Genomic DNA, 57,671 nt, shown 5'->3' on the forward strand with positions numbered 1-57,671 from the left:
TCTCATTCACATTGCGTATTAAATCAAATAACCTTGCTAGCTCTCTTATTTATAAAAATGACCCAAATCATTGTACAAATAGATATTTTATTAAACTTCCATTTGAATGTTTGAGAATGGCGTTCTGTTAATATAGAATGCTGCCGTCCAATTACATACTACCGAATTACTTATATGACCGAACTATTAGCATCACTTATCGCTTCATTTTCTGCAGAGTCCATTTCAAATGGTTTTATCTACCTTATTTTATTGTTGCTAGTTGGTTCGATCTTATTGGCAATATTAGGGAAAGCACCACGCTTTACTGCAAGTACAACTAATATTTTAACATCATTGGGTATTCTTGGTACGTTTGCAGGCATCGTAGTTGGTCTGATGGACTTCGATCCCCAAAACATTGATGGCAGTATCGAATCACTGCTTGGTGGCCTAAAGACTGCATTCCTGACAAGTTTAGCAGGTATGGCTGGTTCTATTTTTTATAAAGCTGCGTTAGGTTTAATTCCTCAAAAAGAACGCGAAGAAACGAAGTCTGTAGGTCCTGAGGAAATCTTCTCAGTTATGTCACAACAACTGAAGGCTTCTACAGAGCAGTTAAACGCTTCGAATGAGTTGCTATCTGCGATTAAAGGTGACGAGGATTCGTCATTGACCTCACAAATTAAGAACCTCAGAACAGACATTAATGACGGTCAAAGAACATTAAACGACCAGTTTAAGCAAACAACAGAGCGTAATGCTGAATTCCAGAGCACACTATGGAAGAAAATGGATGAGTTCGGTGAACTTCTGTCTAAGTCTGCAACAGAACAAGTAATCAATGCTCTAAAAGAAGTAATTGTTGATTTCAACGAGAAGTTGACGGAGCAATTTGGTGAGAACTTTAAGCGTTTGGATGAATCAGTTAAGAAATTAGTCGATTGGCAAGAAAACTACCGCCATCAACTAGAGGATATGGCGACCAAATACCAGTTGGGCGTTGATGCAATTTCATCCACTGAGAAATCTGTAGCGCACATCAATGAGCGAGCGGAAGCCATTCCTGTAACAATGGAGAAGCTGCATCAAGTTATGGAACTAGGTCATGGTCAGGTAACCGAGTTAGAACACAGACTTGAGGCATTTAAAGACTTGAGAGATAAGGCTGTTGAAGCTATGCCTCAGATTCGTGAGCAAATGGATACCACAATGGCAGTAATTGGTGACTCAGTAAAAGCGGCCTCAACGCACTACGAGTCAATGTTGGTTGAATCTCAAAAGATCATTGATAATTTTAGCGCGACAGCGAACCAGAGTGTTGAATCAATGCGAACTAACCTTGAGGAAGGCGCGACTAAGGTTTCACATGAGCTAGAGAGTCGAGCAGTAGAAATTGGTGGCCGCTTGGCTGAAGCATCTAACGATATTACGGACAACGTAACAACAGCCTCAGGGGCACTTCAGAATAGTGCTACCTACCTCACAGACAACGCTGAACAAATTAAGCAACAGCTTGAAGACTCTATTGTTGAGCTAAATAGTCAGCTTCGTGTTCTAGTGGCTGAGATTAAAGATGATGCAAAAGATACGGGAACAGTATTAAAAGAAGCAAACCAAGAGCTTCTGGCAAGCACTAAAGAAATTCAACAGGAAACAACAAACGCTATTTCTAAGCTTCATGAACGTCTAGAAACAACGTTAGAAGATGTCTTCCAGGTACAAGCTCAAGCGGTGCGTAGAACCTTTGATAGTTTAGAAGACCAAATTACAGACTCTGTTGGTAAGACAGGCAGCGCGGTAGAGAAGCAAGTTGAAGTGCTTGACCTTCAAATGCAGCAAGAGATTAACCGTACCATGAGTGAAATGGGTGAAGCTTTAGCAACGATCACTCAACAGTTCACTCGTGATTACCAAAAACTTGTTCGTGAAATGAACAACGTTGTCACGACTAGCAAAATGGCAGTGTAATCATGGATAAGGTTTTCGGAAGCTCGAAAAAGCACAGCGACAGCGGTGAGCATTGGATGTCGGTGTCAGACTTAATGGCAGGTTTGATGATGGTATTCCTTTTCATCTCCGTTGCTCTGATGCGAGATGCAATGGTCGAGCGCGACAAAATTAAAGAAGTTGCTGAAACTTATCAACAAACCCAACAAGCAATTTACGTTGCCCTCTACGAAGAATTCGAAAAAGATTTGATAAAGTGGGGGGCTGAGATAGATCGAGAGACATTGAGCGTAAACTTTACAGCTCCTGATGTACTATTCGCAAATGGTAGAGCTGATCTAAATGAAAACTTCCAATTGATCTTGGATGATTTCATTCCTCGTTATCTTTCGGTTCTGGATAGCTATAAGCCAATCATTCAAGAGATCAAGATAGAAGGTCACACTTCCAGTCGATGGAATCACGATTCGACAGATTATGAGGCGTATTTCAACAATATGCGATTATCGCAATCACGAACGCGAGCGGTACTAGGTTACATCATGAGCTTGGAGCCTGTTGTTGACGAACATTACCATTGGGTTAAACAGAACGTAGCTGCGGTTGGTTACTCTTCATCAAAGTTGACGCTTGATGAGCTTGGTAATGAAGATGAGCAGAAATCTCGACGTGTATCTTTCCGCGTTATAACTAACGCAGAAGAACAAATTCGTAAGATCTTGGAAGAGGTTTAACTTGAAACTGAGTATTAGCTTCAAAAACCTAAATGCTGCCATTGAGTTAATGGAGCCCAAAAAGAAAGGCGAGTTTAATCTAGCGTTTGTCGAAACCAGTATTGAAAAGCTGGACTTGGAGCTGGCTAAAGGTAAAGACGTTGAGCTCAAAGATGTTGATGTAGATTCAGGATTACTGAGCTACAAAGGGCGTCAGGTTCTTTTGTATATAAAGGACCATGGTTCAGCTGTTCAGAACGTAATTCGAAAACCAGAAACAGGTAATAAATTCCACGTAGCCGATTGTTCAAAACTTAAATCGATGCGTTCAGAAGGTCGTTTTGAACGATATGTTGTGATAAATGATACCTCGGGCGAGTTTCCTATTTCAGGGGCGTCATACTATGGTGGCCATCAAGAAGAAGGAAAAGCAAAGCTTAAGATTTGTAAATTCTGTCTAGGTCAACTGAACTATCAGGGATACTCGTCTGGCAACGACCGACATGCAATCTTTGACGGATTCGATATGGCTGAATTTTTTTCTACTTACAGCTCATTCTTTCCTCATTTACCTTCACGTCAGGCGGAGACGGCAGAAACTGGTTATAGTAAAGATTGGTCTAAGATTTCGTCTCATTATCGTGTAGATAAAAATTTCAATTGTGAGCAATGCAATGTGAGTTTAAAAGCACATCGTCACCTATTGCACGTCCACCATATCAATGGTGTTAAATCGGACAACAGACTCAAGAACTTAAAAGCCTTGTGTATCGACTGTCATAGCAAAGAGCCATTGCACTCACATTTGGCTTTGAGCCATACGGAAAGGCAGTTAATAAATAAGCTTAGAAGTGAGCAAAGTTTGTTAGAAGATTTGGGTAATTGGCAAAGTCTATTTGATTATGCGGATCCTGGTGTGCACGGTGTTCTACATGCTTGTAAACATTCACATTTGCGTATGCCTGAAATTAACCACTTTGTTACTGACCGATTTGGTGACCTTTCGGCAAGGCTTGAGTTAGCTTGGCCTGATGTTAAGTTTGGCGTTGCAATTTCTGAACACGATATTGAAGACGCAAAGGAATCTGGGTGGGAAGCCGTAACAGTTAATGATTTTCTTCTGAACTATCGCACACAAGCAAACTACCTGAGAGCTTAATTTATGAAAGTGACACTTGAAACAGTGTTAGAAAGAATAATTGCAGTAAATCATGCTTGGAAGCTTTCTCGTGAAGAGTTTGGGCAGGATTTCGTTGCAACTAAGTCTCTTCGAGATACTAAGTCTTCTCTTCAGGCCACATTGGTCAGAGATTTTCCAGAAGATGTTTATCTTAAAGTAGCAACAGACTCAGAAAGTCATGGTGAAACGATGTTTAGCGTTAGGCTAAGAAAGCCCATCACGATAAATGATGTAGTGCGAGTAGATGCCGAGCATTTACCAGTAAGAATTGCAAAACAGATTTTTTCTGAACACGAAATACAAAAATATCTAGGAAGTTAGAAGGCTAGTCATGTTTGATTCAATGGCATACATCTCAGGCGACTGGGTAACAGATTTAATTATTACGGTAACGGGAAGTCTGTTTTTGGTATTTAGTTTTAAGTTACTCAGCTCTACTCGAGTTGCTAAGAGACGCTTGTCCGGTGTTTTATCTATTAAACACGCTAACAGCGAACCGATTCTTAAGCCTAATGAGCTAGATTCAGAACAATTATCTTGGGTGAATGAGCACCTGGTTTACACTCCAGTAGATGAAGGGTACAAAGTAGATCAAAAAAACGGACTCTGGTTAAGTAAAACGCCGCTTTCATTAATGACACCAAACATCGACCCTAATCGTTACAAGCTAGTGCCAGCGTTGCTCACTAGTATCGGTATTACAGGTACGTTCCTAGGTATAACGATTGGACTTAGTCAGTTTAGTATGGCTGGTGACTCGAAGGCTTTGCTAACTTCGGCAGCTGAATTACTAGAGGGTATGAAAACAGCATTTTATACCTCACTTGCGGGTTTAAGTACCTCCGCTTTGTTTATGGCGTTTGTTAAGTGGTCATCTAGTTCTATCTCTAATGCCCAGCACAAGTTTCAACTTGAAATCTCGAAGAATTACTTTGAAGCGAGTGCAATATACTATTTAAAGGATTTGGGAAGTGAAGGGCGGCGAGAGGCCATAGATGCTCAAGTTAGAACGGCCGATGCAGTTGAAAAGTTAGGTACAAACATCAATACGGCACTAACAAGCTTTTCGGATGCCAGCCGCTCGTTAGATGGAGACATGATTGCAGAGAAGATCTCTGATTCAGTGACGAGTGCAGTTAATACGCAAATGGTTCCTGTACTGAATGCCATCAAGTCTGAGTTGGCGACATTAAAAGAAATCAAAGAACAGTCTCAACAAGAGCTGGTGACTTTCCTTGTAAAAGAAATGAAATCTGAGCTCATAGAGCCAGTAACTGCTGAGTTGAAAAATACAAGTGATGCCTTGAATGAAAGCAACAAGGTAACGAATGAGCTTAACAGTAACGTTGAAAAGGTTGTAACAACAACTTCTGAAACAGTTAAGACTATCAATGGATTCCAAGTAGAGACCATGGTCAAACTTCAAGGCTTTGCGGAGTCGTTGAAATCTATCTTGACTCGCTTTAATGAAGAAACACAAGGTGCAATGGGCACTATTGCTTCGGAAGTAAAAGGTATGCTTAGTGATGCTAGCGAGGGAATGAATAAGCAGAGAATTGCGTTTGAAGAAAGCTCTCAAAGAGCAGCATCAGCATTTGAGGGCATTAAAGAGTCTATGGATTCAGCGCTTTCTGAGCGAAAAGAAGCTGAGCAGGCACTATTCGTTGAAGTAGAAAAGCGTATTTCAGTTCTATTGACTGATTCTCAAGACGCAATGAAGACCATTACCTCTCAAGTCAACGTAATGCTAGAAAGTGCGAGCAACGGAATGGATAAGCAGCGTGTCGCATTCGAAGAGAGCTCGCAGCGTGCAGCTACTGCATTCGAAGGTATTAAAGACGCCATGGACTCTTCGCTATCTGAGAGACAACAAGCAGAACAAGTATTATTTAGTAATGTCGAAAAACGTATTGGAACATTGCTAGAAGAGTCACAAACCGTATTTGAAAAGCAAACCGATGTATTAGAGTCTGTTGGTGCTGAAGCTAGTCAATTAATGAATAGTGCTAAGACAGAACTAATTTCTGGTCTTGGAGACATCGATACCAAAGTGATCAACATGTCGAATACAGTCCAGACTGAGCTAGAGGCATTTAGAAAACAGTACCAAGAAAACCTAACAGAATTCTTTACCCGACAAAATAACCTTCTGGAAAGTAGCCTTGGTAAGCAACGAGATGGCTTAAACGGCGTTGTTGATAACTTCCGAAAAGTGTTTGAGGAAGAATATCAAACAAGACATGGTCTATTGCAAGAGCTAACCGCACAATACCAAAAGCTCGAAAAGTCAGCACAGACATTAGAGCGTGTTGCGAAAGCAATTGGTCTTAACGACTCTTCTAAAATGGCAGAGTTGCAAAACGCAGCCACAACAATGAGCCAAGAAATTAGCTCATTGAAGAAAGAATACACCACAGCGTCAGCTGCATTTACACAAGTGACGGAAGAGTTGCCAAAAGCGATGGACGACTATTATGCGCGTGCAACTAAAAGTTTTGAAACCTTCTTCAATGACTTCGACCATGCATCTAGTAAGATCCATAACCGTTTGGCGCAAGCAGCAAACTACCTAGTCAGTGCCCAGGAAGTTCGCCAAGAAGTAGCGCAAGATAAGGTAGAAGTATAATGCGTGCGCTTAGAAATTACTCTGACGCGAATGATACTGATGAATCAGGGGTTTGGCTGTCTATTGGTGATCTAATGTCTGTATTACTGATGATATTTGCCCTTCTTTTGATCAGTGCTCTTGTGCAGATATCAGAAGTGTATGAAGAAAGTCAGAATACGCGTGTAGTGATAATTAAGGGCATTAATGATGCTCTCACCTCTGCAGGGATTGAAGTTAAAGCTGATGGTGAGACAGGTGATATATCTATCACAGACTCAATTTTGTTTGATCTCAATGCTCATCAACTGAAGCCTTCAGGTGAAGTTTTCCTCGAGAAATTTATTCCAGTATATTCAGAAGTGATATTTCAATCAAAAGCTACAGCTGATGAGGTAAGTCGAATTGTCGTTGAAGGGCACTCGAGTTCTGAAGGTGCGTTTGACCGAAATATGGAACTCAGTGTTTTACGAGCTAATAGCGTTATTGCGTTTGTCAACTCCATGAGTTTTGATAATAAGGAGCAGTTCTTCAATAAAGTGGTGATCTCAGGTCGCGGACCAATTGAAGCAGATAAAAATTCAGCCAAAGCGGCAGACCGAAAAGTGAAGTTCAGATTTCAGTTCAAAGACGATCAATTCTTAGGGCATTTTTCAGAGGTGAAGAAAGTTGATTAGTAGCGGTTTTAGCTTTTCTCAGCCAGTACTACCGAAGCGCGTAAGCTTACACGACCAACCGCAAAGTTTGGTTGAACAAAGGCTTATGGATATGCCTTTACCTAGCTTCCCTGCCAAAAGTTTGTTGCAAATCGTCGAGTTGGTCGAGCAGAAGCGATACCAGGATATTCATATTTTTGAGTGGCTTGATGTGTTGCAAGATGAAGGACAGTGGATAGCGCTTGATAAGGCTACGCTCGCGAGTGTTTTGCCTAGTGTTTGGAAAGGGATTACTGCAAATTCTAAGCTCAGCGAAATCACATTTTTTAAAATTGCTCTCGCATTAGATGGTAAAAAGAGCGATATCGTACCTGGCATTATTAGCTCACTAGAGATAGTAAAAAACCATACGCAGATCTTAAGTCGAAGTGATTCAGACAAAGCCCGTTGGCTGCTCGCGTTACAATGTTTGGATTTGGCAACGCTTGCTCGCTATTGCTACGAGGCGAGTTGTACTGCGGAAGATATGCTTGTTAGATATCAATTGCCTGTTTCAAATAGTTATAGCTATGGAATTTCAGAGTATCTATTTGGTTGTTTAGATGTTGCAGACCTAAATAAGCAAGATGATGCTTGGTTAGCGAGTTATTTCTATAGCTATAAAGTCTCTGCTCATCGTATGGATTTTTGCCGCAATTTTATCCTTGAAGTTGGGAACTTTAATTATGGTGAACGCTGCAACGAAATTGTAGAGCGGCATTGTTTACCATTTAGCCAAAAAAGTTATTGGAACAGGTTGCCTAATGAAGCAAAAACTATTTTAAAGCAAAAATACGATCTGACCTGTTATTACGATTTACATACAATCTCATCAGTTTTGTATTCAGAGGAAGCCGCAGATGAGCTTGATTATACTGAATTTGAAAGTGAGCAAATTAAGAGTCGTTCGCTCTTTTGGTCAAATTACAGTTCACGATTTAGCCGAGTAAGAGTATTGCTACCTGCTCAAACATATGGCTATCTAGCGGGTTGCGATGTAGATCTATCTGATTTTATACATTGTTTTTCTGAAGAAAAAGAGACTAATGTTGAGACCTATATCTTTGAGCTAGAGGGAGTTATTGCTGTAGAGTTTTTACGAGGAGAAACAACAGATACACGTTTCTTTAAGAAAATAAGCATCAATGAACAGCAGCTTTTCGATTCATCTTCGATATCAGTCGATGCCATAAGAGCAATGTCTCAGCTAGAGGTCCATGATCATTTGGAGCACTGGCAGCATTATTGCGAGAAACTACTGCGTTTAAAACTTGGTGTCTTACCAAATAGTGGAACTACGCAATTTAAAGGCTTGTCGGTCGAATTAGGCCGATATTGGGATGACTTTGGTTTAGCAACGCTGACAGATGAAATGCTTCTCTCTAGGCAGAAGGCGTTGCAGGCGTGGATCGAAAAATTCTGGGAAGCAGAATATGCGACAGGTAAATTCGGGGAGATAAGTGGCCTAGCAAAACGAAGTCGTGTCTACCATATGAAAGCTTTGGAGGCTGAGCAACTCGGTAACAAGGAAGATTATGAATATTTGATACGCAAAGCTGCGAATCAAGGTAACCCTGATGCGATGTATAGAACCGGTATTTCAATCCTTAAGATCAATCGAGGTGATCGCAAGCTGAAACAAAGCGGTGAAGATTGGATTGTTCAGGCTGCTAAGCTTGGGCATGCAGAAGCAATCAACTTTGTTAAAAAGTTTAGGTTGAAAGGTTCTGAAAATATTAGCTCAACTGAGAATAACTCGGCAGAGCAAACAAACCCGCTTAGAGCAAAAGCAGATCAAGGTGATACCAAGGCAATGTATACCTACGGTAGCCAATTGATTATGTCTCATAGACACTTTGATAAAGACAAGGGGCTTGAGTATCTCACTAATGCGGTTAAGCAGTCTCCTGATGAGGCTAACTCCGTGCTTTGGCCGATATACAAAGAATCCAATGAAAAGGGTGATGATGTCGTATCTCATGCGATTCTAGATCTGTTAAAGGACACTGGTGACACTAAGGCATTGTTCGAACTGGGTAAAAGGCTTGTTCAAGACGTCACTTCAGATATATCTGAAGGGTTGGATTTGCTTTGGCGGGCAGATGAACAGGGTGCGAATGAAGTTAGAGAGGTTCTTTGGAAGATCGCCGAACATGCGGATCAAAGTGGCGAGCGAACGAATTATAAAGCGTCATTGCGTTATTTGTCGGGAATGGGTGATCTAGAAGCAACCTTTCAATTAGCAGCTTGCTTACTCAATTCTATGGATATTAGGGAACGACAATCAGGCATGGATTTAATGCAGTCTGCTGCTAGAAAAGGTCACCCTGAAGCTACGAAACTCCTAAAGAAATAAATCGCAATTGTGTTCGTTAGAGTGCATTTATTGATTGGGATGCAGGGTAAGTGTAGGCTGTTTTATAAGCTTATTTTCCACACTTATGCTTTGTCTCGACTTAATATAAGTTCTTACCTTGTATAACCGGATAATCAATGAAAAATCAAACCATAGAAGCCTTCACAGCAAGACTTGGCTCCCCAACGCGTGAGACGAAAAAAGCACTCGCTTGGAATATTACTTCTGGCTATGGGGTCGTCGTTCAGATTGATCAACCTCAGTCTGGAGAGCATGCGTTAGTTTGGTTACCGTATAACTCTGATGCTCTAGAGCAATTGGTGATGGAAAAAACGCTCTACCCAGAAGATAAAGGCAGGCACAGTAATACTTATGCCAGCCCAGGTTTATCGAAAGGTGAGAAGGCAATTCGAGTAAAGTTACAAACCAATGACGATCTTGCCAACTTAATCAGCTATCTTTTTGACTCATTTATTTAAGGTTTATTAACAAGAGTGGAGGAGGCTGATTGTTGGTTTGTCGTTCTGGGGTAAAAAACGAATAAGAAATTTGTTTAATACCTATCTAAGTCATCATTTTATATAGGCTTTTTATAGTATGATGACTATCATATTCGTCTAGATTCGTATTTACGAAGTAAACGTCTGTCAATGAAGATGTAAAGTCAGGCGAGAGAAAATACCCGTTGGTTAGAACTATGCAAAAATCAAACTTCGAATTTCTCAAGGGCGTGAATGATTTCTTATTCGCAATCACTCTTGCAGCTGAAAAAAACTATCCTGATGACCCAAACACCACGTTAGTTAAATTGCGTATATTCGGCGAAGCTACGGCTAGACACCTAGCCAAACTGCTTGATATCGATGTCACGGAAAACCAAAACGACCTCCTTCGTGAACTGGGTAAAATCCCCTTTGTTGATGATGCCATTCTTGGCGTGTTCCATAAGCTGCGTAAAACTGGTAACCAAGCGGTACATGAATACCATAACGACTTAGACGATGCGGCAATGTGCCTTCGCTTAGCGTTCCGTTTAGCGGTTTGGTATTACCGTTTGGTCACGAAAAAATATGATTTTGCTGTTCCTGAATTTGCTCTTCCAACGTCTCAGAGCGGAGAGCAGTTTGAGCAAGAAATTCTTTCGCTAAAGCAAGAGCTTGAATTAGCCAAGCAGTCAGAAACACAGACCAAAGCAGAAGTAGAAGCGCAAAAGGCCAAGCTCACTGCACTTAATGGCTATATATCCGTCTTAGAAAGTAAGCAAGAAGAAACTCAAGAGCAGTCAGATGCACGTGTTGCAGCGCTAATCGCTAAGCTTAAAGAAAAAGAAGTTGAGCTTTCAACTAAGACAGAGGTAGAACGCAAAGCCTACCGTAAGCAAATAGCCAACGAGGCAAGCAAGCGCTCTCTAAACTTAGATGAAGCAGAAACGCGCTATTTAATTGATGCTCAGCTTCGCAAAGCGGGCTGGGATGCCGACACCAACAACCTAAAGTTCTCAAATGGTACTAGACCAGAAGCCGGTCGCAACATGGCGATAGCGGAATGGCCAACCGGTTTTGATGAGACGGGCAAAACTGGCTTCGCTGATTATGTACTGTTTGTTGGGTTAAAACCTGTTGCAGTGGTAGAGGCTAAACAGCACAACAAAGATGTGGCAGCAAAGCTCACCGAAGCCTACCGTTACAGCAAATATTTTGAGCACGACTTCTTACGCAGTGAATTGGAAACCCTTGCGAGTGACCAAGATCAGCTAGATAAAGTTGCTGAAGCCATTCCTAAATATATCCACACTTGGAATGGCAGCGTTGCGGGTGAAACGTATAAAGTTCCTTTCTGTTTCTCGGCCAACGGTCGTGACTACCGTGCGGCGGTAAAAACCAAGAGTGGTATTTGGTATCGCGATGTACGTCATGCTACCAACATGCCTAAGGCACTGCCAGAATGGCACCGTCCTGAAGAGCTGCTTGCTAAGCTTGAAGACGATGTTCATTACCAAAACAGCTGGTTTAGCAATAACGCGGATATGAGCGATTTGGGCTTGCGCTATTACCAGGAAGAAGCCGTGCAAGCGGTAGAGAAAGCCATAGTTGCAGGTCAGCAAGACATCTTACTCGCCATGGCGACAGGTACTGGAAAAACGCGTACCGCTATTGCACTTATGTATCGCTTAATTCAGTCGCGGCGTTTTAAGCGAGTACTGTTTTTAGTTGATAGAACCTCACTGGGTAAGCAGGCGCTAGACTCGTTTGAAGACACCAACATAAAAGGCGATACCTTTAACGCCATCTTCAACATTAAAGGGTTAACTGACCGTTTCCCTGAGGACAGCACTAAAATCCATGTTGCCACGGTACAATCACTGGTTAAGCGTACGTTACAGAGTGATGAAGTGATGCCTGTAGGCCGTTACGATTGCATTATAGTTGATGAAGCGCACCGTGGTTACATTCTCGATAAAGAGCAAACCGAAGGAGAAGAGAAGTTCCGTAGTCAGCAAGATTTTATCTCTTCTTATCGTCGTATTATTGATCACTTTGATGCTGCAAAAGTCGCATTGACCGCAACGCCAGCTTTACACACCATTGATATCTTTGGTGGAGAGCAGCAAAAGCCTGTTTACCGTTACAGCTATCGTAAAGCTGTGATTGATGGTTACCTGTGCGACCAAGAGCCGCCGATTAAGATCATGACTAAGCTGAGCAAAGATGGGCTCTACTTATCGCAAGGCTCCGAAGTTCAGCGTTTATCCAATCAAGGTGAACTGCTTAATGATCAGCTTGAAGATGAACAAGGTTTTGAAGTAGCCGATTTCAACCGTACCTTAATCGCCTCAAACTTCAATAAAGTGGTATGTGAAGAGCTGACCAATCATATCGATCCAGTTAACCATGTAGATCCTACCAATCCGCAAAAAACCTTAGTGTTTTGTGTTAATAACACCCATGCGGATATGGTGGTGGAAGAGCTGCGTACTGCGTTTAAGGCTAAGTATCCTGGGCTCGAGCACGACGCCATCATTAAAATCACCGGTGATTCAGATAAAGACTCCACCAAAGTCCAATCCATGATCACTCGCTTTAACAAAGAGCGTTTGCCAAATATCGTGGTCACGGTGGATTTGCTCACGACCGGTATCGATATTCCAAGCATTTGTAATTTAGTGTTTATGCGTAAGGTTCGCAGTCGAATTCTCTACGAGCAGATGAAAGGCCGTGCCACTCGTTTATGTCCACAAGCGGGTAAAACCTCATTCCGTATTTTCGATGCGGTCGATCTCTATTCTACACTGCAAAGTGTCGATACCATGCGCCCGGTGGTGGTGAGGCCACAAGTGGAACTGCAAACTCTGGTTAACGAAATTACTGACTCGGAAACTTACAAAACCATTGAAGCCGATGGCCGTAGTTTTGCTGAGCACAGTCATGAACAACTGGTGTCTAAGCTGCAACGAATTGTTACCCATGCGCAGTTTAACCGCAATAAATCCAAACAAGTGGATGAGCATATTAAACGTATTGATGAGGTGTGTTTAAACAGTGCTGGGTGTGATTTTGCAAGCTTACCGAAAACCCTTAAAGACAAAGGGTCAAAATGGTCGGCAGAAGTGTTTAACAAGGTGACGAACTTAGTCAGTCGATTAGAGAGCTTAAAGAGTGACATTAATGCTCTGCGCGATATGCCGATCTTCTCTGATGTACATGATGAAATTGTCGAAGTGAAACAAACTTATGGCGAGTTCGATAATGCGGAAGATTTCTTGGAAGCGTTTGATAACTTGGTCGGAGCCTCAAGCAACCAGCAAGAAGCATTAGAAATTATCATCAACCGTCCACGAGATTTGACCCGTAAAGGATTGATTGAACTGCAAGAGTGGTTTGATAACCAAAACTTCAACGATTCGACGCTGCGCAGCGCATGGAAAACCGCTAAAAACCAAGACATAGCAGCCAAGCTCATTGGCCACATCCGCCGTGCCTCCATTGGTGACGCGCTGATGCCGTTTGAACAACGTGTTGATCTGGCATTAGAGCGTATTAAAGCTGCCAACGACTGGAATGACGAGCAACTAAGCTGGTTAGATCGCTTAGCCTCATCAATCAAAGAGAAAGTCGTACTCGATGAAGACACCTTTAAAACGGGTAACTACAAGCGCAAAGGTGGCAAACGTAAGCTTATGAAAATCTTCAATGATGACCTAGACAGTATACTTACCCAATTCAATGAATACATGTGGGAAGAGCCTGCATAGGACCATACAAATTAGCCTTTAACGCTATTTGTGTTTTTGCTTAGTTGAGCAATCAAGAATAACTACAATGTACTTTATAGTTTTGAGGAAAATAATGGAACTGAATAAATTTGTCGCAAGTAAAGCACGTCCTTTACCCGTAATTGTTATGGCCGATACAAGTGGGAGCATGAGTATCGATGGAAAAATTGATGCGTTAAATCGATCGATCAAGGACATGATCTCTAGTTTTGCCGATGAGAGTAGATTAAGAGCAGAAATTCATCTGTCAATTGTAACCTTTGGTGGCGAAGCTGTAACACACCTCCCTTTAACACCAGCACACCAAATTGAGCAGGTAGAAAATTTCGATGCGCGAGGAAGAACTCCGTTAGGTGCAGCGTGCACATTAGTTAAAGATTTGATCGAAGATAAAGAATCTATTCCTTCTAGAGCATACCGACCAATCATTATTTTAGTGTCGGATGGCTATCCTACAGACGACTATAAAAATGCATTTGACGCGTTATTAAACAGCGAGAGGGCTCAAAAGGCGACTAGGTTTGCGTTATCAATAGGCAATGATGCGGATACTACTTTGCTCGAGTCGTTTGGTAACGATGTTGAAGCACCTTTATTGTTTGCACATAACGCGGCTGAAATAGCTCGCTTTTTCCGTGCGGTGACTATGAGTGTTGCTAATCATTCGAAGAGCCAAAAACCAAATGAACCGATGAAGTTAGAGTTTGTTAATGACGAACTGCCTGATGATGATTTAGATATTCCGTTATAAATGAAAGTTAGCATATCAAAAACGTCTGTTATCGGCCCAACGCATTTGGGCCTCAAGCTTCCAAACCAAGATGCAGTTACATCAAGAAAATCTAAGGGTCGTTGGGCTGTGGCAGTTGCTGATGGCATGGGATCAAGAGGTTTATCCCACATAGGCTCTAAACTAGCAACGAGTTTAGCCGTTAGCGCTTGCTTAGATAACAGTGAAGATATTTCTGATAAAGAGTTGATCACAGCCATCTATACTAGATGGCTTGACGGTCTTAAAGATAAAAATATCGCACCTAATGATGCCGTTACCACTCTATTGGTTGCGTGGGGGAATTCAAAAGGTGAGTATCGCTATATCCAATTAGGTGATGGTGTTATTTGCAGTAGCACAACCAATCATTCAATTCCAAACGATGATTTGTTTTCGAATGAAACAACAGGGCTAGGGTTAAGTAAAAAGTTTTCTGATTGGCGTATCGGTAGAGGCAGGTTGAATCGGATTAATGGTGGACTAATTCTGATGACGGATGGAGTATCTGAAGATATAGAAGATCACCTCGGCTTTTGTTACGCGCTAGTGGCGCGTGCTCAATCAGGAAGCTCAAGAGCCATCAAGAAAAACCTAAAAGGCCTATTGCACAATTGGCCCACACCACATCATACAGATGACAAAACAATTGCAGTGGTTCTAATTAATGAATAGTAAAAAGAAAAGTACTGTCTACGACAAACATGACAATGCATATGAACTTACTAAAAGAGTTGGGGAAGGTGGGCAAGGCATCGTTTGTCAAACTCAGCTAAGTGGAATTTTGGTAAAAATATTAAATACCAAAAATGAGTCGGAGATAAAGAGATGGCAAAAACAACTGGATTGGAGCCTAAGGCAAGACTTAACTGGACTAAACTTAGCCCTTCCTAAAATTCAAATAACAAAGCCTCGTCTAGGTTATGTTATGGAACTGATGGATGGTTTGATTCCACTACAAGATGTATTAGAGAAGAGTTTTAGTGATCTTGTAGATAACAATAGCATTAAACAGTACATACAAACTGGTGGTTTGAAAAGACGCCTTCAAATTCTACTGAAAGTCGCCAAAACGCTAGCGAAACTCCATAGTAGAGGCTACGCCTATGGCGATATTTCTCCAGCAAATATCTTTGTTTCTGAAGATAGCCGTTATTCAGAAGTGTGGTTTATTGATTGTGACAACTTATGTGTCAACGAAAGAGAAGGGTTTACTCACATATACACACCAGGCTACGGCGCACCAGAAGTTGTAAAAGGTGACATGGGAGTCAACGCATTAACTGATCAGTGGTCATTTGCTGTAATGGCGTTCGAACTTCTTACACACCAACACCCATATAAGGGACTTCAAGTCGAAGATGGTGAACCTGAAATAGTAGAAGAGCAGGCTTATAGAGGCGAGTTGCCTTGGATATATGATACTGAAGATGAAAGCAACGAAAGTATTGGAGGTATTGATTGGGCTTTAGTTGCCAATAAAAAGCTTCGTCAATTATTCGATCAGTGCTTTGCCAGGGGTAAAACACAGCCTTATGAGAGACCTTCATTAAACGCTTGGTGTGTGGCCTTACAAGAGGCACTCGATCATCTGTTGGAATGCCCGGCGTGCAGCAGTCACCATTTTACTAACCTTCAATCTGATGAACAAACTTGTCCTTTTTGTTCAACTTCGGTAGGGAAAGAGCACTATGCAGTATTAAGGCAAGTTATCTATCTGAATGAAGAAGATTTGCAATACACCTGTAATTTGTCTGAAAGCTTCATCGAGACTGATAATGTGCGTGTTGTTAGTAATGGAATGTCTCTCACTTTTAATTCTGCGCCATACAATACAGAGCTGTGGTTTGAAAGTGATGAAAACTTAACAGTAACTATGAGTGAGGGAGATATATATTTTATTCCCGAATCACACGCAGTTTGCAGTATATCTCGCAAAAATTCATCGCAGGTCCATCAAATTACCCATAAGCAACGAATAGCCGCAGAGCGTCGTAGTGCTATCGATCCCTATGAGTTTACCAATTGGCTTAAATCCGATGAAAACAAACCTGAATTTGTCGAGTTGTTAAAGACTTACAGATGGCAACTAGCGTGAAGTAAATTATGAACTTATTAGACTCTAAATGCCTTACCGGCGATGTGATCGAGCTTATTTTCGAAGACCAGAATGATGCAAATTTGAACTGGAAAATAGGTGAAGAAGTAGAATTGTTTTTTGAAATAGATTCTTACTATGTCAAACAAGGCAATGCGGATTTATTTGCTGAAGTCAAGTTTAAGAATACGTCACTTGCTATGGCTGTTTCGGGGAGCAAAGCGAGAAAAGTTTGTGCCGTCTCTTGTTATAAGAACTCTCGTGCGCTAGCGATTCGCTATGTCGATCTCGTTGATAGTTATGATGAGAATATAGAATTTAAAATCGAACCTATCTTTATCGAAGGCATTCAAAAACAAGTTCCAAGCGTTTCAGATTTTGATAGTGCACGAAAATGGTTCGAGGAAGAGTTCATCTTTGCAAAAGATGACCAAGGTGGGATCTTTATTGAATTCCCTGATAATTCAAAGGACTCATTTTTCCTGATTGGTCAAGATTACAAGGTGTTAGTTGATAAGGTTAGAAAAAATTGGCACCTCTCTTCGCTCCATCAATTTGGCGGTGGAACGGATAAACTTTACGCATATTATGGACATCACGTATTAGAGTCGTACGGAATAGAAGAGCAATTAAATACTTCTAACTACAAGCACCAACTTGAACAGCACCTTCAAGACAATGCAAGTTATTTTAAACTTTGGCAAAAATACTCAGACCTCCATTGGGAACAGCATTCTAGATTAGCTAAAGCGGTTGGTTTCCTTGAGTACGAAGCTGTTTATGGTGCTTCTGATACTGAAATAAGATTCAAATTTAAAGTTGGTGACAAAGCACTAAAGTCATTTTTTGAACGATACAAAAATGAATTAGAAGTGCTTGGTGAAACCTTCTCACTCTCGGATATAGAGTTGCAGATAGCTCAAGAACTACCAAGTTGGTTAGCATCAACAGAGAATTTTGTAAAAGGTGGGCCAAGACCTATTTTTTTGAGAAGAGTTAAAATTGAAGGTGATTTTTTGGTTGCAAACTTGAACCAAAGACCAAAATCAAAAGGTTTTATCTTCATATCTTTGAATGGTATGAAAAAACAACACGAGCGTAAAAAAGTTGCTTTTGATTCGTTGAAAGATGCAACAAATCCTATGCCGCAACTTAAATACATCTTAGAAGGTGTAAATCCACCTGAGCAGAATGTTAAAAAATTACGTGCAATAACGCCGACATTAAAGAAAAAACTTGATGGTAAGTCGTTAACTAAGAAGCAAGAAAGAGCGGTGAAAGTCGCATTAAACACACCTGACGTCGCTTTAATTATAGGACCTCCAGGCACTGGTAAAACCCAAGTTATCTCTGCTATTCAACACAGGATTGCTGAACAGGGCAATAAACATAATTTATCGTTAAAGCACCAAGTTTTACTCACGAGTTACCAACATGATGCTGTCGACAACGTAGTAGCTAGGTCAGGCGTGTTTGGGCTTCCTGCAATTAAAGTGGGAGGTAAGCAAGATGAATCAAATCAGCAAGAATCAAACAGCATCGACACTTGGACTAACAAAGTTATTCATGAGCTAAAACCAAGTGTTGAAAGCGAAATCAGAAATAGCGATGAATTCAAACTAGTGGATGCTATATCGTCGTTAGTTTTTCAAATAAAGAACTCAAATAATGCTCAATTCAATTACCAAAACCTAAACGAATTGCACCTTAAGTTAAAGAAGCTAGCGCTTGACTACGGTATTAAAGTGTCAGCCAAGATTGAAAGAAACGTTGAACAGCTGATCGAGCAGTTTAGCTTGTCTTCCTCGTATGCACTCACAACAACTCAGAGGCAGGAGTTAGTCACTGCTACCAGAGCATTGAGAACGGACTCGACGTCATATGATGACGATGGAGTCTTGAGGCTAATCAAATTGATATCCTTACTCAAGGAATTAAAAGGTGGTGATTACGACCTTGATAAGCTCGAAGCTATGACTAGCATCGGTGTTGATGTCGATTTTAAGTTATTAAAAAGTACTCAACATCAATTGCTCGATGCTTTACAGGATAAATTTGTACTGCCGAATCAACGTTGGTTGAAACCAGAACAATCAAAGAGTTTAAGTGAACTCTTGGAGGAGCTTGAGTCAAGCTTAGTGAATTCTCCAAGGCTTGGTCAGCTATATTATCGTAAAAAGTATCTTGATTCATTGGTGTTTGAAAAGAAGCAAGTTCAGGATTCACTTAAAGAATATAGTGCAGTGCTAGGAGCTACATGTCAGCAAGCTGCTGGTGAAGCTATGGTTGGCCTTAAGTCTGTCGAGCATAGCAAAAACATACATTTTGACTCAGTAATTGTTGACGAGGCTGCGAGAGCTAACCCACTGGATCTTATGATACCTATGTCGATGGCTAGAAAGCGTGTGGTTTTAGTAGGGGATCACAGACAGCTTCCGCACATGTTGGAGCCTAGAGTCGAAAAAGAATTACAAGATAACAATGAACTAGAAATTGTCGACCACGAACTATTACAACAAAGTTTGTTTGAACGTTTGTATCACTCTCTTTCGAAATACGAAAAAGAAAGATCTACAGAAAACCCGCGCGTAGTAATGCTTGATACCCAGTTCCGTATGCACCCTAAACTAGGTTCATTTGTTAGTGAAGAGTTTTATGAGCTATTTGGCTTGCCTCCGATCAAGGCCGGCTTGAATGAGTCACATTTCCCACTAGATGTACCAGGTTATGAAGGGAAACTTGCTGCATGGATCGATGTTGAACCATCAAAAGGAAAAATGGCGTCAAAAAACGGGTCTAAGTATCGTGACTGTGAAGCTGAAATTATTGCTGATGAAGCTTATAAAATACTATCAGCTAGACCAGATTTAAGTGTCGGTATTATCACTTTTTATGCGGCTCAAAGAGACCATATCATCGAGAAAATGGTAGACAGAAAAGTCATGGAGTATTCGAGCACAGGTTTAAATGTTGTATCTGAATTTAGAATGACGATCCCCAATTCAGGTGGGAAACCAGAAGAACGTTTTCGTGTTGGTTCTGTTGATGCATTCCAAGGTAAAGAGTTTGATGTAGTGTTGTTGTCAACCGTTCGAAGCTGGAATGAACCAAAAGAAATTACGCAAGAGACTGTCAATGCGCAGTTAGGCTTTTTGCGCATACCTAATCGTATTAACGTTGCGATGTCGAGACAAAAACGCCTGCTCATTGTTGTTGGTGATAAAAGCTTAGCGTCAAACAATCTCAATAAGCTTATGCCTGAGTCGATTAGGACATCTGAAAATGAAAAGATATTAGTAGGTTTTCCTAAGTTCTTTAATGAGCTTTGCGACAAGGAGAAGGGTATTGTTCTCTAACACATATATCAAAACAACAGAGTTCCCCAAAAGTCGTGATGTGCAGCTTTTTGCCTGGCCTGTTTACAGTTGGGAAGTGTATTTGTCTTCCCACAAAGGGCGAGAGTTAAATCTATTTGAGAGAACTATCTTAGAGCTGATTCGAGTAACCGGAGATAGAGAGTTATCATCGAGTCAAATAACTGAATGGCTTTCTCTAGAAAAGGAAATGGTTTTATACATTTTAACCGCCACAATGCAACCAAATGGATGGTTAGATAAGAACTTTAAAATTACAGAAGAAGGCCGAAAAGTTCTTGACTCAGAGACCGAGCCTGACATGACAACCGCTTTGGTATTTCAGTGCGCATTGACAGGACAATGGTTTCCTAGGATTGCTTACGAATCTAGCGAAATTAAACCAGAGAAAGATACAGATAGGTTAATCTTTAAACTAGATAGAGCAACTGATCAGAGAGTGAGAGGCTATCGCGTTAACAAAACAATTCATGAGGTAAATAGGCCAAGTGATAACGAAATAAATGATCTTTTAATCAAAGACAAAGAAGCTCGATGGATAGCAAATAATATCAGCGATAATCGATACCATACGCCTATTAAGGCTGAGAAAATGATTCTGTCAAACAAAGATGCCAAACAGTCATATCTACTGTTATGGGCAGACATTTCTTCAGGTTATAAATTCGATTTTATTGACCCATTTGCTCTTTCCCATAAAGCACCGTGGATGAATGACTTGTTTGAACAAGCTATAGCCGTCAATGGCAAGTTAGAACAGTTCTCTAGTTCAAGGTTTCAAACGGAGGAAGAGGAATTATCTTACTCAGAGACAATTGAACTCATGAAGGAGACAGCTAGAGTTGAAGTGTTAACTAAATACCCTAACGCTGAGCGTGTTGAAGGTCTAGTAGAACCATTGTTTGAGTTAATGAACGGAAAAGAACGACTGAACCGCGAAAAATATGCGGATTATAGCTTAAACAGATCGCTAATAAACGGATGTGGTTCTGTCCTAGAATTTGTATGTAAAGCGACTTTAAACAATCATCCTTTCATGCGGTTAGATATCTTGCCGGAAAATAGACTTTCAAATTATAAGCAGAAACGAGAGCTTGAATGGTTATTGAAAGAAGTAGGAAAGTTTAGTCAGTCTCAAATCGATAGCATTCTTAAAGTTCAACCAGGGAAAATCTATCAGACAGCGATAGGAAGAAATTCAAGTCTACGTTCCTTATTGGCAACTATCTTTATATCGATGAGAGACTACCCTCATCATCCATTTGAGTTTATTACACGCGACGGTTTGCTATTCGAGTACGTATATGATTTATCACACGATCGTGATGAGGCATCTCATGGCAACAGCACAAGATTTACCAATGAACAAGCGTTGCATTACATCAACGTAGTAGACAAAGTTTTAGAAAATATTTTATCGGACTAAGTAATGGCTAAGAAACCTAATAAAAGAAACACAGCACCTAAACCAGTTGAAAAACCACAAATTCCAACATCAAATGGATTTCTAGGTGCTCTTCTCAAAAAAGCAGGTGTTTCATCTGATGAAACGCTGCTAAGTAAATTAAATGAAGAAGAGAAGCAGGCTTTAGCAGATTTAACTGCTCAACTTGAAGAGCTAATTGAAACAAATGAAAAAACTAAGCAAGAGCAAGAATATAACCTGGCTGAAATTGATTTCAATATAGCGCAAGCTGCAAAAGACAGTGAAGAAGTAAAGAATAAGCTCCAATCGATAACAGAAAAAGAAAAATCTCTTGCTGCTAAAGAGAAAGAATTTTTGTCGAAACTCGATGAGCTTTCTAACAAAGAGCAATCGTTATTGGAAAAAGAAGCGAACGCCAATGCTGGTTTTGTTCTTGAGCGTCAAAAATCGTTGGAATCGTTAAAAAGAGAGTACCAACAAGTCGAGCAAAAAATAGCTCAGCTTGATGAGCAACGCAGAACAAACGAATTGAATATGCTTGAGCAGCAGGCTCAAATTCATGAGCGTGCGAAAGAGCAAGAAAATACACGATTTGAAGAGTTAAAGAAAAAGTTACTCGCGGAACATGCCGAATTAGAAAAACGTCAAACAGAGCTTGATGATAAAATTAATGAAAACAAACTGTTAAATGATCAGCTGAAGAAAAAACTTGGCGCTCAGGTTGTTATGAAAAAGCAAGCGATAGAAGAGTGTCGAAGAGAAATTCAAACTGAAAAAGTGACATTAGAAAACCAATTGAAGCTTCTAGAAGATTACCGTACTCGTGATCAGAATGAAATTAAGCGACTAACTGAGCATTTGTGTGGTTATAAAGAGTTGGAAAGAGAAGCTAAAATTAAAGAACTTGGCTCTCCTGCGGCAGTTTTACAACGAATTGATGAGCTTGAAAAAGACCTACGAGATGCACGCAATAAATTAAAAGGTCGCAGTGAAGACGATTTGGAAGAAGAATTAGATTTCTACAAAGATCGAGTGGATGATTTAGAAGAAGAGCTAAGAGATCTAAAACAAGAACATGAAGAGGTTAAGCTGCGTGAAGGTAAGTATAAGCTTAGCATGAGAGAAAAGTTGGAGTTGCAGAAGCAAAAGGATCTTCTTGAGGTTAGCAATGCAGCATTAACTCACAGTATCGAAGCGGTTAAGTCTCAATTAGATGACTTAATCGAAAAGCAGCAGTCACAAGAAGTTTTTAAAGAACTGACATTGATGGATCGCAGATATCGTGAGCCGGTACCTGCTCAACCAGTTAACTCGTTAAAAGAGTTTACTGAAGAGTTACAACATAGAATCGCAATATCAACAGATGTAGAACTGTATTATGACTTAGATCTGCTAAGAAAGTTCATGGCTGGGTTAGCGCTGAGTCCGTTGCATGTGTTTCAAGGGATCTCTGGCACAGGTAAAACGAGTTTAGTCAATGCATTTGCTGCAGCGGTCGGTGGCGAAGTCACGACAGTGCCTGTTCAAGCAGGTTGGCGTGATAGAGATGACCTAATCGGTCACTATAATGCTTTTGAAAAACGCTACTATGAAAAAGAATGTTTGCAGGGTTTATATAAAGCGCACACACCATCATTCGAAAAACGTTTTAACATTATTCTATTGGATGAAATGAACCTATCTCGTCCAGAGCAGTACTTTGCCGAATTTCTATCTGCAATGGAGCAAAACGAGCAGAAACGTAAAGTTGTCTTAATGGACTCGTCTGTTATCAATCCACCCAAATATTTGGTTGAAGACAGAAAGCTATTACTTAAATCGAATACTTGGTTTATGGGGACAGCAAACCATGATGAGACAACGTTTGAGTTCGCAGATAAAACCCATGATAGAGCATTCACGTTAGATTTAGAGAAGCAAGTGAAACCTGAAGGTTGGCGTGCGAGAGCTATCAAGAACACGGTAATTGACTTTGATTCAGTTGATGCTCTGTTTACACAGGCACAAAAGACCCATAAAAAGCTGGTTTTGAGCATGCTTAACAAGCTAACTAACTCGGAGTTTACAGCAATTCTTGAACGTCAGTTTGATATTGGGTGGGGTAACCGTTTAGAAGCACAAGCGCTTCGATTTATTTCTGTTTATAAAGATTGTGGTGGTCATGAAGCTGATGCACTAGAGCATCTTCTAATAACTCGTGTATTGCGTAAAGGCAAAGTACTTGGTCGCTATGATATTTCTATCGACAAGCTAAAGGAGCTAAAGAATGCTCTAAGTACAATGCTCAAATCAGTGAACGGCACCGGTACGAAAGCTATTGATATCATTCAAAGTGAAATTACACGTAAAGAAGAAGGGGTTTATTAACAATGTTAATAGACAGAGTAACTTCTAAAACGGTTAAGCCAAACGAAGTCACTAGCATACAATCAGGGCGATATGCCCTGATTGATCAAAAGTCTAAAGAAAGTTTTGAGCAATCTCTTATATTGGAACCGGTTATTCCCCAGAACCTAGAGATAATGCTCCACAACGAAGTAGCTTTCGCTCAACCTTCGGAAGAGCTGTTTACTCATGATGATATTATAAAAAGTGAACAACAGCTCAGGGTTATTTATGATGCTATTCATCAAATAAATGATAAGTTCGATGACATCGACCTAGAAAAATTTAGTCATTTTTTACCTCCCGAGATCAGTAAAAACATTACCCCAAATGAACTTGATAAAGGAATTGAAGAAGCTTTCAATAACGGTGTTCTATTTCAAATAAATAGCTCACCGAGAATGAGTATGCGTTATGACACTGAATTGTTACCGACCAGTCGAGTAAAACGATACGCAAACAACTATCAAGCACACTTAGTTGCCCATTCAGAATGCTGGCAGCAAAGAACAATAGTTGGCATTGTTCCTAAAAAACTGATGGCTAAGGTGAGTGAAGACGAAGTCGCTATTTATGAAAATATTGTATATGCAAGGTTGATTGATAACTTATTTAATTATCTGACAATGTATCAATTGCGTCTTGAAGAAATCGTAACTTTCATCGATCAGTTTGGAACGCTAGATAGCAGCAATAAAGATCACCGTTATATTACCCAGTTAACGCAGGACTGGGGTAGGGCATATAAAGGTAATGACGAAACGATGGAGCAATTACAGGGTCAAACTGAATCAGCCCTAGAAAGCGTAAAGTCGAGTATTCGCAAACTATCCCAGTTACGATCCGATAAGTTATATCAGTCAATTCCACGTGTGGCCAAGGTGCCAATGGAATTGAAGCAAACCAATATCTTAGTACACGATAAAAACTATCGGAGAGTCGCTCAACTTTGGCGAGTATGGCTCAAAAACTCAAATATCGATAAGTTGACCCCTCAGCAGGTACTTGAGCAAAAGCAATACAATTTTATTCAATACCAATCGTATGTTGGGCAAACATTGAACCAAGTATTTGTTAACTTAGGTTGGTCTCTAACTAAAACGGCAAAAGGCCATAAATTACGCCATGACAATACCTTTGGGTTAACGCTTGAACATTCAAAAAAAGGCGAATGGCGATTGGTTAGAAAAGGAAATTTGATAGCTCGCATAGTAGTACTGTCTGAGCCTTTGGTTGAAGACATCGCCGAAAATGAGCTGTCATCAGAAGAGTTTTTGATCTGCCCAGAAAACAACACACTCAGCGAAAACGGTAGCATTATTGTCATATCACCAATAAACCTTCATGGTAAAGAAATACTTGCAGGGAAGCTACAACAGCAAATTTTCAAAGTGATTATTCGTGAATATTTGACCGATTTTAAAGTCAAACTGCCCACAGCGATAGAGACTCTTTATCATGGAAAATGTGATTATAGGCTATCAGATGAAGAATTAGGAACTGCTAAAAAGCATGCAAATAAAGAGTTGTTTGGCGCGATAGTTACAAAGAGCAATATATCTAAGTACTTAAAACAGTGCCCGGTTTGTAGCCACCAGGCACACGAGAGTTGTATTAAGCAAACATCTAGAGATTACTTTGCTGCAAGTTGCAGAAACAAAGCATGTAAAGCGACATGGAGTTTAGATGTGAAAAAATCACAATTTAACTTAAATAATGGCGGCTCATCCAATGGCAGGTTTGCATTCAGCATCAACCTGGAATATGCCTAGTGTTGAATGATCTCTAGCGAAGAATGTAGTTAATCGTGTTGGCTGTGTGACCTGACTGCTAAATATTGTTGATGAGAATGATGCGATTAACGTCGTTCAATCACTTGGTAAGCTTATGAACGTCTTCAATGATGAACTAGACAGCATACTCACTCAATTCAATCAATTTATGTGGGATGAACCCGCTTAAAACCATACAATAGCCCCAGAAAGAATATTGAGCTGACGGTTGGTTCGAGCAACCGTCAGCCACAACTAATTAGAGAACAAACATGAACAACAATGATCTAGTCGCCAAACTGTGGAAACTGTGTGACAACCTGCGTGATGGCGGTGTCTCTTACCAAAACTATGTTAACGAACTGGCGTCATTGCTGTTTCTTAAAATGTGCGAAGAGACAGGCCAAGAAGATGACTTACTGTCAGAGGGTTACCGCTGGGCGAACCTGAAAGGTAAGCTAGGTCAAGAGCAGCACCAGTTCTACCGTAATATGTTGGTTCAGTTAGGCGCAGATGATCATGCGATTGTTCGTGCTATCTTCCAAAACGTCAACACCACCATTACCCAGCCAGCGCAGCTTACCGAGTTGGTGGATAATATGGACAGCCTAGAGTGGTTTGAAGGCGATAAAGGCAAAAGCCGTGATGACTTCGGTGATATGTACGAAGGCTTACTGCAAAAGAACGCCAACGAAACTAAATCGGGTGCAGGTCAGTACTTTACGCCGCGTTCATTAATTAGCACTATCGTTAAACTGCTTCAGCCACAGCCACGTGAAATCATTCAAGATCCGGCAGCAGGTACGGCAGGCTTCTTGATTGAAGCAGATAAGTACATCAAAGCACAAACTAACGATTTAGATGACCTAGACGATGACGATCAAGAGTTCCAGATGACCAAAGCCTTTGTCGGTTTGGAGCTGGTACCAGAAACGCGCCGTTTAGCCCTGATGAACTGCCTACTGCACGATATTGAAGGTGACCAAGACGAAGGCGCGATTCGTTTAGGTAACACCCTGGGTAGTGCAGGCGAAAACCTGCCAAATGCCGATGTCATTTTAACTAACCCTCCGTTTGGTAGCGCAGCAAGTACCAATATTACTCGTACCTTTGTTCACCCAACCGGTAACAAACAGCTCTGTTTTATGCAGCATATCTATGATGCGCTAGAGCCAGGCGGCCGTGCAGCGGTGGTAATCCCAGATAACGTGCTATTCGAAGGCGGTAAAGGTACCGATATTCGCCGTGACCTGATGGACAAGTGTAACCTGCACACTATCTTGCGTTTGCCGACAGGTATCTTCTACGCTCAGGGCGTGAAGACCAACGTACTCTTCTTCCAAAAAGGCACGCCAGAGAATAAGAACCAAGACAAGGGCTGTACTAAAGAGACGTGGGTATTTGATATGCGTACCAATATGAACACCTTTGGTAAGCGTCGCCCGCTGACTGAAAAGCACTTTGAAGCCTTTATCAATGCTTACGGTGCAGACAAAAATGGTCAATCACCTCGTGAAGAGGGGATTTACGAAACGCTAGGCAACATCTTTGCTGAAGGTCAGGACAGTGTTGAACATATCATCGAAAACGCTCGCTTCCGCAAGTTCAGCCGTGATTACATTCGTGATCAGAAAGGTGACAGCCTAGATATCTCTTGGTTAAAAGACCTAGAAGCGACTAGCGCAGAAAACCTGCCAGAGCCAGAAGTGTTGGCAGGGGAAGCGATGGCAGAGCTGACGGAAGCCATGACTGAAATTTACCAACTGATGCAAGCACTTGGCGCGAATGATGAAGCAGAAGGGCAAAAGCAGTTACTTGAAGAAGCATTTGGCTTTGCAGAAAAGCCGGAGGCAGAGTAATGAGTAATTTGCCGAAAGGGTGGGTAGAAAAAAAAATAGATGATGTTGCAGAGTTGATTAATGGTGATCGAGGTAAAAACTATCCGAGTCAAGACCAACAGCTTGATGATGGATATTGCCTGTTTCTCAATACTCCGAATGTTAAGCATGGGCGGTTTAATTTCTCAAATACTAAGTTCATTACAAAAGAACAACATGAGTCTTTGAGAAATGGCACGTTAAATAGAAACGATATAGTTTTGACTATCCGAGGGACTCTTGGTAATTGTGCGGTTTATACTGATGATGTTGACTTCAAAACAGTAAGAATTAATTCTGCAATGATGATTGTACGACCGTCTATTGCAATCCATCCTTGGTATTTAACTCGTATTCTAAGCTCCTCTGCGTTTCTTGAATGGTCACAAAAAAATCACAGAGGCTCTGCGCAGCCCCATTTGAGGGCTACTGATATAAAAGAATACCCTATTTTCTTTCCAGCTATAGCCGAACAAAAACGCATCGTCGAAAAACTCGATGAGGTATTGGCACAGGTCGACATCATCAAAGCCCGCCTAGATGGCATCCCAGAGTTGCTAAAACGCTTCCGCCAATCGGTACTCGCTTCTGCGGTGTCGGGGAAGTTGACGGAAGAGTGGCGTGGTGGACCATCGTCAGATTTCCATCAGTCACCAATAACTGTTGGGAATGAAGATAAGGCGTCTCCAAGTGGTTGGGCATGGCAAATGCTAACCGACTTAGCCAAGTTAGAATCAGGACATACGCCTCGAAAAACAGTTGCAGAATACTGGGATGATGGGGATGTGTATTGGATATGCTTACAAGATATCAGAGCTGCACATGGAAAGGTCATCCAAGATACAAAGTTTAAGCCTACGATGCTGGGTATAGACAACTCCAGTGCAAGGTTATTGCCCGCGGGGACAGTCTGCTTTTCAAGAGATATCTCAGTTGGTTTTACAACCATTATGGGCAAGGAGATGTCGACTACCCAACATTTTGCAAACTGGATTTGTGGTTCAGAACTCAGTAACAAATATCTTATGTATGCACTTATGGCTGCTAAGCGTCATTTAACTGATACAGGGCAGGGTACGACGGTAAAAACGGTTTACATGCCAGCTTTAAAACAGTTTCATTTATTGACACCACCATTAATTGAACAAAAAGAAATAGTTCGTCTAGTAGAGCAATACTTTACTTTTGCAGACACCATCGAAGCGCAAGTGAAAAAAGCACAGGCGAGGGTAGACAACCTCACTCAGAGCATTTTGGCAAAAGCCTTCCGTGGTGAGCTGGTGGCGCAAGATCCAAACGATGAGCCAGCTGACAAACTGCTAGAGCGCATTGCCGAGGCTCGTAAAGAGGCTGAAGCCCTAGCCAAGGCAGCCAAAAAAGCCGAAGCGGCAAAGAAAAGAGCCGCGAAAAGTGTATAAGTTCTAAGCTTTATTTTGTTGTACTAAAAAGGGGCGAGAGCCCCTTTTTAGTACCTGTAATATGAGGTTTTTAAATGTTTAAAGCAATATCTACGCTGTTTAACTCTATAGTTGAGCTTGTAAAAAGTCTTTTCTCAATTGTGTTTAGTGTATTCTCTATCGTCTGCAATTTAACAAAAGCGTTATACCATCTTTTCTCTGCTTTCTATATCCGACACAAAGCAAACAAAGAAATCGAGAGATTGAAAAGTGAAGAGCGAGAACAAAGATTAGATAACAAGCCAAATCAAGAATAATCACGTCAGCCAACTTGCTTAGAACTACCTTCAATAGTCTGTCAATCGAACATATTTCGCACTCCTCGCAGCATTTCAGCAATGTCATCCTGCTTAGCTATGCTAGCGAATTAGACACATATATGCGTAATTTGTTGATAGATCAAAGTTATGACTATTATGAAATGATAGGCTTATTACTGATTGGTTTTGTGAATTAACGTCACAGAATTGAGGTTCTTAAAATTAATAGCATAACCATCAGCTGATGGAACGTGCTTTCTATGAGTGTTATCAATGTCAGTCTATTTATTAACGTGGAACCCAAAGCATTTCTCGACGGGTGGTGAAGGATCTGAAGCTGGAACTTTAAACTATACAGTAGGTGAAAATGTTCGTTGGTCTTGCCATAGCCAACAACCAAAAACTGGTGATACCGTTTATCTGATTAGAGTTGGCGTAGAGCCAAGAGGTATCGTTGCTAAAGGAACAGTAAGTAAAGAAAGTTATTTGGCTGAACATTGGTCTGACGCTTCAAAGCAAAAACATTATATCGATTTTAAGTTGGAAGGCTTGCGCTCTAACTGTGAGCAAGGCTTATTGCCAATGATGTTGCTTCAAGGAGCAATGCCCGATCAAAAATGGAGCCCACAAACTTCCGGTATTGAAATCAAGCAAAATTATCGCGAAACGCTGGCCTATTTGTGGGAGAGCGGAGAATTTAAACACTCTGTTGAGCAGTTCTTCAATTGGTACCTAGAAAACAAATTTAACCCCAATGGTTGGTACAAAGGTTACGTTGAAACATGTAAGTTAGCGAATCAGCTCCAAAATGGTAAAGAAATCTCCAAAGAAGACGTTAAAAAGCTTTGGTATGACGCGAGCAATGGAATTGCAGGTGTCGGTCAAGGTTTTATGTATAAAAAGGAGTTTGAGTCTAATTGGGAATATTTGCAAACGTTAACCAGAACCATTCTTGCTCAGCCAACTGAAGATACCTATCGCAGTGTTACTGCTGGTTGGAAGCAAATTGGTGGTTTCAAGAGGGTGCTTTGGGGAGTTATCCATAGAGTCTTTGCCGCTGCAGCTCCGGGTCAATACACCAGCATAGTTGCGCCTGATTACATCAAAGAGGTCTTCTCTTGTTTAAAGCACCAATATCAAATTGATATTGAGCTTCAACCAACGTGGTTAGGCGACAACACACGATTGCTTGAGTGCACGAATCAATTCATTCCGAAAGACATCGATGCTCAAGCGCGAAATATTCTTTTGTGGAGCTTGTACGAGTGGAAAGCCACAAATAAAAACGATGACACTGTAGAAAACGATCAAGTAAGAGACAATGAAGCCAACTATGAAGTGAGCCTGCCGATGATTAACTATGTTAATAAACCTCTAAATCAGATTCTTTATGGTCCTCCAGGTACTGGTAAAACCTATCACACGATAGAAGCTGCGGTGAAAGCGGCTGAGCCGAACTTCTACTACAGCTTGGAAATAGAGGCCTCAGAAGGGGCAACGAAAGAGCAACGCTCTCTGCTTCAAGCAAAGTTTAAAGAACTGTCAGATTCTAAACGCATTAGATTCGTAACCTTTCACCAAAGCTATGGTTACGAAGAATTTGTCGAAGGGTTAAGCGCTAAATCAGTCGATGGGCAGATTTCATACGAAGTAAAATCCGGTATTTTTAAGGATATTTGTGAGCAAGCGAGCCGAGGTATTGAACAAAGCAACGACCCTCTTGAAATCGCAATTGAAAACCTTAAAGCTGACCTTGAAGAAGGCACGTCGCTGTCACTAAGTACTCAGCGCGGGAAACGGTTTGATGTTCAGTATCACGGGAATACAACATTTAGAGCGTTCCCACATGAAACTACTCACGAAGATTTAGGTAACGGTTACCCAGTTTCTATCGACAGTATACGTAAGCTATATAGTGGAGTGGACGCGAAAGAGTTTTATAATCCGTCGTATGTAAAGGCGATACTCAACCATCTAATTTCCAGCTATCAATTGGCAAAAGAACCAACGGCTCAACCAGATAGTTTGAAAAAATTTGTGCTTGTGATTGATGAAATCAATCGAGGTAATGTTTCGAAGATTTTCGGTGAGCTCATTACGTTAATTGAAGACTCTAAACGGTCTGGTGAGGGCCAAGCAGAAACTATAGAAGTGGTACTTCCACATTCAGGTGAAAAATTTTCGGTTCCCAATAACCTTCATATCATTGGAACAATGAATACGGCTGACCGTTCGTTAGCAATGATGGATACGGCACTGCGCCGCCGTTTCGACTTTGTGGAAATGATGCCTAAGCCTTCTTTACTCAAAGATTGTGTCGTAAAACATGATGATGGTGAAATCAACTTATCAGAGCTTTTAACTAGGCTAAATGAGCGTATTGAGATCCTTTATGACCGTGAACATACCCTCGGTCATGCTTTTTTTATGCCAGTTAAAGCTTTGGTAGACGCAGGTGAGCAGGGTAAAGCGTTTAATGCTCTAGTTTCTGTTTTCAAAAACAAGATCATTCCTCTTCTGGAAGAGTACTTCTTTGAAGATTGGAGCAAGATCCGTCTAGTTTTGGCAGATAATCAGAAGAGCGATATCAACTTGCAATTTGTTCAGCAGCACAAGCAGACCAAGCAAGATCTCGATGGTTTGTTTGGCAGTAACCATAACTTAGATCAATATGGTCAGGAAGTGGTGAAATACACACTCGCCGCCAACGATGATACCGTTTGGAACAACGCAAATGCTTATATTGGTATTTACAAATCAAAGCAAGAAGCACCAACTAGGTCACCAGAGTCGCAGACCGAAGCAAACAATGAGCCTGTGTAATGCACACAACTGTATTTGAATATGGCTATTTAGCGTGTGACAAAGCTGCGAGTGATGAATTGGGTGCAAACACTATTTCTAAACGTGCATTCGAGTACTTAAAGGATGTGAGTCTAAGCGCTGAAGAATCTGATACCAGCAAGTGTTTAGGTTTAACCAAGCGTTTTGGCCATGAGTTACTTCAGGTGAAAAACTACGTCGGTGTGTTGTTTACACCGACAGGTGAACATATTGAAGTGTTGCCAAAAATAGGACGAAAAACGGAAAACAAAGAACAGGCGATAATAGAATCACGCGAAACGTTGCTGATGATGCTGCAGCATTTAGGGTCGTTTCGCTATGTGGCATCGAACCAGGCGAGTGTGGCTAGCAAAAAAATGCCACTTCTTGAGGTGTTTATTGCCCAGTTTCTTCAATCGGTAAATACGTTGGTGAAACGAGGGCTAAAAAGTGACTATGTCACACGAGAAGATAACCTTCACTTCCAAAAAGGCAAGGTGAAAGTTTCCCAACAAATCAGGCACAACACCGTCAATAAACACAAGTTTTATGTTGAATATGATGAGTACTTGATTAACCGCCCAGCCAATCGACTCATTAAAACAGCTCTGTTGAAGTTAGGTAATTACACAAGGTTAGCGAATAACCAGAAGTTACTGCGTGAGCTACAGTTTGCTTTTGCAGATGTCCCAACGAGTAAGTCTGTGAAACAGGACGTTAGTGCTCTTAAGTTAGATAGAGGAATGACGGATTATCATTCGCCGATTGCGTGGGCAAAATTAATACTCAATGGGTTCTCTCCGCTGAGTATGAAAGGTAATAACAGTGCTCTTTCTTTATTGTTCCCAATGGAAGCAGTATTTGAAAGTTACGTAGCGTCTGTACTCAGGAAACAGCTCCCAGATGACGTTGAGCTTACCACTCAGGCGTCATTAAAGTACTTGGTTACTCATAACGCTCGCAATCAATTTCAACTCAAGCCTGATTTGTTGATCAATTTACCAGACGAATCAAAGTTGGTTCTTGATACCAAATGGAAGCTGCTTGAGCTAGATGAGCATAATTATGGGCTTTCTCAATCCGATCTCTATCAAATGTTTGCATATGGTCATAAATATTTATATGGTACGGGCGACCTTTTATTGATCTATCCCTCGCATAGCGGCCTTGAAAAGCCGATAGAATATAGTTTTGATTATAGTGATTCGTTGAGACTTTGGGTTGTACCGTTTGTTATCTCATTAACTGGCGATTCGCGAATTGAATGGCCAGAGGCCTTGAGATTACAAGCTTATGAATATCATTAACATATTTCGACGTGCAATAGTCTCTAAAAGAAGCTGCATTGCCATTTATCAACAGCGTACTAGATGGCGCAATATGATAAATCTAGCTATCAGTGGTTTGATAAGCTGAATTGGAGCTGCTTTGAGCAACGGGGGTAGCTCCGACTTTTGTTAACGATGTTTCGAAGTCATTGGCACCTTACTGGGTTGATGACTACACGCGAGATCGTAGAGTGTGCTTGTCATCTCCGCACGCGGTAGCTAACAAACAGATTAACTAGTATTAAGTGATTGATATGATTTTAGATAGTGTCCAGAATCCAGTACTGAAGATGCAACAGTGGTTTACTGAATTTGAATCGAGAAGAGTCAAGCCTAACAAAGGGATGCCTTTGTGGGCTTTAAAGGTTACGGACGAAGAACTTCAGCAAATGAAGCAGTTGTTGAGAGCACTTTTCAGCGCTAAAGATCCTTCTGTTGTGTTTAATCAACACTCTTGCGCTGGTTATGGTAAGAAGTTTGACCAAATATTCACGCTTTATTTGGCTACATGGATTCAAAGAAACTTTACGGGAGGGAAGGAGCGATGGCCTGTTGTTCTTCGCAGTATCGATATATCACACAATAATCGACTCAACACCTATATCTATGACTCCGTAAAAGCAGGGTTAAAATACTGGGGGATCGATCTCTACTCCACTTCTTCTGCAAATCAATATTTTGCAACCTTATACTGTCAAGGCGGGTTCCCTAGATCTGGCCTTGTTGGTTTGAGTTCTGGACCGGTGCCAGAGTATTTGGACAAGGTTATTTCCCAGTATGCTTTGTTTCATCACACTTCTGAAATTAACGATATTGCGAAGCAGCAACTTGAACTGTTGCCAGAAACGCTTAAGCAGGTTGCTTTTGCTAGATTAGCCACGGTGTTGGTTACCAAGCTAATGGAGTATCGAGATCGCTATCATCTTCACGGTGAGTCTGATCCTGTGATCGCACTTAATGTACGATACCCCCAATGGCGAGATGAACTTCCATTTTTGCTTTGTGACGAAGAGGCATATGAGTTAATCAGTCGATTGGTTCGTAAGACATCAGCAATTATTCGCCGTGAACAGAACCCAGTTAGAATTAAGCGTTACCTTAGAGAAGATATGGGTCATTGGGACTTGGTTGCTGAGACGTACGTTAACCACACAATCCACCCTCAAGATTTGTCTCGCGTGCTTTCTTTAGAAAATCTACCTAAGTTCTTTGATTTGTATACACAAACAAATACTGGGGAGCGAGTAAGAACGGCATCTTTTAACCTGAAAGGGTACGCTAACCAAAGGTGGCAAGTCATAACCAAGTTTGCTCATTTTTATAATGCTGATGCTGCAAGTAACATTGGCTATGAGCTATGGAGTGATGGTCGAAAATTTAATAGCGATACGTATTACCGAGGTGAAGAGCTAAATAAGGCTCTACCTTGGATTTTTTCTGCTGAAGGTGAAAAGTCTCAGTATCTTGGCCAAGGTAATGTTCATGTAAAACAAGCCTCTGCAATAATTGTTCATGCTGGTTTAGTTGAACCTGCTACCTCTCAATCAAAGGTTGAAAAGGTTGGACGCATTGCGAGTTTAGACCGAGATGTTTATCGCGTTGTGGGTAAGGTAAAAGTCGAATTAGATTACGACTTCATTGAAGTGTTGACAGGTGCAGATGAAGCTCAAGATGTCACATGTTGGTTAGATGGCAAGCGGAATCGCGAGGCTATTTCACATCAGCACGTATTCGAGGGTAAACCTACGGGAATGATGAGATTCGGCGTGAATAAGTCTCAACTTATTCCGAGCGCCGAGTTGTTCTGGAAAAGTGTTGACTCTGATTCGCTGGTGCCACTTAACTCAGATGCATTCACTTATGGTCTTGGTTCGGTTATTTGGTTTAACTCCGGTCAAGTAATGTGGCAAATGAAATGCGCGATTTTGCCTGCTTCATCTGATTTTAATGTGATTCATTACGGCAAAGGTGAAATTGAGCTAAAAGCAGTGGGATTCAAAAATACCGATTTTGGCTTCGTAGATAACGAAAAGAACTGGCTAAGAGATGTTGAAGTTATAGAGGATATGTTCCTCGCTGAAGTGCAGATCCCCGCGAGTATGCCTGACACTTTTCACCCAGTGTTAGGGTGGAACAACTCCACCAAGAATACCCTGACGTTTGAATTTGATTCGCTGCAATCTGGCGTATGCTTACTCGGTAGTAAAGGCAATACACTTAATGCTAGGGGAAACAAGATCACGTTGGATGACCTTTACGCAAGTAGTTTAAAGGTAAAACTAGTTGAAGAGTCCAGCTCGATCAGCGTGTCTGCTGCATTAATGCAACATAAAACTATTAAAGCAAGTATTACAGATATCATTCAAGTTCCTGAATCAAAAGTTACGGTAGGATGTGGCGAATTAGCACGTTTGGCACAGGCACTATTTACACAGTCTGATGATACTCGCGATCGCGTTTCATTTAGATTCTACTCTGGAAGAGAGCTTCTGGAATCACGAGTACCTGCAATCGAACAGTTCAAGTATCCTGTAGCCTCTTTGAAAGGTGATCGTTCTATGCTCCGCATTTATGGTGCTCATGACCATCGTAACCCAGAATCAATACAGCTCTATACTGCACCTATATGGGATCTATCACGTGAGCATACGCCACTGGTTAAGTCCTTAGGAGAGCGAGGAGAGTTGCTTTTTGCAATGCCAGAGATAAATGAACCTGGACCATGGTTCGTATACGCACAGAATGATCGAAAGATTCAACCAAGGGCTGTACTAGTCGCTCAGAATGAAACTGGAATTAAAGAATACAATTATTCTCGCTTACAGTTGTCTATCAGAGATCTACTCTTCAATCCTGAGACTAGGAGCTTTGATTATTCAGAAATGGATGCTGCTTTGAAAGAGTTGATGTTTGACCTTCAACACGATGATTGGCACACCGTGCAGTCATTCGTTGAACAACTTTCAATTGCAAACCCAACGACGTTCCACATTTTCAAGCGTCTTGCTGCGAATCCAAATGTGTTTGCTTCATTGTTATTAAAACAAGAAAATCTTGAAGAGTTTGAATCGGTTTGGTCAATATCACTCGATATGCCATTCGAATGGTTGAGCGTCCCTCTAAATCAATGGATCGATGCTATCAGGTTGACGACTAAGAGCACCATGGAATCCCTTGTGATGATGAAGGATCAACTACCCGTTGATCAGTTTGAACAAATTCAAAAAACTATGTTGAAAAGTCGTCTTCAAAACTTGTCAGATAAAGGCGAGTACTTTGCAGCTGTTGTTGACGCAGCACTTTTTGCTCTGTACGACATAAAGTCAAGTTGGATGGATTTACCAATTTATGCATCAGAAGAACAGCCGTCTTATATCGCTGATTTTCATAAGCAAAAATCTGAATATTTTAGTCGTCAAGAAGGCAGACTTCTGACTCAAATTCAAAACAAGCATAATGACATTCGATTAAAAGATCTTCTTGATACAAGGTTATCGAGAGACCTTTTGGATGCTGAACTTAAAGGATTTACTCAGCATTACTCTGTAGATAAGTCGAAAGCAACACGACTGGCGATACCACTTGAATTACCGGTTAAAGTTGCACTTCACAATGCAGGAATCTATCCAGCTGCTGATATTAATGAAGAAGAGTTGAGGTTGGTTAACTTCGCTTTAAACCGTCTATCTCAGTTTGACCGAGTATGGACACAAGAATCGATGGCGATTGCACTAAAATCTGCAGTTAAATTACGAGCGCAATAGGTTGTAATAATGTCTACAAAAGCAATTAATTTTAAGTCTCTCTATAAAGACCTTTCCTCAGTTACGTCACAGGCAGTGATTAACCGACTTCAGTTGAAATCGGCGCCTTTAAGAAAGTTTTTGCAAAGTGAGTTTCAAGTCAAATATGGCAAGGGAAACGACTTTTTCGCTCAACCTGTTTTTGAGGCTACTTTTGGTTGGTCTTCGGAAGGCTGTGAAAATGATCTTAACGGGCTGGTCACTCAAGGTAAATTAGAGCAAACTTTCGTTAATAACCTGTCGCAACCGCCAATGCCTTTCCCTGACTCTTCTGAAGAGAAAGAGGAATATCGTCTTAAAGGAATAAGTGAAGACCGTTGGGCTGAAGACATACAGGAAGACTACACCTGGCCTCTGGATAGACCGCCATATAAGCATCAGTTGGAAGCCTGGGATCACTTGTCTTCTGATAAAGTGAAATCAGTAGTTGTTACTTCTGGAACAGGGTCGGGTAAAACCGAGTGTTTTCTAGTTCCATTGTTGAACGACTTAGCAAAGCAATCCAATCGAGCTGTAGAGCCTCTTGAGGGAACACAGGCGATATTCCTGTACCCGCTTAATGCACTGATCAATTCACAGAAAGAGCGTTTGAGCGCTTGGACTCGTGGCTTTGAAGGGAAGGTGAGGTTTGCTCTGTATAATGGTGAAACACCGACTCAAGCTCCATCTAAAACTATTTCCAATGCAAGTCTTAGTAAAAACACTGCCTCAGAATTGGTGACCAACAGAAAAGACATCTGGTCTTCACCGCCGCCGATACTCGTAACTAACGCGACCATGCTTGAGTACATGCTTATTCGCCAACAGGATGAAGATATTCTTGCCAAGTCACAAGGAAAGTTAAAGTGGATTGTGTTGGATGAAGCTCATACGTATGTAGGCTCTCAAGCAGCAGAGATAGCACTGCTACTGCGTAGGGTCATGCATGCCTACAATGTTAAGCCTAAAGATGTTCGTTTTGTGGCAACGTCTGCAACAATTGGGGATAAAAACAAGCAAGACGAAACAAACAGAGATCTTCAAAGGTTTTTGGCTAAGGTTGCGGGGGTGTTACCTGAGCAAGTTGCAGTGGTTAATGGTCATCGTGCTATACCACATATCAACTCGACAGGGATGGAGTCTTCTTTCAGCTTGAAAAAAGCGAGAGAAATGAGTTCTGGTGAGCTTTATGACTATATGAGCAGTTTTCCCGTTCTCCGAGAAATGCGAGAGTCCTTAACTAGAGAGCCGCATACACTTGAAGAGATAGCTCGTATTCTTGAACCGAGTAAATCTGAACGTATATCTCAGGTTGAGCTAACAAAGGCGCTAGATATCATTGATTTGGCCGTAACCGCTTATCCACAAGGAGATGATAGCCAGCAAGCATTCCTGCCGGTACGAGCTCATATTTTCCATCGCTCTCAACGAGGTCTTTGGGCTTGTTCTGATCCAAGCTGTTGCAACAAAGCTAATACCGAGCTGCAAGATGGGTGGAAGTTCGGCATGGTTTATACGAATGAGCGTACACACTGTGAAGGTGAGTGCGGAGCGCCTGTTTTTGAACTAACACACTGTAAAGATTGTGGGACACCAAGCCTTGCTGCTGCGAAAACCACAGCACAAGGTGGAATTAAGTTATTAGAGCCAAGAGATACTGATCTGCTAGATGATTATGTTGATGAGATAGATGAACACGAACAGGCATCGGATGAAAATTTTGACACTGAATTCGAAGCTAATGTTCAGATATTTGCTAGGGAAGACGCTTTAGGAAATGCGCATGATCAACTGGGTTGCACCCACGTTAGTCTTGATCCGAAAACTAACCGAATTTCAGAAGCCTTTGAATCAGGGCACCTAGATATCTTCTACAACCAAAATGACCGTGATGATGGACTCCGCTGTGCCCATTGTCATGGGGTTGAGAATGTTCCGAACACACAATTCAAACGAGCTCTGTTAGGTTCTCCGTTCCTGATGGGGTCGCTAGTACCGGCTATGTTGCGACACATCCCAGGTGACAATAGTGATGACCTAAAAGGTAAGCGATTAATTACCTTTACCGATAGTCGTCAGGGCACGGCCCGTTTCTCCGCAAAAATGCAGTTGGATTCTGAGCGTAACTGGACGAGAAGCCAGGTTTATAAGACTGCGGTTCTTGAGGCAGGAGAATTGGAGCTTACAGAAGAGCTAAAAGAGAAAAAAGCTGCACTTAAGTTTCTCAAAAGTGCCTTGCCAAATGACCCGAATACGATAGCACTAGAAAAACAAATCGACGAAGGCTTGAAAAAGCTCCCAACGAAGAAAGTAAACTGGTGTTTTCTAAAAGAGCGCCTCAGCACATTGCCTGAAATACAGCTACTTTCTGGTGCAGAACTAGACCTGTTGGAGGGGAAAGCTCTTGAGAAATATGATGAGCGTATTCCTGGAGAGTATCGTTTAAGATCGGAGCTTTTGAGTGATGCAGATAATCTGGCTGATCTTTTCTTAAAGCGAGAGTTTGCTCGAAGAGCAAAAAATGCCAACAGTCTTGAGTCTATGGGGCTAGTCCAGCTTCATTATCCTGCAATTTCAAATTTAACAAACGAAGACATGAACTCTCATGAATGGAGAAGTTTGGGCTTTGACCTTGATGATCTTAAAAGTTATTTGAAAATATGCATAGACTTTTATATCAGAGAAAATACCTTAGTTGATATCGATAGAAGTGTAATCAACTGGATGGGAGCTAAAATCAACCCAAGGTTGCTTAAAGAGTCGAATTACGAATACCAAGATGAAATTGAGAGAAGAGCTTACTTCAAATTTCCTGTTGTGAACAATGGTCGTCAGCATAGATTAGTTCGCCTGTTGGAGTTAGGAGCTGGGCGAGTAGCCAAGGACGAGAAGGAACTGTTTAACTCGGTACTGTCTTTTATTTGGAGAATTCTCAGAGACCACATTTTAACCAAAGCAAGTCGTCAGGATTACAGTGATGGAGCTACTTTGTCAGGCTACAACCTAAAGTTTGATGAGAAAATTGAGTTCGCACCGATTGAAAAAGCTTGGTTGTGCCCAGTTACTAATCGCTGGCTAGATACAACTTTTAGAGGCTTGTCTCCTTACACTACAGGGTCATCAACATTGGATGATGTTCGATGTGATGAGCCATTCGAAATAACTCACCCAGAGACTGAAATAGTCAATAGCTCTCCAGCTGATATCAGGAACTGGTTAGCTGACGAAGACGTTTTGAACACTCATCGTGACCATGGACGTTGGTCTGATATCAATGACAGAGTCATTGCGGGTGTACCCCTAGTTCGTGCCGCTGAGCACTCTGCCCAACAAAGCTCAGACAAACTCAAGCGCCTCGAAAAAGCGTTCAAGAAAGACTACTTAAATGTTCTTAGTTGCTCTACCACGATGGAGATGGGTGTAGATATTGGCTCCCTTAGTATGGTGGCAATGAACAATGTTCCACCGAGTACGTCGAACTATCTACAGCGTGCAGGTCGAGCAGGTCGACGCAAGGAGTCTACAGCACTTGCGTTAACGTTCTGTAAAGCTACACCTCATGGCGAGCGTGTGTTTAACGAGCCGAAATGGCCATTCGCGACACCTATCCGAGTTCCTAAGGTTTCGCTAGACAGTGGAATCATTGTACAGCGTCATATCAATGCGTTCTTGTTAGCGAGCTTTTTGAAGATCGAGAAAAGTCGCTCAAATAATCTTTTGAAGATGCAGGTTGGCGCATTCTTCTTGGGTGATGGTGGCCTTAACCCATTTAATGCCTTTATAAATTGGTTAGCTGGCCCGGCGCTTAATGATGAAAGTGTACTTGCTGGTATAGATAGCCTTAAATTTGATTCGGTCTTTGCTGGTCATCTCAACAGTATTCTGGTGGAGGGTGCGTTAGATGCAATTGAATCTTCTCATATCAAGTGGATGCGCAGGTACGAGTCTCTCAACACACAAATTGAAGCGACAAGTGACAGTAATTCTCCTGCGTCTAAAAAACTAGCAAGACAATTGAAACGCTTGGAGCGAGATTATTTATTGGCTGAGTTAGCGAATACTGGTTATTTGCCGGGCTATGGCTTTCCTACTGGCGTGGTTCAGCTAATTACTGACAACCGTAGTGAAAATAACTCAAGAGATGATGGTAAATCTCAACATCGAACTTCATACCCAAGTCGAGGCTTGGAGGTAGCACTTAGAGAATATGCGCCAGGGTCAGAAATCGTTCGTGACGGTGCTGTTTATCAGTCGCAGGGTCTTCAACTCAATTGGAAGATGCCGTTTTCTGGAAATGATATTAAACAAGAACAGCTTATTGAGTATCAATGGGAGTGTGAGCACTGCGGGAATATAGGCTTTGAGTCCGTGAGTTCTGAACGAGCAAGTATTCGTTGTACTGATTGTGATAGCGACAGACTAACCTGGAGTGAGTTTATTGTTCCATCGGGCTTCGTTGTTGATTTTAACAAGCCACTGCACAACAACTATGTGTCGCCAAACTATGCAGGATACAGAGAACCTAAAGTTGCTTTGAACGACGCACAGTGGCAGCCACTTTCTAACACAGGTGTTGGACGTTACCGTGTATCTGAATACGGCTCCATTTTTCATTACAACGATGGAGAAGGTGGTGGGTATGCCTTGTGCTGGTGTTGCGGTAGAGCAGAGCCTTTGAGTATCGAAAAGACTCCGAAAGGAAACGTTAGACTATCTAAAGAGCCTCACATATTAAATACGCATAAACGACTCCAAGGCTTTAAGGTTAAAGGTGAGGTGATGTGCGAAGGTGTTAAAGATGGCTGGGGAATCAAAGTTAGTGAGATCAGCCAATCTGAAAGAGAAATCTCTATGCCTTTCATCATGGGCTATCCGCAAAGCACGGCTATGTTTGAGTTGCAGTTGAAAAGCCCTACGTCGGGCAACTGGATATCTGATGAGACTCTGCTTTATACGCTTGGTGTAGCACTTAGACAAATGTACTCAGATGAGAAAGGCATCACTACTCAAGAACTTGGCGTAGTAACTAGACGCAAAAGAACCGAGTCTTTTGAAGATGTGGTGAGTTTATACATCTTTGACTCTGCGACTCAGGGAGCTGGCTTCTCGAGTTCTATGCCGGAAGTTCTTTCACAGCTTCTAAAGGATCTTACTGAGTATTTAAAGAAATGTCCTAATAATTGTGAGGCGGCGTGTCACGCATGTCTATTGGATTACGATACTCAACATAATGTAAAAATACTAAATCGTAATTATTTGATTAAAGAGCTTGAAGAAAACAGGATTCTTGAAGGGTTAGCCCTTTCAACAAAAAGGTGTTTCTTTGGAGATTCTTCGAGGGTGGAACTCAGCAGTGCTAATCAGGTTTTGTCCAGAGTTGGGCATTCTTGTAGTCAGATAAATGTATTTTTAAGTTCATCTGAGTGGCATTTCGGTGAGTGGAATATTCGAGAAAAAATTACCACGCTTGCAACAAAAGGGATTCCAGTCAACGTTTATTTTTCTAAAGAGTTAGCTGATTCACTAGATTCTGACCTTGCTTGGGAGATAGCCCGATCTATGCCTGTAGGTATTATTAATTTCCAAGAGTTGGATAAACCTATTGAATTAGCTTCGGGCGGCCAGCCAGTTATGTCGTTAAAAGTAGATTCAGAATTACACTGGTACGCGACCGATGAACTGAGTCAACTGGGCGCAAATGAACATTGGGGAAGTGGTGAAGACCTGTGTTTAGTAACTGCTGTGAAAGAGCTAGAGATTAGCTCGACGAAATTTAACCTTGAGGCCCTTGCTCAGGCCTCTAATCTAAATGAAAACTCCTTTATATTAAGTGATGTTACGTCATTGAAAGGCAGCATTGCTTCATTCGGAGTTAGTTTTGTTGAGCTGTTGGCAGGCCAAATCCCATCTTTAAATGAAATGCTTAACAACAATATCGAATCAATTCACTATAGTGACCAATATGTGGTGAGCCCAATTAGTGTTGTGTTAATTAACCATGTATTGGCTGCATTCAATAAGCGCTATGGCCGCTTTTCATCAGAAATCAATACTGTTGCTCCAAGGAAATATGTGACCGGTCAAAGGCTGTCTTCATCTATTGGTGATAACTTCTTGGAAGCAAATGATGTCTTGGATTTTATCTATGATTCGTCAAGAACTCTTGGTGCTGAAGTTTATGGAGATATCGTTGATAAGTCAGAATTATCACACAGCCGCATTATGCGAATTGATTTGAAAGATGGTAGAGAGATTAAGCTTCTATTTGATCATGGTATGGGTTATTGGAGTCGCAGCAGAGATTACCCACAAAAGTTCGATTTTAAAAATGTTGGATATGAAGCATCCTCTATTGATGATTGGAACTTTGGGTTGAGAGATTCAGGGAAGGAAACCTTTATCGCCGTTAAGCTAGGAGACTGAGTTTGAACAAGTTAGAAGTAAACTAAGTAATTCTTCCTCTCACTAGTAAATTAGATGCCTCTCGTGGACCCATAAACGAGGGGCATTTTCATATGAAATGTAAACAATTTAGCATTAGTAATTCCCAAGTCAATCACCAAGTAACTATATGAGCTTTTGAATACTGCAGCCAACAAAGGTTGAAAGCCTATTAACTACAATTGCTTTCTTAGGTCATGATGAGTATAACCTTTAAGATTGCAAGCTTATAAACTCCGATTCATATTAATCTTAATTAACATACCTCTTATATCAAAACTGAATGAGATGGAATAGTTATGAATCACAACACAACACCATGCACGTTAGTTGTTTTGGCCAACTCGGTGAAACACGGACAATGTTGCGTAGCCGGAAAACGTTTAGATACCAAAGAGTGGGTTCGTCCTGTTTCGAATGCAGACGGTGCCGAACTTACGAGCCTGCAGGCGAGTGCGATGAATCCCTATGGCGCTTATAAGGTTAAACCTTTGCAAAAGGTAAATATGTGTTTTGAACAAGCTGTGCCTCTTAAAAATCAGCCAGAAAATCACCTGATTAATGGTGCGCAGTGGGTACAGCAATATAACATTAGCCCTGATGAACTGAATCAGTTTCTAGACACACCAATCTCGCTTTGGGGTTGTGGTGATCGAATTGACTATCAATCAATCATACGGGGGCAAGCCACTATCGAACAGTCATTACAGTTAGTTAAGGTTGAGAACTTGATGCTATACGTTGATGGTTATGGCACCCGAAGAGCATCTTTCTCTTACAACGGTGTTCAATACGTTTTGGCTGTAACAGACCCAAACTTCGATAATCTAATTAGTCGGAAAAATGAACTAATGGGTATTTTATGTATTAGCCTTGGTGAAGAGTACTATGGTGATTGCTATAAACTTGTAGCTGCGATTTATTAAGGGTGTTGAATGAAAATTTATACAATCGGCTTTACCAAAAAAAGCGCAGAAAGGTTTTTCACATTGCTGAAAAAGAATGCAGTCAAAACTCTGATTGATGTTCGTTTAAACAATGTGTCACAGTTAGCAGGCTTTGCTAAAAAAGACGATTTAGCTTACTTCCTGAGAGAGCTTTGTGAGATCCACTATTTGCATATGCCAATACTCTCCCCATCAGAAGACATCCTAAAAGGTTACAAAGCTAAAACATTGTCCTGGGCTGAGTATGAGGTGAAGTTTAATGCTTTGTTACAGCACAGAGCAGCAGAAACCCTGCTTGATGAAGAAGTACTTGAAGGCGCTTGCTTTCTATGTAGTGAACACAATGCTGAAAAGTGTCACCGACGCTTAGTGGCTGAATACATTGCGAGCCACTATCAATCTAATATAGCGATTAAGCACCTAAAATGATGAATAATCTACTAGTTTTATACCCAAGAGAGTTTAACTGTTTTTCAAAACTAAAGCGCAAGTTGGATAGAATTACTTCAAATATGGACAATGTTGGGTTGTTTACAACCATAGATCACAACGCACTGTTAGCTCAATATGCAGCAAAGACTAACTTATCACTTGTAATCGATGATGCGCAATTAGAGACCTTGAGTTTCACCCATGCGGTTGTTTTTGATGACGGTGAGGTGTTTGAGCAAGAGGTCGAGTGGATTACAGCTCAAGGGATTCCGTACCGACTCATTAACATCGCTATTACTCGTGTGATCAATGTTAAAAAAGAGACTGAGTTTGCTGATCAAAAAAGTACGCCTAATTATGAGTACATTGGAAGGGGGTCATACTGGGGAAACCCGCATTCGATGTTTGAGGGAATGGAAGATAGCGATGAAGACCCGCGTGAGGCTGTTATTAGAATGTATAAGTATGACTTCGACTATGACAAGTTTCTGAACATCGACAAGAGTAAAGTCTACGAGTTAGCAGGCAAGCGACTAGGTTGCTTTTGTAAGCCGCAATCCTGCCATGGTGATGTATTAGCTGATTTCCTTAACAAGTGGGATGATGGAAAATAACATCCCTCAGTAATTATGCGTAACCTTCCAGTCTTTATCGTACGTCATTTTAATGGCTCGATATGTGCGAGTTATTCTGGTATAACGTATGTAATACTTATCTGGAAGGAGGCACGCAACTCCTTCTTTTACTGACCAACACCACGAGTAGCTAGTCATTACATTGAAGTTTAAAAATGCAAGGAGGAGTGGTGAATAGCGATTATTACTTTATATGGTGAACACCATGAATACGTCAAACTTTACTTTTCTAAACGACTGTTATTCTAGGCTATCAGGTTTAGCCCATCAGGCTGAATCGTACATTTTTAGTGATCCTCAAACATCAGCATTTAAGTTACGTGCTTATACCGAGTTGATGGTGGAGTACATATACTCACACCTCGGTCTAGAAACTGATGATAATACAGACCTTTTTAGTAGACTTAGCAACCAATGCTTTCGTGATGTCGTCGTTTCTGAAATTCAGGCGAAGCTTCACCTTTTGCGAAAAGAGGGCAACAAAGCCGTTCACAATAATTCTGTCTTTAAGCCGAGTGATGCTATGTTTCTTACGAAAGAGGCATATCTAGTAGGTCGTTGGTTTATCCAGACCATGCAGAATGGCTATTTGTTTATTCCTGAATTTGTCCCCCCCTCCCCAACAGAAGACCTCTATAGAACACTCGAGCAACACAACCAGCAATTGAAGGTGGACCTTGCAAACCGAGCGCAAGAAATTGAAGAAACGAATCTCGCTCTAGATTCAGTGAAAAAAGAACTAAGACAAGCCCAAGAGAAAGCTTCGCTAAATGAAGAAGAGCTTAAATATAAAGCAAGATCATTTAAAAGCTCCAGTAAGGAAGCCGCTAATAGCTTTGACCTACAGATGGAAGCGACTCGAAAGAAAGTTTCTATCATGGACCATTTTGAAGGTGTTGAACTAACAAAGGGCCAACGAACGGCTATCGATGGTCTTGAAGAGTTTGTTAAGTCTGATGATATCGACAACTTTATTCTTCATGGTTATGCAGGTACTGGTAAAACGTTCATTACTAAAGGTATTGTTGATTATTTAACTGCTTTAGGTAGAAAGTGTGTGTTATTAGCGCCGACCGGGAAAGCTGCAAAAGTCATTTCTGAAAAAACCGGTTATGCCGCATCAACGATTCATAGCGCTATCTATAAAATAGCAGAATGTATGGATGTTGATGATGACAGTGATAAAGCACCTGTTGCACCATTAAAAGTAAACAGTGACGGCAATGAAACTGTTTATATTGTGGACGAAGCATCGATGCTATCGGATGCGTTCTCAAGTCTGGATAACATTCAGTTTGGCTCAGGAAAAGTGTTAGCTGACCTTGTTGAGTACAGTCGCGATGCAACGCTTGAAATCATGACAGCGGTTAAGCGTAAAATGATATTTGTCGGTGACTACGCTCAGTTACCTCCGGTAGGAATGTCTTTTTCTCCAGCTCTACATAAAGAATACCTACAAAAAGAGTACCAATTAAAGACGGTTGAGACCTTTTTAGATGAAGTCGTGCGTCAGAAAGCGGGAAGTGGTGTAATGGACAATGCCATTATGCTACGTAATGGCATCGAGACTATGACGTTTAATGAGTTGGATTTTTCTTGTGCTAAGGCTGATATCTGCGCTGTTGAACACAATGCGGTTATTGACCACTTTATGACGGTTTGTAATGGCCAGATTAAGCGCACAAAAAATGCGATGTTAATTGCTTCATCAAATAAAAAGGTTAAGCAATATAACGATAAATGCCGTGAAAAATTTTTCCCAAATCAAAATAAACTTTGCGTAGGAGATAAGTTAATCTCAGTAGCTAACCACTATTCAGATGAATACTTTGTCGCTAATGGTGAGTTTTTACTTATTACTCAAATCTTTGGGAGTGCAGAGAACCAAAAACTTTATTCATTTACGATCGAGGACGGCAAGAAAAAGAATCTAATGTTGGACTTCACTTTCAGAGATGTTGAGTTGCTCTTTAAAGGTGAAGGTAGCTCGGTAAAAAGAGTGAAAACTAAGGTTATTGAACATTTACTTTATAACGATGAGCCTGGGTTATCCTCTGAGGAAATGCGAGCTTTACATATACAGTTTGATTCTAAGTACAAGGACAAATCTAAAGAAGAGAAAACTGCTCTTAGAAAAACAGATCCTTACTTGAATGCCTTCAAGGTTAAATTCGGTTATGCCATCACCTGTCATAAAGCTCAGGGTAGTGAATGGGAAAATGTGTTTGTCGATTGTTCATATCACACACCTAGTTTACTGAATAAAAACTATTTTCAGTGGCTATATACCGCCATTACGCGTACGTCATCAAACTTGTATGTTATTGATGAGCCGAAAATTAAGCTTGGAAGTAATGCGACAATTGTTGGCCCGACATTATGGCTTGATGAACCTGAAACTAATAAACCTATTGTGATCCCTGTTAAAGCGTCGGTATCCATTGCTGATGCCAACAGCCATGAACTAGAAAACTGTCCAGTAGAGTTGCAAGACTTGTATCGAAAGGTTCAGACCCTGGTCAAAGAGCATGATATTACGATTGAACAGGTACACCACAATAACTATCAAGAGATGTATGTACTCAAGTCGAATGATGTTACTGCTGATGTAAGGTTCGTTTATAACGGAAAATTTAAAGTTACAAACGTAAATGTGGTTGGACGTGGAATGCTTCAGGTTGCACTCGAAGCATTGCTTAGCCCGTTGAAAGGCTGCGTGCTGTCTTCTGTTGTTGATGGACAGGAATCGAATAGCTTTACATTTGATCAGCCTCATTTAAAGACGTTCCATGAGAGGTTGGTTAGTGTGTATTCAGAACATGGGGTTGCTGTTTTAGACATAAAGCAGAATCAATGGTGTCAACGATATACCTTAAGCAAAAACAACGAAACGGCTGTCATCGACTTCTACTATAACGGTAAGCACCAGTTTCATCGTGTAGCACCGATGCCGAACGCAAGTAGCTCCAAGGCTCTCCTCAAAGAGTGTACGGATATTTGGACGTCATAATGCGAAAAATATAATGAGGAATAATATTAAATGAATGAACAACCTTTTCGCACTGTGAACAACCTGCGCAAATCAGGAAAGCTTCAAGAGGCTTGGAATGTGGGTTTTGCCGCACTAGAACAAACGCCTCAAGATAACTACCTCAAGGGCTCACTCTTTTGGATATGTTATGAGTACTTAAAACAGATGCAGGAGAAAATTGCGTCTAGAGCCTCTAACTCTGGCAATTTTAGACCAAGTGATTTTGAGTTTGAACAGATTGAAAACTTGCTACAAACGATTGTTGGACTAGAAATACCAACAGGAGGTTTGGAGTATAAAATGCTTCTGGTTCAATTTAGAAGGAATTTAGAATGGTTTCCCTCATTAATAAATATGGTACTAGATAAACAAGCCTCTATTTTTGATGATGAGTCTAAACAACCATATCAAGCTGAGAAAGGTGAAGTTCCTAGCTTAATGTTAACCATCACCCGACAAATTGCGAGTGCCTGGCTAAGAGCGAGAGATAACTGGCAAATAGGCCTGCAACAAGTGATGTCTCTAATGATGCTAACTCGCTCGCAAGCTAAAGACACCAAGCATATTATTTGGCTTGATTATGACCAAGCTAAGTGCTTTATCGTCGCGGGTAACTACGACAAAGCAAGAGAATTAATTCTGCCCATTTTACGTAAGAAGCAAAGAGAGAGTTGGGCGTGGGGAGCGCTTGCTGCTACATATCAAAAAGAAAAGCCTGACTTGGCAATGATGTTTTTTGCCAAAGGTATCACTTCTGCGAATGAAGTCACATTTGCTCTTAAGTTACTTCAAGGTATTGTTCCTCTTTTTCTTGGTAAAGGGCAATCAGATAAAGCTTCAATGTGCGTGAAGTTAGCAGTAAGTGCATATCAAGAGAATGGGTGGAAAGTTAAACCAGAGTTAGAAAGGCTACAGTCCCAGCAATGGTATGACACATCAGTAGATGAATCTCAGTTGATGCCGTTTCTAAAGTCAATCTCAAAGGGTGCAACCGATCATCTTCATGGGCCACTCCAATCATTAAATGGCGTCATAGAGAGTATCCATAGGTCAGGCAAGGGCTTTAATGTGTTTGTTAATAAATCCTCGTTAATATCAGTACGGATGGGAGTCCACCAAGGAAAGGTGAAACCTAAAGCTGGAGACTATGTAGACCTTTTGGTATCTCAAGGAGAAAAAATAGAGGTTATCTCGTGTAAATCTATCAACAAAGTTGAGATTAAGGATGTGTCGTTCACAGAAGGGGAGCTACGCATTGCTCCGAAAGGTTTTGGTTTCGTAAATGATACGTTTGTGCCTCCATATATTCTTGACGGCATCGAGAATCAGTCTCAAGTAAAGGTGATGCAAGTATTGTCATGGGATAAAACTAAGAGCCGATATAGTCAGAAGGCAGTTTCAATCAAAGTAGATAACGTTTAGTAACTACAATCGTTTATAAGCTTATTATTCTAAGCTTCCTTTGCTTCTCCGCTATTGTTTAACCTACACAACGGCCTGAATTACAACAGCGGAGACAGTAATGGAAACTCAACTTATTTCAGTGAACGATCTTGGTTACATGCGTCACAATCGAGCTTATGCAAATCGATACCGTCATTCTCGCCGTAATCAAGGTGTAGACACGTTAGCTAGAGAGTTTTATAAGCATTTAATGCTAGTTGAAAGAGACATCACATGTTGGTTTTCTCGATTGGTGAACTCAAAGAATGAACGCATCCTTAGATACAAATCCTCCAACGGTGTGTTGAAGTACCAAGAGATCGATTTTATTGCTGAAAATGAGTTCGGGCTGAAGTTTTGTGAGCTCAAATTAAAAGAGCGTTTTAGTGAGACTTTAAGTGAACGTTCGTCGGGTATTGCTCAACTGAAAGCGACCACTGAGGCCGCTTCATCTGTGTATGAGCTAAATGGCTCACTTGCTATCTGCATCGACATGAGTTTTATCTACACTGGTGAAGATAGTGTGGGGCGAAACTTCACAAACGTTGCTGAGCTACCGGACCACTTTAAACGGGAAGGTGAAGGAGAATATATCTGGTTAGATATCAAAGATGTATTGGTTGTAGCATTAAGGGAAGGATGGTTTACACAGGAGCGAGTTGAAGAGATTAGAGAGCTTTATGAAATGATGTACAACCCAATGGCCATGATGCCCAAAGTACATCAAATCCCTTTGAATAGTCCCTTTGCTCAGCTACAAGCTTAGCTTGCCAAAACTGAATGTTGGATAGAAAAACAAACTTGATACTAGATCAAGTAGCTGGTTTTAGAGAGGAGATATCAGAAGAAGAGACTCGTGAAAGCGTTACTTTTTTGTCTTTGGTAACTTCAGACTTGTGGCAAGCTCAAATACTTAAGTTGAGGGTAAGGCGACTGGCTTTAATGCAGTAAGTTGGCAGTAACCTTCTCTCACACAAGAACCTAACTCCACACAATATACTTCCATAGGTGAAACTCCAACTTGGGGTAATATGTCAGACGATGATATTCCGTTCTAAGGTAAGCGCGCTCGAGCCTGAAAAAGGTATGTCTAAATCCACTCTAAATGAACGTAATTTCCATAAGGAAAACAAAGTGAAAAACATCTTGGTAGCCGTAACAGGCGCGAGTCCTCAAGTCCTAACTGAAACGTTGTTTGCATTGAATCATCAAGGTAAAACAATGCCAGATGAAGTGTTTGTGATTACTACCGCTAACGCTAAGCAAACGTTAGAGGAGGGGCTATTTCAAGATGGTCATTGGAACAAGCTAATAGAAGATTATCAACTCCCAGAAGTTAAGTTTAGTTCCAACAATATTTGGTTGATCTCCGATGAAGAGGGTAATGTCTTAGAAGATGCAAAGGCAGAAGCTGACCAAGTTGTAATGGCTGACTTTATTACACAGAAAGTAGAGGAGCTGACTCGTAATGACGATGTTGCGATTCATGCTTCAATTGCTGGTGGCCGAAAGACAATGGCTTTTTACATGGGATACGCAATGTCTTTGTATGGTCGTGAGCAAGATGTGCTCAGCCATGTGTTTGTTGACGATGATTTTGAGTTTGTGAGCGAGTTTTATTACCCAACTCCTTACGATAAGTACGTTGTCGGGAGGGACAAAAAAAAGGTTGTAAACACTAAGGATGCCAATGTTACCTTAGCGGAAATCCCGTTTGTAAGAATGCGTCGTCAAGTTGATGAGTCAATTTACAACCAAATGCAAAACCATTCGTTTTCGAAAACGGTATCGGCTCTAAACAGCGCGCATAACTCTGACGTTAAAGTAAAAATTTCTACTAAGGATAAGACTCTGGATGTAGCAGGTGTGTCTGTAAAACTTACAGCTAAAGCGCTATCAATTTATTTATTCTTCGTCAATAAAGGAATGAGAACGGAAACGCTAGGACGATCATTTGAGGAAGATGTTGAGCAAACTCGTGAATATTTAGAGGTTTTAGACTCCATGAAAGCAGACGTACGTCTGTATAGAAGTATGGGTCTAGAAGATGAAGGCCAGTGGCGGCAAAATGATTTCACTTTGACTCCTAAATTGACCAAAGACTTCGTTCGCCAATCTCTGAGTGCTTTCCATAAAACTCTAGATGAGCGCCTAGTCTCTGAGATCGTAGCAAAAATCAAAGTGCATTCTGATGGAGCTAAAGCGGGAGCCAGCTACAGCATATGTAGAGACCTTGTGATTGAGGTTGACGGGAAGCTCGTTTAGTATTCATTGCCTTTGCTAGTTTTTTGAACAGTGAAAACGCAAAGCCCGCTATTTTAGCGGGCTTTGTTGTATCTAGAGCCTCCACGCTGTATCAAATCTCTTCTAGAATTCGATAAATCCCGCCAATACAAACGAAAAGTGTGATTGTCTTTTTTAATCTTGCCTTGAGACAGTTGCAGTGGCCGATTGGTCGAACCAAAGTACCTCTTTTTTGATATTTAGAGAGGGATTCGCATGTGGGAAAACATTTCTTTAGAAACACTGTATGAGAAGTGCTTGGAGCTTTTACTGACGTTTGGGCCAAAGTTTATTTTGGCTTTGATTGTTCTGTTTGTGGGCTGGTGGATTGTAGGCAAAGTCAGTCGTGCTATTGAAGTCGCGTTAGAAAAGATGAAGATAGAGCACGGCTTACGCGGTTTTCTTTCTTCCTTGGCTTCTGTCATTTTAAAGATCCTTTTGATCATTTCTGCCGCTTCTATGATTGGTGTTGAGACTACCTCATTTATTGCGATGCTAGGTGCTGCCGGCCTTGCTGTTGGTATGGCGCTTCAGGGTAGCTTGTCCAACTTTGCGGGTGGTGTGTTAATTCTGTTCTTCAAACCATTTAAAGTGGGTGATGTGATTGAAGCGCAAGGGCACATGGGGAAGGTCGTTGATATCCAGATTTTTGTGACCGTGCTGCTGACTTATGACAACCAAAAAATCATCATCCCTAACGGATCATTGTCTAACGGAACGGTAAAGAATCTGTTTTGTGAAGAGAAGCGACGTATCGATATTGAGTTTGGTATTAGCTACGGTGACGATATCCATAAAGCCCGCCGCGTTCTCATGCAAGTGATGGAGAACTATGAGCTGATCATCAATGAGCCCGAGCCTACTGTGCATGTGAGCCAACACGGTGACAGCCATATCGGTATGCTAGTGTGGGCGTGGGTTGATTCAGAAAACTATTGGCCGGCTTACTTTGGCCTTTATGAAAGAGTGAAAGATGCCTTTGATTCAGAAGACATTACGATTCCATTCCCTCAACGAGATGTTCACATCCACAACTAGCAAAAAAAGGAGCGTCAGCTCCTTTTTTAAATTTACTCATTTGTTGTGAAAACCATTAACGAAAATAAGCTTCCCAGTTCGCTGGTGTGCCGATGACATCTTGGACGATGTCGATAAACTCTTTGAGCAAAGGTGAATGCTGTCGATGGGTGTACATCGCATAGATATCGCCATGTGTTGGGATATCGTAATCCGCCAATAGCTGAACTAACCCCATTGATTCCAACTCTTCATGCACCATGAACTGACCAATCTGCGCGTAGCCGAGCCCAGCTTTTGCGCTTTCTATGATCAGTTCAGGCTCATTGACGCGGTAAGCGCTCGTCATTGAATACACATCCAACTGGTCTGGCTCTGTTTTAGAAATGAACTTCAATTTGTCTGCGTTAAAGTTTCCGTTGGCATACACAATGGAAGGCAGCAAAGACAACGCTTGAGGGGTTTTCGGTTCACCATGTTTTTCAATAAACGATTGAGACGCCACAATGGCGACTTTGTTTTCTGCCAGTCTTTTCGCGACGAGGGTAGAGTCGCGCATCGGACCAATTCGAAACGCAATATCGAAGTTGTTGCCGACTACATCAACATGATGGTCATCTAAGAGAAGCTCAATCGATGCTTTCGGAAATTGCTCCAAAAAGCGCTGAATAGCGGGCTGCAAATACTGGCGGCCAAACATAGTGGAACTTGAGATCTTTAGATTGCCACTCAAATCCGTTTGGAATGAAGAGGTCAGTTGCTTCGTCTCGTCCAATAGTGTCGAGATTTGCTCGGCTTTCTCTATCACTTGTAAGCCAATTTGAGTCATGGAAAGAGAGCGAGTGGTGCGGTTTACCAGACGAACGCCAAGGTATTCTTCAAGCTGCTTGATATGTTTGGACAGAACAGAACGGTCCATGTTCATGCGATCAGCCGCTTTGGCAAATGATCCCGCTTTGGATACTTCTAGCAGCAGTTCGAGTTTGTTTGCTAAATCCAATGGTGTGCTCCTTGGGTCGTTGGATTCACGTTATAAAGCCTTGTTTAGGTGAATGTCTAGTCCGATTTGTTTCGTCAGGCTTATTGGTATCAGTTAACGCAATGAAACTTATCGATAAAGTCATAAGTAAAAAGGAACCGAGCAATATCGGTTCCTTTTTCTATTTCGTGGTGAACTAAAGCGTTAACTCTGTTTTCGACCTTTACTGACGAGCATGTAAAACACTGGGGTGAGTAGCAAACCGAAGAAGGTAACACCCACCATGCCGGAGAACACAGCAATACCCATCGCTTGACGCATCTCAGCACCGGCTCCACTACCTAACACAAGAGGAACAACGCCTGCTGTGAAGGCGATAGAGGTCATCAAGATTGGACGCAAACGCAAGCGACATGCTTCCAAAATTGCAGACAGATGATCTTTACCACTGCCTTTCAACTCATTGGCAAACTCGACCATGAGAATGGCGTTCTTACATGCCAGCGCAACTAATACAATCAATGCGATCTGGGTGAAGATGTTGTTATCGCCTCCAACCAGCCATACACCGCCAAGGGCAGAGAAGATAGTCATCGGGACAATCAAGATGATTGCCAATGGCAACTTCAAGCTCTCGTACTGCGCAGCAAGTACCATGAACACCAGCAATACAACCAATGGGAAAATGTAAACCATGGTATTGCCCGCCAAAATTTGTTGGTAGGTAACATCGGTCCATTCATACACCATACCTTCTGACAAGTTCGCTGCTAGCACATCTTCTATGGCTTTTTGCGCTTCGTCTGAGCTGTAACCGAAGGCTGGACTGCCATTAAGCTCGGCACTTGGGTAGCCGTTGTAATGCATCACACGATCTGGACCAATGGTCGGTGTAATCTCAAGTACTGCGCCAAGTGGGACCATCTTGCCTGACGCACTCCTTACTTTGTAAGACAAGATTTGCTCAGGGTCGAGGCGGTAATCAATATCGGCTTGCGCATTTACTTGGTATGTGCGACCAAACATATTGAAGTCGTTGACATACAATGAACCCAAGTAAACTTGCAGTGCGTTGAAGACTTCTTCCAATGGAATGCCTTGTAACATCGCTTGCTCACGGTCAACGTTGATATCCATTTGAGGCACCTGAATACGGAACGTTGAGTAAAGCCCCATAAGCTCTGGGCGTTTGCTTGCTTCTTGAATCACCAAGTTCAACTGCTGGAACAACTGGTCGAAGCCTTTATTCCCACGGTCTTCAATTTGCAATTTGAAGCCACCTGTCGAGCCTAAACCTTGGATCGGCGGTGGTGGGAAAATAGCGACGAACGCTTCATCGATCACGGCAAATTTCTGGTTCAACGCTGCGACAATGGCATTGGCACCTAAACTTGGATCTGTTCGGTTTTCAAATGCGTCCAACGTAACAAAAACAATGCCGCTGTTTGGGCTATTGGTGAAGCCATTTACAGACAATCCCGGGAAGGAAATGGTCTGTGAAACACCAGGCGTCGCCAGAGCAAGCGTCTCCATTTCTCGAATCACTTCTTCCGTTCGATCTAAGCTCGCGGCATCAGGCAATTGAGCGATGGCAACCAAATACTGTTTGTCTTGTTGTGGAATAAAACCACCAGGAACGGCGTTAAACAGCGAACCTGTACCACCAAGCAGAACAAGGTAGGCAGCAACGACAATCGCGCTGAAACGAACCAGTTTTTTCACTAAGGCTTCGTATCGGTTTGAACCATAATCAAACAGCTTGTTAAACGGCTTGAATAGGAACCTGCCAAACACGGCGTCCAAAATACGCGTTAAGCGATCGGGTTTTGCCCCTTTTTCTTTCAACAACAAGGCAGACAAGGCTGGAGAAAGGGTCAGAGAGTTGATTGCCGAAATGATGGTTGAAATCGTGATCGTCAATGCAAACTGTTTGTAGAACTGACCAGACAAACCAGTAATAAACGTCGTAGGGATGAATACCGCACACAGCACCAAGGCAATTGCGATGATGGGGCCGGTTACTTCTTCCATGGCTTTTTTTGTCGCTTCAAGCGGTTTTAAGCCGTTGTGAATGTTCCGCTCTACGTTCTCGACCACAACGATTGCATCATCCACGACAATCCCGATAGCCAACACCAAGCCAAACAAGGATAGAGTGTTGATTGAGACGCCAAGCATTTGCATTACAGCGAAAGTACCAACGAGAGAAACCGGTACGGCAATGATTGGGATGATGGATGCTCGCCATGTTTGTAAGAACAAGGTCACAACGATAACCACCAATACAATCGCTTCAAGCAAGGTGCTGATTACGGCATTGATCGAGCCGCGCACGAAGACGGTTGGATCATAAGCAATCTCGTAAGAAACGCCTTGAGGGAACTTCTTCGATAGCTCCGCCATGGTGTCACGAACTTCATTTGATAGCTCAATCGCGTTAGCGCCCGGGCGTTGGAAGATAGGCATGGCGACCGCAGAGTTGCCGTTTAGCAGTGCACGCAGAGCATAGGTGTTTTGACCGAGTTCAATACGAGCTACGTCTTTCAAACGAGTTAAAGCGCCGTTATCACCCACTTGAACAATGATGTCGTTAAATTCGTCGATGTTCTCCAGACGGCCTTTTACGTTGAGCAATACTTGGAATTGATTATCGACAGTAGAAGGTTGTGCGCCAAGAGAGCCAGCCGCGACTTGTTGGTTTTGCTGTCTTACCGCATTGACCACATCCATTGCTGTTAAGTTGCGAGAGGCTAACGCGTCTGGATCGAGCCATAAGCGCATTGAGTACTCGCCGCCACCAAACAACTGAACGTCACCCACACCGCCAAGGCGAGCGATATCGTCTTTGATGTAAAGGTTCGAATAGTTCGCAAGGTAACTGACTTCTCGGCTGTTATCCGGAGAATAAATGTGTACCACCATGGTCAGATCTGGTGATGCTTTCTCTGCGACGACACCTAAGCGCTGCACGGTTTGAGGTAAACGCGGTAGGGCGCTGTTCACGCGGTTTTGAACCTGAACCTGAGCTTTATCGAGATCAGTGCCAAGCGCGAAAGTGACCGTTAGTGTCATTCGACCATCGCTGGTGGCTTGAGAAAACATGTAGAGCATATTTTCCGTGCCGTTTATCTCTTGCTCCAACGGCGTTGCTACCGTCTCTGCGATGATCTTTGGGTTCGCACCTGGGTAGTTCGCGGTTACAACAACCGTAGGAGGCACGACTTCTGGGTATTCACTCACTGGGAGTTGGAACAAAGAAATGCTACCAACAATCAGAATGAGTAGAGAGAGCATCGATGCGAAGATCGGTCTCTGGATGAAAAAATGCGCAAACTTCATTGAATCGCCTTACTCTTGTGCA

33 protein-coding genes (1 of these 33 cut by a window edge) are annotated in these 57,671 nt (G+C 41.6%); 30 read left to right on the top strand and 3 right to left on the bottom strand.

From position 1 onward, the window contains the following. Window positions 1–174 precede the first annotated feature (174 nt). The 30 genes from VCHENC03_RS13340 (at window position 175) to VCHENC03_RS13210 (ending at window position 53,352) form a co-directional block, all read left to right on the top strand. The gene (locus VCHENC03_RS13340) at window positions 175–1,950 is read left to right on the top strand and encodes a membrane protein (RefSeq protein ID WP_009705965.1); all 1,776 of its coding nucleotides are present in this window, start codon (window positions 175–177) and stop codon (window positions 1,948–1,950) included. 2 nt (window positions 1,951–1,952) lie between these two features. After that, entirely contained in the window at window positions 1,953–2,663 is a 711-nt protein-coding gene (locus tag VCHENC03_RS13335) for an OmpA family protein (RefSeq protein WP_009705966.1), read from the top strand. A 1-nt stretch (window position 2,664) separates the two neighbouring features. Then, complete coding sequence (locus tag VCHENC03_RS13330; protein WP_009705967.1) at window positions 2,665–3,801, top strand: HNH endonuclease; 1,137 nt, start codon at window positions 2,665–2,667, stop codon at window positions 3,799–3,801. Between the two features lie 3 nt (window positions 3,802–3,804). After that, window positions 3,805–4,143: a hypothetical protein gene (locus VCHENC03_RS0125820; protein ID WP_032802708.1), complete on the top strand. Its 339-nt coding sequence runs from the start codon at window positions 3,805–3,807 to the stop codon at window positions 4,141–4,143. A 10-nt stretch (window positions 4,144–4,153) separates the two neighbouring features. Further along, the gene (locus VCHENC03_RS13325; protein WP_009705968.1) at window positions 4,154–6,448 is read left to right on the top strand and encodes a hypothetical protein; all 2,295 of its coding nucleotides are present in this window, start codon (window positions 4,154–4,156) and stop codon (window positions 6,446–6,448) included. Beyond that, window positions 6,448–7,104 carry an OmpA/MotB family protein gene (locus VCHENC03_RS13320; protein WP_009705969.1) on the top strand — a complete coding sequence of 219 codons (657 nt, stop codon included), beginning with the start codon at window positions 6,448–6,450 and terminating at the stop codon, window positions 7,102–7,104. The genes VCHENC03_RS13325 and VCHENC03_RS13320 overlap by 1 nt, the downstream gene beginning before the upstream one ends. After that, complete coding sequence (locus VCHENC03_RS0125825) at window positions 7,097–9,478, top strand: EH signature domain-containing protein (protein WP_009705970.1); 2,382 nt, start codon at window positions 7,097–7,099, stop codon at window positions 9,476–9,478. The genes VCHENC03_RS13320 and VCHENC03_RS0125825 overlap by 8 nt, the downstream gene beginning before the upstream one ends. A 137-nt stretch (window positions 9,479–9,615) precedes the next feature. Then, window positions 9,616–9,957: a hypothetical protein gene (locus tag VCHENC03_RS13315; protein ID WP_009705971.1), complete on the top strand. Its 342-nt coding sequence runs from the start codon at window positions 9,616–9,618 to the stop codon at window positions 9,955–9,957. A 218-nt stretch (window positions 9,958–10,175) separates the two neighbouring features. Continuing rightward, the gene (gene hsdR, locus VCHENC03_RS13310; RefSeq protein WP_009705972.1) at window positions 10,176–13,730 is read left to right on the top strand and encodes a type I restriction-modification system endonuclease; all 3,555 of its coding nucleotides are present in this window, start codon (window positions 10,176–10,178) and stop codon (window positions 13,728–13,730) included. Window positions 13,731–13,824: 94 nt separating this feature from the next. Further along, window positions 13,825–14,502 (top strand): vWA domain-containing protein, encoded by a 678-nt coding sequence (locus VCHENC03_RS13305; protein WP_009705973.1) that lies wholly within the window; start codon window positions 13,825–13,827, stop codon window positions 14,500–14,502. Continuing rightward, the gene (locus VCHENC03_RS13300) at window positions 14,503–15,195 is read left to right on the top strand and encodes a PP2C family serine/threonine-protein phosphatase (protein ID WP_009705974.1); all 693 of its coding nucleotides are present in this window, start codon (window positions 14,503–14,505) and stop codon (window positions 15,193–15,195) included. Next, a complete protein-coding gene (locus VCHENC03_RS0125830) occupies window positions 15,188–16,618 on the top strand; it encodes a protein kinase domain-containing protein (RefSeq protein WP_009705975.1) in 1,431 nt (476 codons plus the stop codon). Before VCHENC03_RS13300 ends, VCHENC03_RS0125830 begins: the two co-directional genes overlap by 8 nt. 8 nt (window positions 16,619–16,626) lie before the next feature. Further along, the gene (locus VCHENC03_RS13295) at window positions 16,627–19,974 is read left to right on the top strand and encodes a DEAD/DEAH box helicase (RefSeq protein ID WP_009705976.1); all 3,348 of its coding nucleotides are present in this window, start codon (window positions 16,627–16,629) and stop codon (window positions 19,972–19,974) included. After that, complete coding sequence (locus VCHENC03_RS13290; RefSeq protein ID WP_032802711.1) at window positions 19,964–21,418, top strand: hypothetical protein; 1,455 nt, start codon at window positions 19,964–19,966, stop codon at window positions 21,416–21,418. Before VCHENC03_RS13295 ends, VCHENC03_RS13290 begins: the two co-directional genes overlap by 11 nt. A gap of 3 nt (window positions 21,419–21,421) precedes the next feature. Continuing rightward, window positions 21,422–23,785: an AAA family ATPase gene (locus tag VCHENC03_RS0125835; RefSeq protein ID WP_009705978.1), complete on the top strand. Its 2,364-nt coding sequence runs from the start codon at window positions 21,422–21,424 to the stop codon at window positions 23,783–23,785. Window positions 23,786–23,787: 2 nt separating this feature from the next. Beyond that, on the top strand, window positions 23,788–25,575 hold the full coding sequence (locus tag VCHENC03_RS13285) for a hypothetical protein (protein WP_009705979.1): 1,788 nt from the start codon (window positions 23,788–23,790) through the stop codon (window positions 25,573–25,575). A 272-nt stretch (window positions 25,576–25,847) separates the two neighbouring features. Beyond that, window positions 25,848–27,434, top strand: coding sequence for an N-6 DNA methylase (locus VCHENC03_RS13280; protein ID WP_009705980.1), 1,587 nt, complete (start codon window positions 25,848–25,850; stop codon window positions 27,432–27,434). Beyond that, the gene (locus VCHENC03_RS27410) at window positions 27,434–28,870 is read left to right on the top strand and encodes a restriction endonuclease subunit S (RefSeq protein ID WP_009705981.1); all 1,437 of its coding nucleotides are present in this window, start codon (window positions 27,434–27,436) and stop codon (window positions 28,868–28,870) included. The genes VCHENC03_RS13280 and VCHENC03_RS27410 overlap by 1 nt, the downstream gene beginning before the upstream one ends. A gap of 572 nt (window positions 28,871–29,442) precedes the next feature. Then, window positions 29,443–31,992, top strand: a complete 2,550-nt coding sequence (locus VCHENC03_RS13265) for an McrB family protein (RefSeq protein WP_009705983.1) — start codon at window positions 29,443–29,445, stop codon at window positions 31,990–31,992. Then, entirely contained in the window at window positions 31,992–33,299 is a 1,308-nt protein-coding gene (locus VCHENC03_RS13260) for an McrC family protein (RefSeq protein WP_009705984.1), read from the top strand. Before VCHENC03_RS13265 ends, VCHENC03_RS13260 begins: the two co-directional genes overlap by 1 nt. Before the next feature lie 275 nt (window positions 33,300–33,574). Further along, entirely contained in the window at window positions 33,575–37,084 is a 3,510-nt protein-coding gene (locus VCHENC03_RS13255; protein ID WP_009705985.1) for an STY4851/ECs_5259 family protein, read from the top strand. Between the two features lie 9 nt (window positions 37,085–37,093). Continuing rightward, window positions 37,094–43,525, top strand: coding sequence for a DEAD/DEAH box helicase (locus VCHENC03_RS13250; protein WP_009705986.1), 6,432 nt, complete (start codon window positions 37,094–37,096; stop codon window positions 43,523–43,525). 317 nt (window positions 43,526–43,842) lie between these two features. Next, entirely contained in the window at window positions 43,843–44,469 is a 627-nt protein-coding gene (locus tag VCHENC03_RS13245; protein WP_009705987.1) for a dual OB domain-containing protein, read from the top strand. Between the two features lie 9 nt (window positions 44,470–44,478). Then, a complete protein-coding gene (locus VCHENC03_RS13240; RefSeq protein WP_032802714.1) occupies window positions 44,479–44,919 on the top strand; it encodes a DUF488 domain-containing protein in 441 nt (146 codons plus the stop codon). Continuing rightward, window positions 44,916–45,536, top strand: coding sequence for a DUF4326 domain-containing protein (locus VCHENC03_RS13235; RefSeq protein WP_198158285.1), 621 nt, complete (start codon window positions 44,916–44,918; stop codon window positions 45,534–45,536). Before VCHENC03_RS13240 ends, VCHENC03_RS13235 begins: the two co-directional genes overlap by 4 nt. A gap of 226 nt (window positions 45,537–45,762) precedes the next feature. Beyond that, window positions 45,763–48,567, top strand: a complete 2,805-nt coding sequence (locus tag VCHENC03_RS13230) for an ATP-dependent DNA helicase (protein WP_032802747.1) — start codon at window positions 45,763–45,765, stop codon at window positions 48,565–48,567. 30 nt (window positions 48,568–48,597) lie between these two features. Next, on the top strand, window positions 48,598–50,010 hold the full coding sequence (locus VCHENC03_RS13225; RefSeq protein ID WP_009705991.1) for a DUF7017 domain-containing protein: 1,413 nt from the start codon (window positions 48,598–48,600) through the stop codon (window positions 50,008–50,010). Window positions 50,011–50,110: 100 nt separating this feature from the next. After that, window positions 50,111–50,797 carry a hypothetical protein gene (locus VCHENC03_RS13220; RefSeq protein ID WP_009705992.1) on the top strand — a complete coding sequence of 229 codons (687 nt, stop codon included), beginning with the start codon at window positions 50,111–50,113 and terminating at the stop codon, window positions 50,795–50,797. A 368-nt stretch (window positions 50,798–51,165) separates the two neighbouring features. Beyond that, the gene (gene csm6 / locus VCHENC03_RS13215; protein ID WP_009705993.1) at window positions 51,166–52,296 is read left to right on the top strand and encodes a CRISPR-associated ring nuclease Csm6; all 1,131 of its coding nucleotides are present in this window, start codon (window positions 51,166–51,168) and stop codon (window positions 52,294–52,296) included. 234 nt (window positions 52,297–52,530) lie between these two features. Further along, entirely contained in the window at window positions 52,531–53,352 is an 822-nt protein-coding gene (locus tag VCHENC03_RS13210; RefSeq protein ID WP_009705994.1) for a mechanosensitive ion channel family protein, read from the top strand. A 55-nt stretch (window positions 53,353–53,407) separates the two neighbouring features. On the opposite strand, the gene VCHENC03_RS13205 is transcribed toward VCHENC03_RS13210, so the two are convergent. The 3 genes from VCHENC03_RS13205 to VCHENC03_RS13195 all read right to left on the bottom strand — a co-directional run. Then, a complete protein-coding gene (locus VCHENC03_RS13205) occupies window positions 53,408–54,331 on the bottom strand; it encodes a LysR family transcriptional regulator (RefSeq protein ID WP_009705995.1) in 924 nt (307 codons plus the stop codon). Between the two features lie 183 nt (window positions 54,332–54,514). Beyond that, a complete protein-coding gene (locus VCHENC03_RS13200; protein WP_009705996.1) occupies window positions 54,515–57,649 on the bottom strand; it encodes an efflux RND transporter permease subunit in 3,135 nt (1,044 codons plus the stop codon). A gap of 9 nt (window positions 57,650–57,658) precedes the next feature. Further along, window positions 57,659–57,671 carry the end of an efflux RND transporter periplasmic adaptor subunit gene (locus VCHENC03_RS13195; protein ID WP_009705997.1) on the bottom strand. 1,166 nt of this gene lie beyond the right edge of the window, so the window shows 13 of its 1,179 coding nt (coding positions 1,167–1,179); its start codon lies off the right edge, out of view; it ends in the stop codon at window positions 57,659–57,661.

The sequence above is a fragment of the Vibrio sp. HENC-03 genome, assembly GCF_000305755.2.
GTDB classification, from domain to species: domain Bacteria; phylum Pseudomonadota; class Gammaproteobacteria; order Enterobacterales; family Vibrionaceae; genus Vibrio; species Vibrio owensii.

What these genes read in the sequence shown, in the direction of transcription:
- VCHENC03_RS13295 (WP_009705976.1), top strand. Translation starts at nt 16,627, where the DNA reads ATGAACTTATTAGACTCTAAATGCCTTACCGGCGATGTGATCGAGCTT.
- VCHENC03_RS13320 (WP_009705969.1), top strand. Translation starts at nt 6,448, where the DNA reads ATGCGTGCGCTTAGAAATTACTCTGACGCGAATGATACTGATGAATCA.
- VCHENC03_RS13200 (WP_009705996.1), bottom strand. Translation starts at nt 57,649, where the DNA reads ATGAAGTTTGCGCATTTTTTCATCCAGAGACCGATCTTCGCATCGATG.
- VCHENC03_RS13325 (WP_009705968.1), top strand. Translation starts at nt 4,154, where the DNA reads ATGTTTGATTCAATGGCATACATCTCAGGCGACTGGGTAACAGATTTA.
- VCHENC03_RS0125820 (WP_032802708.1), top strand. Translation starts at nt 3,805, where the DNA reads ATGAAAGTGACACTTGAAACAGTGTTAGAAAGAATAATTGCAGTAAAT.
- VCHENC03_RS13255 (WP_009705985.1), top strand. Translation starts at nt 33,575, where the DNA reads ATGATTTTAGATAGTGTCCAGAATCCAGTACTGAAGATGCAACAGTGG.
- VCHENC03_RS13305 (WP_009705973.1), top strand. Translation starts at nt 13,825, where the DNA reads ATGGAACTGAATAAATTTGTCGCAAGTAAAGCACGTCCTTTACCCGTA.
- VCHENC03_RS13340 (WP_009705965.1), top strand. Translation starts at nt 175, where the DNA reads ATGACCGAACTATTAGCATCACTTATCGCTTCATTTTCTGCAGAGTCC.
- VCHENC03_RS13335 (WP_009705966.1), top strand. Translation starts at nt 1,953, where the DNA reads ATGGATAAGGTTTTCGGAAGCTCGAAAAAGCACAGCGACAGCGGTGAG.
- VCHENC03_RS13265 (WP_009705983.1), top strand. Translation starts at nt 29,443, where the DNA reads ATGTCAGTCTATTTATTAACGTGGAACCCAAAGCATTTCTCGACGGGT.
- VCHENC03_RS27410 (WP_009705981.1), top strand. Translation starts at nt 27,434, where the DNA reads ATGAGTAATTTGCCGAAAGGGTGGGTAGAAAAAAAAATAGATGATGTT.
- VCHENC03_RS13235 (WP_198158285.1), top strand. Translation starts at nt 44,916, where the DNA reads ATGATGAATAATCTACTAGTTTTATACCCAAGAGAGTTTAACTGTTTT.
- VCHENC03_RS13280 (WP_009705980.1), top strand. Translation starts at nt 25,848, where the DNA reads ATGAACAACAATGATCTAGTCGCCAAACTGTGGAAACTGTGTGACAAC.
- VCHENC03_RS13225 (WP_009705991.1), top strand. Translation starts at nt 48,598, where the DNA reads ATGAATGAACAACCTTTTCGCACTGTGAACAACCTGCGCAAATCAGGA.
- VCHENC03_RS13230 (WP_032802747.1), top strand. Translation starts at nt 45,763, where the DNA reads ATGAATACGTCAAACTTTACTTTTCTAAACGACTGTTATTCTAGGCTA.
- VCHENC03_RS0125830 (WP_009705975.1), top strand. Translation starts at nt 15,188, where the DNA reads ATGAATAGTAAAAAGAAAAGTACTGTCTACGACAAACATGACAATGCA.
- VCHENC03_RS13245 (WP_009705987.1), top strand. Translation starts at nt 43,843, where the DNA reads ATGAATCACAACACAACACCATGCACGTTAGTTGTTTTGGCCAACTCG.
- VCHENC03_RS13260 (WP_009705984.1), top strand. Translation starts at nt 31,992, where the DNA reads ATGCACACAACTGTATTTGAATATGGCTATTTAGCGTGTGACAAAGCT.
- VCHENC03_RS0125835 (WP_009705978.1), top strand. Translation starts at nt 21,422, where the DNA reads ATGGCTAAGAAACCTAATAAAAGAAACACAGCACCTAAACCAGTTGAA.
- hsdR (WP_009705972.1), top strand. Translation starts at nt 10,176, where the DNA reads ATGCAAAAATCAAACTTCGAATTTCTCAAGGGCGTGAATGATTTCTTA.
- VCHENC03_RS13285 (WP_009705979.1), top strand. Translation starts at nt 23,788, where the DNA reads ATGTTAATAGACAGAGTAACTTCTAAAACGGTTAAGCCAAACGAAGTC.
- VCHENC03_RS13315 (WP_009705971.1), top strand. Translation starts at nt 9,616, where the DNA reads ATGAAAAATCAAACCATAGAAGCCTTCACAGCAAGACTTGGCTCCCCA.
- VCHENC03_RS13250 (WP_009705986.1), top strand. Translation starts at nt 37,094, where the DNA reads ATGTCTACAAAAGCAATTAATTTTAAGTCTCTCTATAAAGACCTTTCC.
- VCHENC03_RS13210 (WP_009705994.1), top strand. Translation starts at nt 52,531, where the DNA reads ATGTGGGAAAACATTTCTTTAGAAACACTGTATGAGAAGTGCTTGGAG.
- VCHENC03_RS13220 (WP_009705992.1), top strand. Translation starts at nt 50,111, where the DNA reads ATGGAAACTCAACTTATTTCAGTGAACGATCTTGGTTACATGCGTCAC.
- VCHENC03_RS13300 (WP_009705974.1), top strand. Translation starts at nt 14,503, where the DNA reads ATGAAAGTTAGCATATCAAAAACGTCTGTTATCGGCCCAACGCATTTG.
- VCHENC03_RS13240 (WP_032802714.1), top strand. Translation starts at nt 44,479, where the DNA reads ATGAAAATTTATACAATCGGCTTTACCAAAAAAAGCGCAGAAAGGTTT.